The organism is Embleya sp. NPDC055664 (assembly GCF_053618075.1).
On sequence record NZ_JBSHGZ010000044.1, the window covers coordinates 1 to 57,671 of the forward strand.

Annotated in this window: 41 protein-coding genes and 1 pseudogene (1 of these 42 running past the window's edge); 32 read left to right on the forward strand and 10 right to left on the reverse strand. The window is 72.7% G+C overall.

Annotated elements, in window-relative coordinates; all coding sequences use genetic code 11:
- Positions 1 to 46 precede the first annotated feature (46 nt).
- The 4 genes from dapF (at position 47) to hflX (ending at position 4,339) form a co-directional block, all read left to right on the forward strand.
- On the forward strand, positions 47 to 901 hold the full coding sequence (dapF, locus tag ACWGR4_RS41890; protein ID WP_379995949.1) for a diaminopimelate epimerase: 855 nt from the start codon (positions 47 to 49) through the stop codon (positions 899 to 901).
- 112 nt (positions 902 to 1,013) lie between these two features.
- Positions 1,014 to 1,757 (forward strand): SCO6745 family protein, encoded by a 744-nt coding sequence (locus tag ACWGR4_RS41895; RefSeq protein ID WP_452132796.1) that lies wholly within the window; start codon positions 1,014 to 1,016, stop codon positions 1,755 to 1,757.
- 225 nt (positions 1,758 to 1,982) lie between these two features.
- Positions 1,983 to 2,693: a DUF4097 family beta strand repeat-containing protein gene (locus ACWGR4_RS41900; protein ID WP_379995954.1), complete on the forward strand. Its 711-nt coding sequence runs from the start codon at positions 1,983 to 1,985 to the stop codon at positions 2,691 to 2,693.
- A gap of 140 nt (positions 2,694 to 2,833) precedes the next feature.
- Complete coding sequence (hflX, locus tag ACWGR4_RS41905) at positions 2,834 to 4,339, forward strand: GTPase HflX (RefSeq protein ID WP_379995956.1); 1,506 nt, start codon at positions 2,834 to 2,836, stop codon at positions 4,337 to 4,339.
- 62 nt (positions 4,340 to 4,401) lie between these two features.
- Here the strand turns inward: hflX and ACWGR4_RS41910 are convergent, their stop codons facing one another.
- Complete coding sequence (locus tag ACWGR4_RS41910; RefSeq protein ID WP_452132795.1) at positions 4,402 to 5,493, reverse strand: trypsin-like serine peptidase; 1,092 nt, start codon at positions 5,491 to 5,493, stop codon at positions 4,402 to 4,404.
- A gap of 214 nt (positions 5,494 to 5,707) precedes the next feature.
- On the opposite strand from ACWGR4_RS41910, the pseudogene ACWGR4_RS41915 reads away from it, so the two are divergent.
- The 9 genes and pseudogenes from ACWGR4_RS41915 to ACWGR4_RS41955 all read left to right on the forward strand — a co-directional run.
- A pseudogene (locus ACWGR4_RS41915) lies at positions 5,708 to 7,174 on the forward strand (diaminobutyrate--2-oxoglutarate transaminase); the annotation flags it as partial.
- Positions 7,175 to 7,728: 554 nt separating this feature from the next.
- Positions 7,729 to 9,249 carry a pyridoxal phosphate-dependent decarboxylase family protein gene (locus tag ACWGR4_RS41920; protein ID WP_452132794.1) on the forward strand — a complete coding sequence of 507 codons (1,521 nt, stop codon included), beginning with the start codon at positions 7,729 to 7,731 and terminating at the stop codon, positions 9,247 to 9,249.
- A 172-nt stretch (positions 9,250 to 9,421) separates the two neighbouring features.
- The gene (locus ACWGR4_RS41925; RefSeq protein ID WP_452132793.1) at positions 9,422 to 11,191 is read left to right on the forward strand and encodes an IucA/IucC family protein; all 1,770 of its coding nucleotides are present in this window, start codon (positions 9,422 to 9,424) and stop codon (positions 11,189 to 11,191) included.
- A 28-nt stretch (positions 11,192 to 11,219) separates the two neighbouring features.
- On the forward strand, positions 11,220 to 11,888 hold the full coding sequence (locus ACWGR4_RS41930) for a GNAT family N-acetyltransferase (RefSeq protein ID WP_379995966.1): 669 nt from the start codon (positions 11,220 to 11,222) through the stop codon (positions 11,886 to 11,888).
- On the forward strand, positions 11,885 to 13,357 hold the full coding sequence (locus tag ACWGR4_RS41935) for a lysine N(6)-hydroxylase/L-ornithine N(5)-oxygenase family protein (RefSeq protein ID WP_452132792.1): 1,473 nt from the start codon (positions 11,885 to 11,887) through the stop codon (positions 13,355 to 13,357). The genes ACWGR4_RS41930 and ACWGR4_RS41935 overlap by 4 nt, the downstream gene beginning before the upstream one ends.
- Positions 13,281 to 15,146, forward strand: a complete 1,866-nt coding sequence (locus ACWGR4_RS41940; RefSeq protein WP_452132791.1) for an IucA/IucC family protein — start codon at positions 13,281 to 13,283, stop codon at positions 15,144 to 15,146. Before ACWGR4_RS41935 ends, ACWGR4_RS41940 begins: the two co-directional genes overlap by 77 nt.
- An 87-nt stretch (positions 15,147 to 15,233) precedes the next feature.
- Positions 15,234 to 16,091 (forward strand): carbon-nitrogen hydrolase family protein, encoded by an 858-nt coding sequence (locus tag ACWGR4_RS41945; protein WP_379995972.1) that lies wholly within the window; start codon positions 15,234 to 15,236, stop codon positions 16,089 to 16,091.
- Between the two features lie 104 nt (positions 16,092 to 16,195).
- Positions 16,196 to 17,152, forward strand: coding sequence for an SGNH/GDSL hydrolase family protein (locus ACWGR4_RS41950; protein WP_379995974.1), 957 nt, complete (start codon positions 16,196 to 16,198; stop codon positions 17,150 to 17,152).
- Between the two features lie 83 nt (positions 17,153 to 17,235).
- Positions 17,236 to 19,263 (forward strand): ATP-dependent DNA helicase, encoded by a 2,028-nt coding sequence (locus ACWGR4_RS41955; RefSeq protein WP_379995976.1) that lies wholly within the window; start codon positions 17,236 to 17,238, stop codon positions 19,261 to 19,263.
- A 174-nt stretch (positions 19,264 to 19,437) separates the two neighbouring features.
- Here ACWGR4_RS41955 and lexA read toward each other — a convergent pair whose 3' ends face one another.
- Positions 19,438 to 20,229, reverse strand: coding sequence for a transcriptional repressor LexA (gene lexA / locus ACWGR4_RS41960; protein ID WP_379995978.1), 792 nt, complete (start codon positions 20,227 to 20,229; stop codon positions 19,438 to 19,440).
- Positions 20,230 to 20,800: 571 nt separating this feature from the next.
- Between lexA and nrdR the strand changes: the two genes are divergently transcribed.
- Positions 20,801 to 21,304: a transcriptional regulator NrdR gene (gene nrdR, locus ACWGR4_RS41965; protein WP_379995980.1), complete on the forward strand. Its 504-nt coding sequence runs from the start codon at positions 20,801 to 20,803 to the stop codon at positions 21,302 to 21,304.
- Positions 21,305 to 21,453: 149 nt separating this feature from the next.
- A complete protein-coding gene (locus ACWGR4_RS41970; RefSeq protein WP_379995982.1) occupies positions 21,454 to 24,306 on the forward strand; it encodes a vitamin B12-dependent ribonucleotide reductase in 2,853 nt (950 codons plus the stop codon).
- Positions 24,307 to 24,407: 101 nt separating this feature from the next.
- Here the strand turns inward: ACWGR4_RS41970 and def are convergent, their stop codons facing one another.
- The 3 genes from def to ACWGR4_RS41985 form a co-directional block, all read right to left on the reverse strand.
- Positions 24,408 to 25,085 (reverse strand): peptide deformylase, encoded by a 678-nt coding sequence (gene def / locus ACWGR4_RS41975; RefSeq protein ID WP_379995984.1) that lies wholly within the window; start codon positions 25,083 to 25,085, stop codon positions 24,408 to 24,410.
- Between the two features lie 56 nt (positions 25,086 to 25,141).
- The gene (locus tag ACWGR4_RS41980; protein ID WP_379995986.1) at positions 25,142 to 26,761 is read right to left on the reverse strand and encodes a hypothetical protein; all 1,620 of its coding nucleotides are present in this window, start codon (positions 26,759 to 26,761) and stop codon (positions 25,142 to 25,144) included.
- A 156-nt stretch (positions 26,762 to 26,917) separates the two neighbouring features.
- A complete protein-coding gene (locus ACWGR4_RS41985; protein WP_439676920.1) occupies positions 26,918 to 27,463 on the reverse strand; it encodes a hypothetical protein in 546 nt (181 codons plus the stop codon).
- A 289-nt stretch (positions 27,464 to 27,752) separates the two neighbouring features.
- Between ACWGR4_RS41985 and ACWGR4_RS41990 the strand changes: the two genes are divergently transcribed.
- The gene (locus ACWGR4_RS41990) at positions 27,753 to 28,346 is read left to right on the forward strand and encodes an LOG family protein (protein ID WP_379995990.1); all 594 of its coding nucleotides are present in this window, start codon (positions 27,753 to 27,755) and stop codon (positions 28,344 to 28,346) included.
- A gap of 48 nt (positions 28,347 to 28,394) precedes the next feature.
- Here ACWGR4_RS41990 and ACWGR4_RS41995 read toward each other — a convergent pair whose 3' ends face one another.
- Both ACWGR4_RS41995 and ACWGR4_RS42000 read right to left on the reverse strand, forming a co-directional pair.
- Positions 28,395 to 30,017: a hypothetical protein gene (locus tag ACWGR4_RS41995; protein ID WP_379995992.1), complete on the reverse strand. Its 1,623-nt coding sequence runs from the start codon at positions 30,015 to 30,017 to the stop codon at positions 28,395 to 28,397.
- Between the two features lie 165 nt (positions 30,018 to 30,182).
- Positions 30,183 to 31,580 (reverse strand): MFS transporter, encoded by a 1,398-nt coding sequence (locus tag ACWGR4_RS42000; protein ID WP_452131215.1) that lies wholly within the window; start codon positions 31,578 to 31,580, stop codon positions 30,183 to 30,185.
- A gap of 120 nt (positions 31,581 to 31,700) precedes the next feature.
- Between ACWGR4_RS42000 and ACWGR4_RS42005 the strand changes: the two genes are divergently transcribed.
- The 7 genes from ACWGR4_RS42005 to ACWGR4_RS42035 all read left to right on the forward strand — a co-directional run bounded on the left by ACWGR4_RS42005 (position 31,701) and on the right by ACWGR4_RS42035 (position 39,945).
- Positions 31,701 to 32,225, forward strand: coding sequence for a winged helix-turn-helix transcriptional regulator (locus ACWGR4_RS42005; protein ID WP_452131214.1), 525 nt, complete (start codon positions 31,701 to 31,703; stop codon positions 32,223 to 32,225).
- 162 nt (positions 32,226 to 32,387) lie between these two features.
- Positions 32,388 to 33,878: a hypothetical protein gene (locus tag ACWGR4_RS42010; RefSeq protein ID WP_452131213.1), complete on the forward strand. Its 1,491-nt coding sequence runs from the start codon at positions 32,388 to 32,390 to the stop codon at positions 33,876 to 33,878.
- A gap of 315 nt (positions 33,879 to 34,193) precedes the next feature.
- Positions 34,194 to 34,874: a ribonuclease HII gene (locus ACWGR4_RS42015; protein ID WP_379997286.1), complete on the forward strand. Its 681-nt coding sequence runs from the start codon at positions 34,194 to 34,196 to the stop codon at positions 34,872 to 34,874.
- Positions 34,875 to 34,966: 92 nt separating this feature from the next.
- Positions 34,967 to 35,872, forward strand: coding sequence for a DUF2510 domain-containing protein (locus ACWGR4_RS42020; RefSeq protein WP_452131212.1), 906 nt, complete (start codon positions 34,967 to 34,969; stop codon positions 35,870 to 35,872).
- 164 nt (positions 35,873 to 36,036) lie between these two features.
- Entirely contained in the window at positions 36,037 to 38,646 is a 2,610-nt protein-coding gene (locus ACWGR4_RS42025) for a TerD family protein (RefSeq protein ID WP_452131211.1), read from the forward strand.
- 231 nt (positions 38,647 to 38,877) lie between these two features.
- Positions 38,878 to 39,480, forward strand: a complete 603-nt coding sequence (locus ACWGR4_RS42030; RefSeq protein ID WP_379996004.1) for a hypothetical protein — start codon at positions 38,878 to 38,880, stop codon at positions 39,478 to 39,480.
- Between the two features lie 96 nt (positions 39,481 to 39,576).
- Positions 39,577 to 39,945 (forward strand): hypothetical protein, encoded by a 369-nt coding sequence (locus tag ACWGR4_RS42035; RefSeq protein ID WP_126641566.1) that lies wholly within the window; start codon positions 39,577 to 39,579, stop codon positions 39,943 to 39,945.
- A gap of 15 nt (positions 39,946 to 39,960) precedes the next feature.
- On the opposite strand, the gene ACWGR4_RS42040 is transcribed toward ACWGR4_RS42035, so the two are convergent.
- Positions 39,961 to 40,623, reverse strand: a complete 663-nt coding sequence (locus tag ACWGR4_RS42040) for a hypothetical protein (RefSeq protein WP_452134318.1) — start codon at positions 40,621 to 40,623, stop codon at positions 39,961 to 39,963.
- Between the two features lie 244 nt (positions 40,624 to 40,867).
- Positions 40,868 to 43,102, reverse strand: a complete 2,235-nt coding sequence (locus ACWGR4_RS42045) for a RecQ family ATP-dependent DNA helicase (RefSeq protein ID WP_452131209.1) — start codon at positions 43,100 to 43,102, stop codon at positions 40,868 to 40,870.
- A gap of 1,505 nt (positions 43,103 to 44,607) precedes the next feature.
- Here ACWGR4_RS42045 and ACWGR4_RS42050 point away from each other — a divergent pair.
- The 3 genes from ACWGR4_RS42050 to ACWGR4_RS42060 all read left to right on the forward strand — a co-directional run bounded on the left by ACWGR4_RS42050 (position 44,608) and on the right by ACWGR4_RS42060 (position 49,109).
- Positions 44,608 to 45,894, forward strand: a complete 1,287-nt coding sequence (locus ACWGR4_RS42050; RefSeq protein ID WP_452134320.1) for a DUF4192 domain-containing protein — start codon at positions 44,608 to 44,610, stop codon at positions 45,892 to 45,894.
- A 134-nt stretch (positions 45,895 to 46,028) separates the two neighbouring features.
- Positions 46,029 to 47,972, forward strand: coding sequence for an amylo-alpha-1,6-glucosidase (locus ACWGR4_RS42055; protein ID WP_452131207.1), 1,944 nt, complete (start codon positions 46,029 to 46,031; stop codon positions 47,970 to 47,972).
- Positions 47,973 to 48,401: 429 nt separating this feature from the next.
- A complete protein-coding gene (locus ACWGR4_RS42060; protein ID WP_379996014.1) occupies positions 48,402 to 49,109 on the forward strand; it encodes an NUDIX hydrolase in 708 nt (235 codons plus the stop codon).
- 87 nt (positions 49,110 to 49,196) lie between these two features.
- Here the strand turns inward: ACWGR4_RS42060 and ACWGR4_RS42065 are convergent, their stop codons facing one another.
- Positions 49,197 to 49,649, reverse strand: coding sequence for a hypothetical protein (locus ACWGR4_RS42065; RefSeq protein ID WP_452131206.1), 453 nt, complete (start codon positions 49,647 to 49,649; stop codon positions 49,197 to 49,199).
- A 188-nt stretch (positions 49,650 to 49,837) separates the two neighbouring features.
- Here ACWGR4_RS42065 and ACWGR4_RS42070 point away from each other — a divergent pair, with 188 nt between their 5' ends.
- The 6 genes from ACWGR4_RS42070 to ACWGR4_RS42095 all read left to right on the forward strand — a co-directional run.
- Entirely contained in the window at positions 49,838 to 51,310 is a 1,473-nt protein-coding gene (locus ACWGR4_RS42070; protein ID WP_452131205.1) for an ABC transporter ATP-binding protein, read from the forward strand.
- On the forward strand, positions 51,307 to 52,071 hold the full coding sequence (locus ACWGR4_RS42075; protein WP_379996020.1) for a hypothetical protein: 765 nt from the start codon (positions 51,307 to 51,309) through the stop codon (positions 52,069 to 52,071). The genes ACWGR4_RS42070 and ACWGR4_RS42075 overlap by 4 nt, the downstream gene beginning before the upstream one ends.
- A gap of 166 nt (positions 52,072 to 52,237) precedes the next feature.
- Positions 52,238 to 53,092: a FadR/GntR family transcriptional regulator gene (locus ACWGR4_RS42080; RefSeq protein WP_379996022.1), complete on the forward strand. Its 855-nt coding sequence runs from the start codon at positions 52,238 to 52,240 to the stop codon at positions 53,090 to 53,092.
- A 298-nt stretch (positions 53,093 to 53,390) separates the two neighbouring features.
- Positions 53,391 to 55,046 carry a SpoIIE family protein phosphatase gene (locus ACWGR4_RS42085; protein WP_452131204.1) on the forward strand — a complete coding sequence of 552 codons (1,656 nt, stop codon included), beginning with the start codon at positions 53,391 to 53,393 and terminating at the stop codon, positions 55,044 to 55,046.
- Positions 55,047 to 55,316: 270 nt separating this feature from the next.
- Complete coding sequence (locus tag ACWGR4_RS42090; RefSeq protein WP_452131203.1) at positions 55,317 to 56,912, forward strand: RNA polymerase sigma factor; 1,596 nt, start codon at positions 55,317 to 55,319, stop codon at positions 56,910 to 56,912.
- Between the two features lie 234 nt (positions 56,913 to 57,146).
- Positions 57,147 to 57,671, forward strand: the 5' portion of a protein-coding gene (locus ACWGR4_RS42095) for a S1 family peptidase (protein ID WP_452131202.1). 270 nt of this gene lie beyond the right edge of the window; only the first 525 of its 795 coding nucleotides appear in the window; it begins with the start codon at positions 57,147 to 57,149; the stop codon falls past the right edge of the window.

Genomic DNA, 57,671 nt, shown 5'->3' on the forward strand with positions numbered 1-57,671 from the left:
GAATCCGCCGAGGCCGCTCGCGCGTGGTCCGCCCTAGGATTGCGGAGTGAGCACTTTGCACTTCTTCAAGGGGCACGGCACCGAGAACGACTTCGTCATCGTGCCGGACGCCGACGGCGAACTGGACCTGTCCGCCGCGCAGGTCGCCGCGCTGTGCGACCGGCGGGCGGGCATCGGCGGCGACGGGGTGCTCCGGGTGGTGCGCGCGGCCAAGGATCCGGCCGCCGAGCACCTGGCCGGCGAGGCCGAGTGGTTCATGGACTACCGCAACGGCGACGGCTCGATCGCGGAGATGTGCGGCAACGGCGTGCGGGTGTTCGCACGGTTCCTGGTCGAGCGGGGCCTGGCCGAGGCGGGCGAGTTGCGGGTGGCCACGCGCGGTGGGGTCAAGGCGGTCACCGTGTCCGCCGAGGGCCCGGTCACCGTGGACATGGGCCCGGCCCGGCTGCCCGGTTCCGAGGGCATCGGGGTCGACGTCGAGGGACGGGTGCGCCCGGCCACCAACGTGGACATGGGCAACCCGCACGCGGTGGTCTTCGTCGAGGACCTGGCCCAGGCGGGCACCCTGTACACCGCGCCGACCGTGACGCCCGCGGGGGCCTATCCGCACGGGGTCAACGTCGAGTTCGTGGTGCGCCGGGCGCCGGGGCACGTGGCCATGCGGGTGCACGAGCGCGGCTCGGGGGAGACCCGGTCCTGCGGCACGGGCGCGTGTGCGGTGATGGTCGCCGCGGCGCGCGCCGACGGCGCGGAGCCCTCGGTCACCGGCGAGCCCGTCACCTACACGGTGGACGTGCCCGGCGGGCGCCTGGTGATCACCGAGCGGGTGGACGGGCACATCGAGATGACCGGCCCGGCCGTGATCGTCGCCGAGGGACGGGTCGACCTCGCCCGCCTGTGACCCCGGTGCGGGCGTCGCGGAGCCGGTGTCCGAACACCTGCGCTTATTCGATCCGCCGTGATAGGTCTTGCCTGACACGGTCAAGCAAGGTCGTCCCCGGGGAGACACGAGCATGAGCAGCATGGACACCGCCCGCGAGACCACCCGCGCGGTCAAGACGACGGTGCAGGCGGCCGCGGCGTTCTTCTTCGCGCCGCACACCGTCGCGCGCGGCGCCGAACTGGGGCTGGACGGCGTGACGCTCTACGTCGCCGGCCGCGGCGGGGTGCTCGGTGACGTCGACGACGCCGCGGTGGTCGCCGCGTTCCATCACTTCACCGCCGACGCGCTGCTTCCGCTGTGGCAGGGCGGCAGGAAGGTCGCGCCGCCCGAGCGGGTCGGCGCGCTGTACGCCGAATGTGCCCGCGACTGGGGGCGCGAGCACCTCGCCGACCTGCCGGAGACCGCCCGGCTGGCGGAGATCACCACCACGATCGTGCGGGCGAACGACCTGGGCGCGCTGGCCCCGCTGTACTCGGCCTGGCGCGGTGTACCTCTTCCGGATGATGCGCCCGCTCTGCTCGCGCAGAACCTCCAGACGCTGCGCGAGCACCGCGGCGGGCTGCACATCCTGGCCCTGGCTGCACATCGCCTGACCGCGGTGGAGGCACAGGTGGCCGAGGCGAGCCCCTACCTCGAGTTTTACGGCCACACCGAGCCGTTTCCGCAGGTCACGGACGAGCTGACGGCACGCCGACAGGCCGCGGAGGACACCACGGACGAGCTGGTGGCGGCCGCGTATGCCGTGCTCGACGATGCCGAGTCGGCCGAATTCGCGGCGCTGGCACCGGCCTTGGGCGCGCGGCTGGCGCACTGACCGGCGGTACCGGTACCGGTACCGGGGTCCGGGAGAACCCCGAGGCGGGCCCTGCCCGGAGGTGGAGTGCCTCGGGGTCGCCTCCTGCCAGGGAAGGAGCCGGCCAACCCGACGCCGGACCGACGCGGGGAACAGGGGTGCTTCCTAGCCTGGAGGGCAAGAGGACAGCGGGGGAGTGGTCGTGCGTTCGGGCGGCGTACCCCGCCCCGACCCAAGGAGACCCTTATGGCTGCCCGCAACCGTCGTCTGGCCCTGCTCGTCCCGCTCGTCGCGCTTCCGCTGGTGCTGACCGCGTGCGAGTTCAACGTGGACACCGATCACGACGCGGAGAAGAAGACCACGTCCTACGACGTCACACAGAGCGTGAAGTCGCTCAAGGTGGACAGCGCGGCGGGCAACGTCAAGGTGACCGAGGGCGACGTCAACGTGGTCAAGGTGACCGAGAAACAGCATTACGACAAGACCGCGCCGACGACCACGCACAACGTGGACGGCAGCGGCCAGTTGGTCCTGGACTACGACTGCGCGAGCAAGAAGGCCTGCTTCGTGGCGTACGAGGTGACCATCCCGCGCGGCGGCGCCGCGCTCGACATCCGCACCGACGCGGGCAACGTGACGCTGCGCGATGTGACCGGGACGCTCAACCTGCACACCAGCGCGGGCAAAATCGACGGCGAGGGGATCACCTCGGCGAAGGTGACCGCGCAGACGAGCGCGGGCTCGATCGACATGACCTTCACCAAGGCGCCCTCCGACGTCAGCGCCAAGACCGACGCGGGTCGCGCGACGGTGCGGGTGCCCGGCGGGCAGCAGTACGCGGCGGATGTGTCCACCACGATCGGCGACAGCGACGTCAAGGTCTCGCGCAACGACCAGTCGCCGCACAAGATCAAGGTGCGCACCGAAGTCGGGCAGGCCCGACTGCTGACCTCGTGAGAACGCGGCGGGCCGCGTCCCGGTTCGCTTCGGGCGAACCGGCCGAAAACCCGGATGCCCGAGCCCGGACCCTCGTGGGACCATCGTGACGGCCGCTTCGGGGAATGGAGCGGCCCGCCGACTACGTTGAACAGGACGATATGACTTCTCGCTCACACCGCGCCGGACACGACGACACGGACTCGACTCCCCATTTCGACGACGCCGACGGCTTCGACGACGGAGCGGCCTTCGACGGATTCGGACCGGGCGATGACGTCGGGGGTCGTCCGGTCGACTACGACGGCGACCAATTCGACCGTGACGAGCGCAGCGCGCTGCGCCGGGTGGTCGGTCTCTCCACCGAGCTGACCGACGTCACCGAGGTCGAATACCGACAGCTTCGCCTGGAACGGGTGGTCCTCGTCGGGGTCTGGACCGACGGAACCGCCGCCGACGCCGAATACTCGCTCAAGGAACTCGCCGCGCTCGCGGAGACCGCGGGCTCGGAGGTGCTGGACGGACTGATCCAGCGCCGCGACAAGCCCGACCCGGCGACCTACATCGGCTCCGGCAAGGCCCGCGAACTGCGCGACGTGGTGATCGCCACCGGCGCGGACACCGTGGTCTGCGACGGTGAACTGACGCCCGGTCAGCTCATCCAGCTGGAAGACGTCGTCAAGGTCAAGGTCGTGGACCGCACGGCGCTGATCCTGGACATCTTCGCCCAGCACGCCAAGTCCCGAGAGGGCAAGGCGCAGGTCTCGCTGGCGCAGATGCAATACATGTTGCCGCGCCTGCGCGGCTGGGGTGCCTCGCTGTCGCGCCAGATGGGTGGCGGCGGCGGTGGTGGCATGGCCACGCGTGGTCCCGGTGAGACGAAGATCGAGACCGATCGTCGGCGCATCCGGGAGAAGATGGCCAAGATGCGCCGCGAGATCGCGGACATGAAGAAGGCCCGCGACACCAAGCGCCAGGAGCGCCGCCGCAACGCGGTTCCCTCGGTGGCCATTGCGGGTTACACCAACGCCGGCAAGTCCTCGATCCTGAACCGGTTGACCGGCGCGGGCGTGCTGGTGGAGAACGCGCTGTTCGCCACGCTGGATCCGACGGTGCGTCGGGCGGAGACGCCCAGCGGACGCGGCTACACGCTGGCGGACACGGTCGGTTTCGTGCGCCACCTGCCGCACCAGCTGGTCGAGGCGTTTCGGTCCACCCTGGAGGAGGTCGCCGACGCCGACCTGATCCTGCACGTGGTGGACGGCTCCGACCCCACGCCGGAGGCCCAACTGGCGGCCGTGCGTGAGGTGTTCACCGAGGTCGACGCACACCGCGTGCGGGAGATCGTGGTGGTGAACAAGGCCGACGCGGCCGATCCGGAGGTGTTGGCGCGGCTGCTCCGTCGGGAGAAGCACGCGATCGTGGTGTCCGCCCGCACCGGACAGGGCATCGACGAGCTGCTCGCGCTGATCGACGAGGAACTGCCGCGTCCCGACGTCGAGGTCGAGGTGGTCGTGCCGTACGAGCGCGGCGACCTGGTGGCCAAGGTGCACGCGAGCGGTGAGCTGCTCGGCACCGAGCACCGCGAGTCGGGCACCTGGCTGCATGCCCGGGTGGGCCGGCAACTCGCGGCCGAGCTGGAGCGGTTCGTGGTGGTCACGCGCTGATCGTCGGATGGTGAGGGCCCGGGTCGCGTCCGCGACCCGGGCCTTCGTCGTGTCCGGCCGGGTCAGCGCTTGCGCTTGAGGTTGTCCAGCATGCGGCGGGCCTCCTGGTCCAGGTAGGGGCCGGCGATCCAGGTGTGGCCGGCGCCGCCGAGCGCACTGTTCCCGATCAGGCACAGCGTGCCGTCGGGGGCGGTGGCGTACCAGCCGCCGCCGCTGGCGCCGGCGGTCATGGTGCAGCCGATCCGCAGCAGGGGCGGGGTGTTCGGGTCGACGGTCATCCGGCGCGGGGCCTGGGCGCAGCCGAACATGGTCAGGCCGTCGAAGGGGGCGTCCTGCGGATAGCCGTAGGTGCCGGCCTCGGCCAGCTCGCGCGGGGCGTCGAACCACACGGGCAGGGCGCGGCCGACCGCCTCCTCCAGGCTGGGTCCGCTGCGGTCGGGGTTCTTCACCTCGACCACCGCGTAGTCGTACGACGTGGCGGCGGAGGTGGCGTTGGTGCCGCCGGCGCGCCACTGGTCGGAGGTGGCCACGGAGGTCGCCCACCACTGGCCGAAGGGGGCGACCGGGCCGGGGTTGCCGAGGTTGGCGAGGGTGGCCTGGCCGCTGCTGTTGAACGCGGGTACGAATTGCAGGCTGTTGAACCAGGTGCCGCCGCGTCCGGCGTGTACGCAGTGGCCGGCGGTCCACACCAGGTTGCTGCGGCCGGGCCGCTTGGGGTCGGCGATCACGGTGCCCGAGCAGACGGAGGGGCCGTCGGGGGCCTCGAAGAACAGTTTGCCGACGGCGACCGTGCCGGCCTCGCCGGTGTACGGGCGGGGGACCGCGCGGGCCTGTACCGGGGGCGGTTTGGCCTCGGCGAGCACGTCGGGCAGCGGTTCGGGGCCGATCGGTGCCCCGGTGCGTCCGGGGTCGGGCGAGGGCAGGGGTACGGCCGGGCCCTCCTCGTTGCCGCGCGGCTCGCGCGGTTTGGCCCGACTCATCCGCTCCGGGGTCCAGTGCGCGGGATCGCCCGGATCGGCGAGTGCCGCCGGCCCCCGGCCGTGGCCGTCGTCGGTGCCGACGCCGCCCAGTGTCAGTGCCATGACGGTGCCCGTCACCAGCAGCGACACCGCCACCGTCAGCGTGACGAACAGCGTGCGAACGCCGCGCGTCAAGCGCCTACCTCCCCGTGTGCGCCCCCCGGTGTGTGCCGGTCGACAGTATCGGAGGGACCGCCGCCCGTGATCGGGCGGCCGTTCGGTCGTTGTCAGCAAGGGAGTCGTCGATTCGACGAGCGTCACTCTTTGTGGTGATGGCGCTGCGATCCGCTGTCGTGCAAAGGTAAGCCTTACCTAAGTTTCCGATCGCCCTCGTGGAGGTGCCGCAGTCATGACCGCCGCCCTGACCAGGCCGGACGACCGCTCCGGTGCCCCAGACCCGACCCCGCTCGGACCGCCCGCCGACGCCGTGAGCCCCGATGGCGGGGGGCAGGTCGGCGCGGCGATCGGCCGGCAGCGCTCGGGGACCACGAGCGCCGACGCGCCGGGCATCCTGCGGCGGCAGGCCGCCCGCGAGTCCTCGGCCCGCACCTACGCGCGCTCGTTGCCGATCGTGCCGGTGCGGGCCCGCGGCATGACCGTGGAGGGCGCGGACGGGCGGCGCTACCTCGACTGCCTCTCCGGCGCCGGCACGCTGGCCCTGGGCCACAACCACCCCGTGGTGCTCGCCGCGATCCGGGGCGTGCTCGACACCGGTGCGCCGCTGCACGTGCTCGACCTGGCCACCCCCGTCAAGGACCGGTTCGTCGAGGAGTTGTTCGCCACGCTGCCGGCGGAGTTGGCGCGCGACGGGCGCATCCAGTTCTGCGGGCCGGCCGGCACCGACGCGGTGGAGGCGGCGCTCAAGCTGGTGCGGACCGCGACCGGGCGGCGCGGGGTGGTCGCGTTCACCGGGGCCTACCACGGGATGACCGCGGGGGCGCTGGCCGTGAGCGGCGACACCGCGATCCGGGACGCGACCGGGGCGGGCACGGGCGACACGGTGCGGCTGCCGTTCCCGCAGGACTACCGCTGCCCGTTCGGCGTCGGCGGGGCCGAGGGCGCGCGGATCGCCGCGCACTACGCGGGCACGCTGCTCGCCGACCCCGGCGGCGGCGTGCCGACGCCCGCCGGGATGATCGTGGAACCGGTCCAGGGCGAGGGCGGGGTGCTGCCGGCGCCCGACGAGTGGTTGCGCGAGCTGCGCCGGCTCACCGCCGAGCGGGGGATTCCGCTGATCGCCGACGAGGTACAGACCGGCCTGGGGCGCACCGGCGCGATGTGGGGGGTGGACCACGCCGGCGTGGTGCCCGACGTGATGGTGGTCTCCAAGGCGATCGGCGGCAGCCTGCCGCTGGCCGTGGTGGTCTACCGGGCCGAGCTCGACCGCTGGTGGCCCGGCGCGCACGCGGGCACCTTCCGCGGCAACCAGCTGGCGATGGCGGCCGGCACCGCGACCATCGCCTTCGTGCGCGAGCACCGCCTGCACGAGCACGCGGCCCGCGTCGGGGCCCGACTCGCGGGCGCGCTGCGCGGCCTGATGCCCGGGCGGCCCGCGATCGGCGAGGTGCGCGGGCGGGGCCTGATGCTCGGCGTGGAGATCGTCGAGCCCGACGCGGCGCCGGATGCGCTCGGGGCCCGGCCCGCGGCGCCCGGCCTGGCGCTCGCGGTGCGGCGCGAGGCGTTGGCCCGGGGGCTGATCGTGGAGCTGGGCGGGCGGCACGACAGCGTGGTGCGGTTGCTGCCGCCGCTGACGATGACCGAGGTCCAGGCCGACGCGGTCTTCGAGCGTTTGGCCGAGGCCATCGAGGCGGCCGGGGTGGGATACCGCGGCCCGGCCGCCGGTCCGGGTGGCGCCGGAACCGGGACGGCCCGGCGCGCCCGCGCCGCGTCCGCGAGTGCCGGAGCGGCGGGCTCCGGGCCGGGGGCGGCCGGGTTCGCGAGTGCCGGAGCCTCGATGCCCGCGTCCGCGAACGGGGCGACCGGGACCGGAAACGGCGGCCCGACCGCCGGGCCCCCGGGTGGCGGGTCCGAGGATTCCGGGGTTGGGGGCGCCGGATGCCCGGGCGTCGGGACCGAGGGCGCCAGGGCTCCGAGTGTCGGATCTTCGGGTGGCGGGTGTGTGGTCGTCGAGTCCGAGTCCGAGTCCGAGTCGGCCGGGTCCGGGAGCGGCGGGTTCGAGGGTGCCGGAAGTGGGAGCACCCGATTTTCGGGGGTCGGGTGGGGGGTTGCCGGGTCCGAAGTGAGCGGGTCCTCGGGTGGTGGGTTCGAGGGTGTCGGGGGTGGGAGCCTCGGGTCCTCGGGGGCCGGGTGTGTGGTTGTCGGATCGGAGTCGGTGTGAGTGCCGGGCGGGGGGTGGGGCACCCCGTCGGGGTGTCGCTCTCGGGGGGTGTGGCCGGGGCCGACGCGTTGCGGGCGCTGGTGGACGTCGCGCTCGGCGCGATGGGCGCCGGGGTCGATGCGCGGGGTGGGCCGTTGCCGTCGGGTGGGCCGGTCGGGGTCGCGGTCGAGGTGGCCCGGGTGCTCGGCTCCGGCGCGGCGGGGCCGGTGCCGGCCGCGCGTGGTGCGGCATCGGCGGGCCCGGGGCCCGGGACGCTGCCGGACATCGGGGTGGGCGACTTCGCCGCGTTGCGCGAGTTGTCCGCGCTGCTCGCGTGGGGGTCCGCCGACCCGGCCGACCCGCGCTGCGCCGGCCATCTGCACTGCCCGCCGCTGGCCGTCGCGGTGGCCGCCGACCTGATCGCCTCCGCGCTGAACCCCTCACTCGACTCGTGGGACCAGGCGCCGGCGGCGGTGGCCCTGGAAGCCGAGGTGGTGGCCGCGCTCGCCGGCCTGGTCGGCTTCCCGCCCGGCGGCGCCGGCGGCACGATCACCAGCGGCGGCACCGAGTCCAACCTGATGGGACTGCTCCTCGCCCGCGACGCGCTCGGCCCCGGCGTCGGCCGGCGACGGATCCTGTGCTCGCAGGCCGCGCACTTCTCCATCCGCCGCTGCGCCGGCCACCTGGGCCTGGGCGAGGACGCGGTGGTCACCGTGCCCACCGACGCCGACCACCGGATGGACCCGCACGCGCTGGCGGCCGCGGTCGGACGGGTGCGGGCGGGCAACGACCGGATCGCGGCGATCGTGGCCACGGCCGGCACCACCGACCTGGGCGCGATCGACCCGCTGCCGGCGATCGCCGCGGTGGCGCGCGCGGCGGGCGCGTGGTTGCACGTGGACGCGGCCTACGGCGGCGGCGCGTTGTTCTCGGACCGGCTCACGCCGCTGCTCACCGGTCTCGAAGGGGCCCACTCGGTGGGCCTGGACCTGCACAAACTCGGCTGGCAGCCGATCGCGGCCGGGGTGTTCCTGGTTCGCGATGCGGCCTTACTCGGGCCGCTCGCCCAGCGCGCCGCCTACCTCAACCCCGACGACGACCAACGGGCCGGCTACGTCAGCCTGTTGGGCAACTCGCCGCGCACCACGCGCCGCGCCGACGTGTTCAAGATCGCGGTCACCCTGCGTGCGCTCGGCCGGGCCGGGCTGGGCGAGTTGGTGGACCGCTGCCACGACCTGGCCCGACACGCGGCCGCGGCGATCCGGGCCGACCCGCACCTGGAATTGGCCGCCGAGCCCGTGCTCACCACCGTGGTCTTCCGCTACCTCCCCCGAGGGCACGACCCCCACGACCCGGCCGACCGGGTCGAGGCGGACCGGGTCAACGCGGCGCTGCGCCGCCGACTGCTGCACGAGGGGCGCGCGGTGGTCGGCCGTACCGAACTGGGCGACGGGCCCGGCGCGGTCCGCCTCAAACTCACCCTGCTCAACCCCGACACCACCGGCGCCGACCTCGGCGCGCTGCTCGCCGCCGTGGTCGAGGCGGGGCGCGCGGAAAGCGCGACCTCGGGCTGACGCTCCGTCAACAATCTTCGTTACCGCGCGCCTCGCATATTCGCGACCATCCTCGCCAAACAATCGACACGGGTCGAAATCTCCATATCCCGAGTGCCGCCTTTGGCACGATGCACGATTCACGATTCACGGGCATCGACCCCCGGGTCGACCGACACCACACGGAGCAGCGATGACCATCGCGGGTCCCGACCCGTCCGCCGTGCGGACGGATCCCGACACGGACCACCTCGACGCGCCGAACCCCCGGCACGCCGCCGACGCGGCGACGGTCGAATGCCTGCTCCGCTGCTGGGTGCGCGAACACGCGCTGCCGAGACCGGAGTCGGGCGTGCTCACCGTCGAACTGCCCGGGGTCGGCCGGACCCTGACGGTCGTGGTGCGCTACTGGTCGCCGGCGGGCTGGCACCGCTTCGGCACCGCGCACCTGGACGACGAGGGGCCGCTGAACGCGGTCACGCTGGCCCTGGTGCTCGGCGACGAGGCGAGCGCGAGCGGGGCCGGCGCGGCGGGCGAGGCCTGCGGTGACACCGCGATCCGGGTGGCCGACTCGGTCACCCACACCGAGCGCTACATCGCCCACCGGCGCGCGCATCCCGAAGACCCGCCCGGGACCGCCCCGTTCCTGGCCGCCGAGCAGTCCCTGGTGCTCGGCCACCCGATGCACCCCACACCCAAGAGCCGGGACCGGCTCGACCCCGACGAGGACGCCGCGTGGTCGCCGGAGTTGCGCGGATCCTTCCCGCTGCACTGGTTCGCCGCCGACGTCGACCTGGTCGGCCAGGACAGTGCGCTGGACCGGGAGGCCGCCGACGTGCTGGCCGACCTCGCCGGGGAGTTGCGCGCCCCCGAGGGCACCGTGCTCGTGCCCGCCCACCCGTGGCAGGCCCGCGACCTGCCGCGGCGCCCGCACCTGCGTGCCCTGCTCGACGCCGGCCGGTTGCGCGACCTGGGCCCCGCCGGCGCCCCCTGGCACCCCACCTCCTCGGTGCGCACGGTGTACCGGCCCGACGCCGAGGTGATGCTCAAGCTCTCCCTCGGCCTGCGGATCACCAACTCCCGCCGGGAGAACCTGCCCAAGGAACTGCTGCGCGGCATCGAGGTGCACCGCATCCTGCGCTCCGGCCTGGAACACGAACTGCGGGCCGTGCACCCCACGTTCGACATCGTCCGGGACCCGGCCTGGATCTCGGTGGCACCCCCGGAGCCGTTCCCGCGTCCGGACCGGCCCGCGGCCGGCCTGGAACTGGTGCTGCGGGCCAACCCGTTCGGCGCCGGCGACCGGGTCTCGTGCCTGGCCGCGCTGGTCGCCGAACGCCCCGGGATCGGCCCCTCGCGCCTGGCCGGACACGTACACACTCTCGCCGAGCGCACCGGGCGCGCGCCGGCGTCGGTGGCCGAGGAGTGGTTCGAGCGCTACCTGGCGGTGGTGGCCGAGCCGGTGTTGTGGCTGGACCGGCACGCCGGCATCGCGCTGGAGGCGCACCAGCAGAACACCCTGGTCCTGCTCGACGCCGACGGGCTGCCCTCGGGCGGGCGCTACCGGGACAACCAGGGCTACTACTTCCGCGCCTCGCGCGCGGGCGACCTGGCCCGCCGGCTGCCCGCGGCCGGGGTGGCCAGCGACACGATCGTGCCGGACGAGATCGCCGACGAACGCCTGACCTACTACCTGGGGGTCAACAACCTGCTCGGCCTGATCGGCGCGTTCGGCGCCCAGGGGCTGGCCGACGAGGGGGTCCTGCTGGCCCGCCTGCGCGCCCTGCTGGCCCGCCACGCCGAGGACAGCGGCGCCGCGCGCTCGCTGCTCACCGATCCGCGCCCGCGCTGCAAGGCCAACCTGCTGACCCGTCTGCACGGCCTCGACGAACTCGTCGGGCCGGTCGCCACCCAGTCGATCTACGTGCACATCCGCAATCCGCTCGCCGACGCCCCCGCGTGAGCCCGGCCCCAGGAGGTTCCGTCCCCGTATGAGCCCGTCATTCCTCTCGTCCCCCGAGATCCCGCTCGCCGAGGCCGAGACGCTGCGCCTGACCACCCGCCGGCCGCGCACGGGGCCGACCGGCCCGCTGACCGAGGCGGCCCGCTGGGGTGCGCTCACCCTGCCGGTCGGCCGGTTCTCGCTGCACGAGGTGAACCCCAAGCGCGATCTGCCGCTTCTGCACGCGTGGATGAACGACCCGGTGACCGCCCGCTGGTGGGAGTTGGCCGGGGACGAGGAGGTGGTGCGCCGACACCTGGCCGGCCAGGCCGTGCGCGGCCACAGCAGCGCCTACCTGGGCTGCCTCGACGACGAGCCGGTCAGCTACTGGGAGCTGTACCGGGCCGACCTGGACGACCTGGCCCGGCACTACCCCGCGCGCCCGCACGACGTGGGCATCCACCTGCTGATCGGGCCCGCCGGCGTGCGCGGGCGCGGGATCGGCTCGCTGCTGCTGCGCGCGGTCGCCGAACTGGTGCTGCGCGCCGCGCCCGACACGATGCGGGTGGTGGCCGAGCCGGACGTGCGCAACGAGGCATCGGTGCGCGCCTTCGAGCGGGCCGGCTTTCAGCGCCTGGACGATGTGCTCCTGCCGGACAAGACCGCCGCGCTGATGGTGCGCCCACGCACCGCGCGGGAATCGGGTGCCCGGCCGTGACCGATCTCCTGCCCGCGCCGCGTCGGGCGGCCGACCCCGGCGCGGTGGTGCACGACCTGGTGGGCATCGGCATCGGGCCGTTCAACCTGGCGCTGGCGGCGCTGGCCGACCGGGTCGAGCCGCTGCGCACGCTGTTCCTGGACCGCGCGCCCACGTTCAGTTGGCATCCGGGGCTGCTCCTGGACGGCACCACCCTCCAGGTGCCGTTCCTGGCCGACCTGGTCACCCTGGTCGACCCGACCAACCCGTGGTCGTTCCTGGCCTATCTGCGCGCGCACGACCGGCTGTTCCCGTTCTACTTCGCCGAACGCCTGCATGTGCCCCGGCGCGAATACGACCACTACTGCCGCTGGGTCGCCGAGGCGCTGCCCGCCTGCCGCTTCGGCAGCGAGGTGGTCTCCGTCGCCTGGGAGGGCGACCTGTACCGGATCGACTTTCGCGACGTGGCCGGCGGCGAGCACCACCGGGTGCACGCGCGGCACGTGGTGCTGGGCATCGGCACCGAACCGGTGGTGCCCGAGCCGTTCGCGCACCTGCTCGGGGACAGCGTGCTGCACGCGGCCGACTACCTCGACCACCGCGCCGATCTCACCGACGCCGAGGACGTCACGGTGCTCGGCTCGGGCCAGTCCGGCGCGGAGGTGTTCCTGGACCTGCTGCGCCGGCGCACCGGCCCCAGCCGGCGGCTGACCTGGCTGACCCGATCGCCCGCGTTCGCCCCGATGGAATACTCCAAACTCGGCCTGGAGCACTTCACGCCCGACTACACGCGCTACTTCCACGGCCTGCCCGAGCCGGTGCGCGACCGACTGCTGCCCGAGCAGTGGCAGTTGTACAAGGCGATCAGCGCGGACACCATCGCCGCGATCCACGACGAGTTGTACGAGCGCGGCATCGCCGGCGGCCGGGTGCGCGCCACGCTGATGCCCGACGTGACGGTCACCGCCGCGCGGATCACCGGCGACGGGGTGGAACTGGGCTGCCGACACGGCGAGCAGGACCGCGCGTTCACCGTCCGCACCGATCGGGTGGTGCTGGCCACCGGCTACGCGCAGCGGCACCCCGCGATGCTCGACCCGCTGTGGGACCTGATCATCCGCGACGCCGCCGGGCGCCCGCTGATCGGCCTGGACCACCGGGTCACCCTGCCGGCGCACGTCACCGGCGGCCTGTACACGCAAAACGCCGAGCTGCACACGCACGGCGTGGGCACACCCGATCTGGGCCTGGGCGCGCACCGGGCCGCGACCATCCTCAACTCCGTGTGCGGTGGTGCGGTCTACCGACTGCCGATCCGCACCGCGTTCACCACGTTCGGCCTGGCCGCGGGCGACACCGAGCCCGCCCGCCGACCGCACCGACGGAGCGCGACCGACCCCGCAGAGGTACGCAATGTCGCAGTCGAACCCGGAAGCGGAGCCCATCGAGGCCGAACTGCCGCACCAGGGCGCCCGACACGCAGCGCCTGAGCCCGCCTCCCGGGTGCCCGCCGCGCGCCACGGGGCGCCCTCCACGGATTCGGAGCTGTGGCGGCGGGTCAACCGGGACATGATCGCCAAGGCGATCGCCGAGTTCGCCTACGAGGAACTGCTCGCCCCCGTCGCCGACGGCGACACCTACACCGTCGGGGTGTCCGGCGACGTGCACTACCGTTTCCGGGCCCGGCGCGGCGCCTACGACGCGTGGCACGTGGACCCGGCGTCGGTGGTGCGCGAGTGGGAGGGCGGCGCCGATCCGGCCGAGGACATGCTCCAGTTCCTGCTCGACGCGCACACCGTGATCGGCCTCGCCGGCGACACCGCCGGGCACCTGGTGCGCGAGTTGACCGCGACGCTGGCCGCCGACGCGGCGATCGCGGCGAGCGCGCCGGCCGCGGCCGTGCTGGCCGACCTGGGCTACGCCGAACTGGAGGGCCACCAGACCGGTCACCCGTGGATCGTGCCGAACAAGGGCCGCGTCGGCTTCTCGGCGAGCGACGCGCGCGCCTACGCGCCCGAGGCGCGCCGCCCGATGCGGCTGCCGTGGATCGCGGTGCACCGGGACCTGGCACAGTGGCGGGCGGTGCCGGGCCTGGCCGAACAGCGGCTCTACGACGAGGAACTGGACCCGGCGACCAGTGAGCGCTTTTGCCGCGCACTGGCCGCGCGGGTGTCGGCGCCGGAGGAGTACCGGTGGCTTCCGGTGCACCCGTGGCAGTGGGACGAGGCGATCGCGACGCTGTTCGCGCCGGAGTTGGCCGCCGGGCGGATCGTGCCGCTGGGCGAGGCCGAGGACCGGCACCTGGCCCAGCAGTCGGTCCGTACGTTCCTCAACGTGGACCGCCCCACCCGCCGCACCGTCAAACTGCCGCTGTCGGTGCTCAACACGCTGGTGTGGCGCGGCCTGCCCAGCGAGCGCACGCTCGCCGCGCCCGCGGTCACCGCGTGGGTGCACGGCCTGCGCGACGCGGACCCGTTCCTGCGCGACGAATGCCGGGTGATCATGCTCGGCGAGACCGCGTCGATCACCGTGCGCCATCCGGTCCTCGAGGAACTGCCCGGCGTGCCCTACCAGTACCGCGAACTGCTCGGCGCGATCTGGCGCGAACCGCTGGCCCCGCACCTCGACCCCGGCGAGCGTGCCCGCACCCTCGCCTCGCTGCTGCACGTGGACCCGGCCGGGCGGCCGTTCGTCGTCGAACTGATCGAACGCTCCGGCCTGGCCCCCCGGGTGTGGCTGCGCCGGCTCTTCCACACGCTGCTGCCGCCGCTGCTGCACTGCCTGTACCGCTACGGCCTGGTGTTCTCGCCGCACGGGGAGAACACGATCGTGGTCTTCGACGAGCACGACGTCCCGGTCCGGCTGGCGATCAAGGACTTCGTCGACGACGTCAACATCAGCGACCGGCCGCTGCCGGAGTTGGCCGCGCTGCCCGCCGACGTGGACGCGGTCCTGCTCCGGGAGAAGCCCGACTACCTGTGCCAGTTCATCCACGCCGCGCTCCTGGTCGGCCACCACCGCTACCTCGCCGATCTCGCGGTCGCCCACCTGGGCATCCCCCAGGAGGGGTTCTGGGCGCTGGTCCGCGAGGAGGTGCTGGAACATCAGGCGGCGTTTCCCGAACTGGCGGACCGCTTCGAGCTGTTCGACCTGCTCACGCCCCGGATCGACCGGCTGTGCCTGAACCGCAATCGGCTGCTCCTGGACGGCTACCGGGACCGCCCCACGCGCCCGCACGTGGGCGCGCACGGGACCGTGCCCAACCCGCTGTGCAGGTGAGACGCGCCCCGATCCGACCCGGTCTCGCGAACAACCTGTCCGGTTTGCCGATGGTGTGATCCCCATCACGATGCCAGAATGCGGCGGGTGACCGACGTCGCCGAAAACGCGAGGCAACCCCTGAGGGTCGCCGCCGCACAGGCCCAGGCGCGGCCGGGCGACATCCCCGCGAATGTCGCCACGGCCGCGCAACTCGTGCGCTTCGGTTCCTCGGCCGGCGCCGATGTCGTGGTGTTGCCGGAGCTGTTCCTGTCGGGCTACGACCTCGACCTGTTCCGACCCGACGTGAAACCGTGCGACATCGTGCCCGGCGACACCCGGCTCGGCGAGTTGCAGGCCGCCTGCTACGCCACCCGCACGGTCGCCGTGGTCGGCGCCGCGGTGCGCCGCGCGGGCGGGCGGACCATCTCGCTGCTGGTGATCGGCCGCGACGGCGACGCGCACGTGGCCTACGACCGCCAACACCTGTGGCGCGAGGAACGCGAACTGTTCCGCCCCGGCGACCACGGCTGCACGATCGAGATCGCCGGCTGGCGGCTGGGCCTGGGCAGCGCCTACGACGTGAGCTTTCCCGAACACGCGCGCGCGGCCGTGCACGACGGTTGCGACGCGTACCTGTGCCCGGGGGTGTACACCCGCGGCGACAGTGAACACCGGCGCGACCTCTACTTCGCCGCCCGCGCCCTGGAGAACACCTGCTACACGGTGGTGGCCAACCACATCGGCGACACCGGCCTGGGCCCCGCCTGCGGACGCAGCGGGGTGTACGGACCGGATGGGCGCGTGGTGATCGAGGCCGACGGGGAGCGGGTGGACGTGGTCGCGGCCACCTTCCAGGACATCGAGATCGACGCCGCCCGCGAGTGCCTGACCATGCTGGAGGACCTGCCCTCGCGAGCGCGTGCGGCGGCGGGCGCGCGCCGCGAGACGATCAAGCTCGACTGAGCCGGCGCCGAGGCCGGCATTCGGGCGCGGAAGACCGTAGTCTCGCCGGAACGCCGATACCTACCGACGGGTAATGGTCGGGCAACGACGAGAGGGGAGCGCTCGTGCGCACAACTCGCAGGGCGATCGCGGGCCTGGCCGCACTGACGGCGCTCGGCGCGCTGTCCGCCTGCTCGGACGACTCCGGCGATGCCAAGGCATCCGCCGCCGCGAAGAGCGGCGCCCCCGCGGGTACGCAGGCCGCCCCCGCACCGGCCGGCGCACTGCCCGCCGCCGCCAGTGGCGCCACCTACGTCGCGCTCGGCGACTCGTACGCGGCCGGCGTGAAGATACCGGTGATCGTGCCCACCGCGCCGCCCGGCTGCAGCCGCTCGGAGAGCAACTACGCGCACCTGGTGGCCAAGCAGAAGAACATCGCCGGCTTCGTCGACGTCACCTGCGGGGGAGCCAGGACCCCGGACCTGACGGTCGGCCAGCAGACCCAGGGCACCCCGCCGCCGCAGTTCGACGCGCTGCGCCCGGACACCGCGCTGGTCACCCTGGGCGTGGGCGGCAACGACATCGGCTTCTCCGAGATCGTCACGATGTGCGTGCTGCAAAGCCGCAGCACCACCTCGACCCAGCCGTGCACCGACAAGTACGCCCCGGGCGGCAACGACGAGTTGACCAAGCGGATCGGGGACACCGGGCCCAAGTTGGCCGCCGCCATCACCGGCATCAAGGAGCGCTCGCCCAAGGCCCGGATCCTGGTCGTCGGCTACCCCACGATCCTGCCGGAGAGCGGCCCCGGCTGCCCCACCCAGGTGCCCGTCGCCGACGGCGACCTGCCGTACCTGCGCAAGGTGGTGCCCGCGCTCAACGACATGATCGCCAAGGAGGCGGCCAAGCAGGGCGCGGAATACGTCGACACCTACACCGGCTCGGCCGGCCACGACGTGTGCAAGCCGGTCGGCACCAAGTGGGTCGAGGGCGTCAAGCCGGAGTCGCCCGCCGGCCCCGTGCACCCCAACGCGCTCGGCCAGGAGGCCATGGCCAAGGCGGTGCTGGCCAAGCTCGGCTGAGCCGGAAAACCTTCGGGGAGGAGTCGGACGAAGCGGGCCGCGCGGTCGGGGATGTCGGTCGGAGCATCTAGGCTTGTCGCCCGATGAGCGACTCCGACCGTCCCGCGCTGACCGAACTCCTGCACGCCGCCGTCGCCGCCGTCGGCGGATCGGAGCGACCCGGACAAGTATCGATGGCCGAGGCCGTCGCCGGCGCGGTCGCCCGTGCCGAACACCTGCTGGTCCAGGCCGGCACCGGCACCGGCAAATCGTTGGCCTACCTGGTGCCCGCGCTGGCCGCGCACCGCAAGGTCGTGGTGGCCACCGCGACCCTCGCGCTCCAGCGCCAACTCGTCGAGCGCGACCTGCCGCGCACGGTCGAGGCGCTGCGCCCGCAACTGCGCCGTTCGCCGACCTTCGCCACGCTCAAGGGGCGCGGCAACTACCTGTGCCTGCACCGGCTGCACGACGGGCCGCCCGACGAGGGCGAGGTGCTGTTCGACCCGGCGCCCACGAGCAAACTCGGGCAGGACGTGGTCCGGGTGCGCGACTGGGCCGACGAGACCGACACCGGCGACCGCGACGACCTGAGCCCTGGGGTCAACGACCGGGCCTGGGCCCAGGTGTCGGTGTCCTCGCGCGAGTGCCTGGGCGCCTCGCGCTGCCCGTACGGCGACGACTGCTTCGCCGAGGCCGCGCGCGAGCGGGCCAAGCAGGCCGACATCGTGGTGACCAACCACGCGCTGCTCGCCATCGACGCGTTGGAGGACGCGCCGGTGCTGCCCGAGCACGAGCTGCTGATCGTCGACGAGGCGCACGAGTTCGCGAGCCGGGCCACGGGCGTGGCCACCGCCGAGCTGAGCCTGAGCGCGGTCGACCGGGCCGCGCGGCGCGCCGGCAAGCTGGCCAACGAGGGCGCGGTGGACAACCTGAACGCCGCCTCGGAGGCGTTCCGCAAGACGCTGGACGGGCGCGAGCCGGGCCGGTTGCGCGAGGTGGATCCGGACCTGGGCTGGACGGTGACCGCGCTGCGCGACGCGAGCCGGGGCGTGATCACCTCGCTCGGCGAGGTCCGGGACAAGTCGCTGAGCAACGAGGACGCGGCCCGCCGCCAGGCGCTGGCCGGTGTCGAGCACATCCACGACACCTGCGAGCGCATCCTGCGCGAGTCGCCGCACGACGTGATCTGGATGGAGCGCAACGAGCGCACCGGCGCGTCGCTGCGGGTGGCCCCGATCGCGGTGGCCGGGCTGCTGCGCGAGGCCCTGTTCGGCGACCGCACCGTGGTGCTCACGTCGGCCACGCTCATGCTCGGCGGCAACTTCCGCGGTGTGGCGAGCAGCCTGGGGCTGAGCCCCGAGGGCATGTTGACCGACGCGCCCGAGCCGGTGCCCACGGAGGTCGCGGTGCGCCCGGGCGACGACGAGGAGGCGGCGGGGGAGGACGATGCCGACGACGACCTGGCGCAGTGGCGCTGTCTCGATGTGGGTTCGCCGTTCGACTACCCCAGGCAGGGCATCCTCTACGTGGCGCGACACCTGCCGCGCCCCGGGCAGGGCGGGATCGGCGCGGACGCGCTGGACGAGCTGGCCGAGCTGATCGAGGCCGCGGGCGGCCGGGCGCTGGGCCTGTTCTCCTCGCGGCGCGGCGCGGAGGCGGCCACCGAGGCGCTGCGCGAGCGACTCGACGTGCCGATCCTGTGCCAGGGCGACGACTCGCTGGCCGAGCTGTTGCGGCGGTTCGCGGCCGAGCCGCGCACGTGCCTGTTCGGCACGTTGTCGCTGTGGCAGGGCGTGGACGTACCCGGGCCGTCCTGCCAGTTGGTGATCATGGACAGGATCCCGTTCCCGCGTCCCGACGACCCGCTGATGAGCGCACGAACCCAGACGGTCCAGGAAAGCGGCGGCAACGGCTTCATGGCGGTCTCGGCCACCCACGCCGCGCTGTTGATGGCCCAGGGGGCCGGCCGGCTGATCCGGTCGATGAACGACCGGGGAGTGGTGGCGGTGCTCGACTCGCGCCTGGCCACCGCCCAGTACGGCGGCTTCTTCAGGGCTTCGATGCCCCCGCTGTGGTACACGGAGGACCGCAACCAGGTCCGCCGATCATTGGCCGCGATCGACAAGGACTGATTGTCGGGGGGCTTGGCGCCGGCCCGCGAGGCGTTGGGCCGGGAGGGGTTGTGTCGTGTGGGTGGCCGGGGTTGTCGCGGCGGCGGGGGTGCCTCGGACGCGGAACGGGCGGTCGTTCGGCGTGGGTTTGCCGGACGACCGCCCGTGGGCGGTATGTGGGGGTCCCCGGTCATCTCAGACTCGGCGCATGACGGCGACCACACGGCCCAGGATGGTGGCCTCGTCGCCCGGGATGGGCTCGTAGGCCGGGTTGTGCGGCATCAGCCAGCGGTGGCCGTCCCGGTGCCGCAGGCGCTTGACGGTGGCCTCGCCGTCGAGCATCGCCGCGACGATGTCGCCGTTCTCGGCGACCGGCTGGCGGCGGACCGCGACGTAGTCGCCGTCCATGATCGCGGCCTCGATCATCGAGTCGCCGCTGACCTTGAGCAGGAACACGTCACCGTCGCCGACCAACTGGCGCGGCAGCGGGAAGACGTCCTCGACGGACTGCTCGGCCAGGATCGGACCGCCGGCCGCGATCCGGCCGACCACCGGGACGTAGGACGCGGCCTGCGAGCCGCGCTCGGCGTGCGGCCCGGCCGGCGCGAGCGGACGCCCGCCGTCGGGCGAACGCACCTCGTAGGCGCGCGGACGATGCGGATCACGGCGCAAATAGCCCTTGCGTTCGAGCGCCATCAACTGGTGCGCGACGGAGGACGTGCTGGACAGTCCGACCGCCTCGCCGATCTCGCGCATGCTCGGCGGATATCCGCGCGACTCGACGGAGGTGCGGATCACTTCGAGGACGCGCGTCTGGCGCGGCGTCAGCCCCCCCGCCGGACGCCGCGTCGCACCGCCCTGGACCTGCGCGTTCTCGGTGCCCGGGGCGGGCGCCGGCGGCGGCACGGTGGCGCTGTGCGGGTGTTTCGCGGGGAGGGTTTCGGTGCGGATTCCGGGGTGGATGGCTCCGGTGGCTTCTCCGGTCACGGCTGGCCCTTTCGACGGATTGCTCGCACGTGGAGAACGGTAGTCGGGTTCGAAAGGTTGCGCCAAACACACGTTCGAGTGAATTTAGGCCAATCCGGTGGCGATCATTCGGTTCCCGCTGTAGTAATCGTACATACATTCGAATTCCGTTCGGGAATTGCCCACGGAACCGATGCCCGAAATGTCGCGAGCGCCGCTCGTGTGCCGCGACACGCGGCCGGTCGGGTTAATTTCGCCGACTCCTCGGGCGGTGACCTGCGGGGATGACGAGAGGTCACCACGGGCTCTCCGAGTGTCTGCGAGTCGGCTTGCAGCGCCTCGGGTCGCGGTCTACCGTAGCCACTACATCTTGTGGTCGAGGGCGTTGCAGAAGCCCACAAGTTGTGGTTGCCGTATATACTATGTTCCCGGAGCATTTCCCGGACCGCACCGGACGGGCCCCCAGGCGTGGGCCCTCGGGGCGAGGGCGCGGCAACCCGCGGCACCACCAGGGCACGTTTCGCCGCTCCGCGCGCGACGCGCACGAGCACCACGCAGGACCTGCGTCTGAACGAGGGGGAGAGGGAACGGCATGCACTGCCCCTTCTGTCGGCGAGCGGACAGCCGCGTCGTGGACAGCCGGACCACCGACGACGGGGCCGCCATCCGGCGCCGCCGCTCGTGCCCCGACTGCGGACGACGCTTCACCACGATCGAGACCGCCTCGCTCACGGTGATCAAGCGCAGCGGCGTCACCGAGCCGTTCAGCCGGGACAAGGTCATCGCCGGTGTGCGCAAGGCGTGCCAGGGCCGCCCGGTCACCGGTGACGCGCTGGCCCTGCTCGGCCAGCGGGTCGAGGAGGCGGTGCGGGCCACCGGGTGCGCCGAGTTGACCACCCACGACGTGGGCCTGACCATATTGGGCCCGCTCCGTGAGCTCGACGAGGTCGCCTACCTGCGGTTCGCGTCCGTGTACCGGGCCTTCGAGTCCCTGGAGGACTTCGAGGCCGAGGTCGCGCTGCTGCGCGCGGGTCGCGCGGAGTCGATCGGGCCCGAGGTGCCCGCGAACGCGGCGGACGCTCCCGCCGCGGACTAGCGCGGGTCACCCACGCGCGGGTCATTCACATTTTCATTCGGTAGTACACGTCGGTAGCACAGGAACGACGGACCACCCGACCGGTCATCCGGGTCCTCCCATCGGGATGCCCCGGCCTGCCCACGGCGTTGTTCAAAAGAGGAGACGGCATGACAGAGACGACGAGCGGCTCAGCACGCGGTGCCGGTCGGTCACGACCCGGCAAGGGCCTGCGGATCGAGCGCGTCTACACGACCCCCGGCGTCCACCCGTACGACGAGGTGGTCTGGGAGCGTCGTGACGTCGTCATGACCAACTGGCGCGACGGTTCGATCAACTTCGAACAGCGCGGCGTCGAGTTCCCCGACTCCTGGTCGGTGAACGCGGTCAACATCGTCACGAGCAAGTACTTCCGCGGTGCGGTGGGCACGCCGCAGCGCGAGTGGAGCCTGAAGCAGCTGATCGACCGGGTCGTGAAGACCTACCGCAAGTCGGGCGAGGAGAACGGCTACTTCGCCGGCCCCGCCGACGCGGAGATCTTCGAGCACGAGTTGGCGTACGCCCTCCTGCACCAGATCTTCAGCTTCAACTCGCCGGTCTGGTTCAACGTCGGCACCGCGCAGAAGCAGCAGGTCAGCGCGTGCTTCATCCTGTCGGTCGACGACTCGATGGACTCGATCCTGGACTGGTACAAGGAAGAGGGCCTGATCTTCAAGGGCGGCTCGGGGGCCGGCCTGAACCTGTCCCGGATCCGCTCCAGCAAGGAACTGCTCACCTCGGGCGGCAACGCCTCGGGTCCGGTCTCCTTCATGCGCGGCGCCGACGCCTCCGCCGGAACGATCAAGTCGGGCGGCGCCACCCGCCGCGCGGCCAAGATGGTCGTGCTCGACGTCGACCACCCCGACATCGAGGACTTCATCGACACCAAGGTCAAGGAGGAGGAGAAGATCCGCGCGCTGCGCGACGCGGGCTTCGACATGGACCTCGGTGGCGCCGACATCGCGTCGGTGCAGTACCAGAACGCGAACAACTCGGTCCGGGTCTCGGACGAGTTCATGAACGCCGTCGAGCAGGGCAAGGAGTTCGGGCTGCGCGCCCGGCTCACCGGCGACGTGCTGGAGACGGTCGACGCCAAGTCGCTGTTCCGGCGCATGGCCGAGGCCGCGTGGGCCTGCGCCGACCCCGGCATCCAGTACGACGACGAGATCAACAAGTGGCACACGTGCCCCGAGTCGGGTCGGATCACCGCGTCCAACCCGTGCTCGGAGTACATGCACCTGGACAACTCGTCCTGCAACCTCGCCTCGCTGAACCTGATGAAGTTCCTGCGCGAGGACGACACCTTCGACGCGGTCAACTTCGCCAAGGTCGTCGAGCTGGTCATCACCGCGATGGACATCTCGATCTGCTTCGCCGACTTCCCGACCGAGAAGATCGGCGAGACCACCCGCGCGTTCCGCCAGCTGGGCATCGGCTACGCCAACCTCGGCGCGCTGCTGATGGCCACCGGCCACGCGTACGACAGCGACGGCGGCCGGGCGCTGGCCGGTGCGATCACCTCGCTGATGACCGGCACCGCGTACAAGCGCTCCGCCGAGCTGGCCGCGATCGTCGGCGCGTACGACGGCTACGCCCGCAATGCCGAGCCGCACAAGCGGGTGATGCGCCAGCACGCCGACGCCAACGACGCCGGCAAGCGTATGGACGACCTGGACACCCCCGTGTGGGACCTGGCCACCAAGGCGTGGAAGGACGTCGCCAAGCTCGGCGACAAGCACGGCTTCCGCAACGCGCAGGCCTCGGTGCTGGCCCCCACCGGCACGATCGGCCTGATGATGGACTGCGACACCACCGGTGTCGAGCCCGACCTCGCGCTGGTGAAGTTCAAGAAGCTGGTCGGCGGCGGCTCGATGCAGATCGTCAACGGCACGGTCGCCCGGGCGCTGACCCGGCTCGGCTACCAGCCGGAGCAGGTCGAGGCGATCGTCGAGCACATCGCCGAGCACGGCCACGTGGTGGACGCGCCCGGTCTGAAGACGGAGCACTACGAGGTGTTCGACTGCGCGATGGGCGAGCGCACCATCTCGCCGATGGGCCACGTGCGGATGATGGCGGCGATCCAGCCGTGGATCTCCGGCGCGATCTCCAAGACGGTCAACATGTCCGAGGACGCCACCGTGGAGGAGATCGAGGAGATCTACTTCCAGGGCTGGAAGCTGGGCATCAAGGCGCTCGCGATCTACCGCGACAACTGCAAGGTCGGCCAGCCGCTCTCGGCCGGCAAGGGCGAGAACAAGGGCAAGGCCGACGACGGCAAGTCGACCGCGGCCACCGTGGTGGAGAAGGTCGTCGAGTACCGCCCGGTCCGCAAGCGCCTGCCCAAGGGCCGGCCCGGCATCACCACCTCCTTCTCGGTGGGCGGTGCCGAGGGCTACATGACCGCCAACTCCTACCCGGACGACGGCCTCGGCGAGGTCTTCCTGAAGATGTCCAAGCAGGGCTCGACCCTGGCGGGCATGATGGACGCCTTCTCGATCGCGGTCTCGGTGGGCCTGCAGTACGGCGTGCCGCTGGAGACCTACGTCTCCAAGTTCACCAACATGCGGTTCGAGCCGGCCGGTCTGACCGACGACCCGGACGTGCGGATGGCCCAGTCGATCGTCGACTACATCTTCCGCCGCCTGGCGCTCGACCACCTGCCGTTCGAGACCCGCTCGGCGCTCGGCATCCACTCGGCCGCGGAGCGCACCCGGCACCTGGAGACCGGTTCCTACGAGCCGGACGAGCCGGCCGCCGCGGAGGACATGCGCACCCTCGCGCAGTCCGCGCCGACCGATGCCGCGCCCAAGGCCCCGGACCTGAAGCCGGTGCCGGCCGCGGTGCACTCCTCCACCGAGCTGCTGGAGGCCCGCCAGGGCCGCAGCGCGGACGCCCCGCTGTGCTTCTCCTGCGGGATCAAGATGCGCCCGGCGGGCAGCTGCTACGTCTGCGAGGGCTGCGGCTCGACCAGCGGGTGCAGCTGATCGCGAGAGCGGTACGGCCTCAGGGATGAGGTGAACGCCTGAAAGGGGCGGGGAACCGGTACCGGTTCCCCGCCCCTTTCGGTGTTTCCCGCTTTCGGGCCTCAGCCCGCGAGCTGCTTGGCCTTCGCCTCGCGCTTGGCGAACACCTCGTCGCGCATCGACTCCATCTCCTTGAGCACGTTCTTGCGCTCGCGCTTGGAGAGCCGGTCGATGTACAGGTAGCCGTTGAGGTGGTCGGTCTCGTGCTGGAGGCAGCGGGCGAAGTAGCCCTCGCCCTCGATCACCAGCGGGTTGCCGTCCTTGTCCACCCCCCGCGCGATGGCGCGGTCGGGGCGGGCCAGGTCCTCGTGCGGGCCCGGGACGGACAGGCAGCCCTCGCCCGCCTCCTCCAGGTGCCGCTCGGTCGCGGGCAGTTCGTCCAGGACCGGGTTGAGGATGTGGCCGACGTGCCGGTGGCCGTCCTCGTCCACGCAGTCGTAGACGAACAGCCTGATGCCGACGTCGACCTGGTTCGCGGCCAGGCCCACGCCGTCGGCGACGTACATGGTCAGGAACATGTCGTCGATCAGCGTGTTCAGCTCGTCGGTGCCGAACTCGGTGATCTCGGCGCAGGGCCGGTGCAGGACTTCCTCGCCGACCACGGTGACGCGCAGGACCTTGCCGCGCGCGGCCTCGGGCGCCATGGCGGGGTACGAGTCCACCGGGCGGCCCATCACAAAGATCCGGCCCTTTTCGTGATCGTGGTGATCGTGGCTGGAGTGGTCGTGGTGCTCGGCCATCGGTCTGCTTTACCTTTCCACCAGGGCATGAACCCGAATCACCCTACCCGCCCCGGTCAGGGCAGGACGGCCGACGCCTTCGCCGTGATGGTGACCTCGCCGGGTTCGGTGACGGTCACCTCGGTCCAGCCGTCCTCGGTCTCGCCGATGCTCGTATTGGGCTTGTTCGCGACGAACCAGCTGGTCCGGTGGATCCGTACGGTGAACGTGCCGGCCTGCTGGGCGAGCAGGGTGAAGCCGCTCGGGGTGATGTCGACCAGCTGCCCGGGGCCGTCCAGGAGCGGAACCGGGTCGGCCACCTCCCAGATCACCCAGTGCGGGTCGGACCACACCGGCACCAGCCAGTCGGCGCCCGCGCGCAGGATCTCCGCCTCGCGCTTGGCCGACGGGTCCAGCGGGACGTCGGGCAGCGCGATGAAGCGCACCCCGGTCTCGCGCACCCACGCGTGGTACTGCGCCTCGTCCAGGCCGGGGCCGTACAGCACCGAGTTGTGCGCGCGGTCGAGTTGGCGCTCCCAGCCGCGGGCGAGCGGCATGTGCTCGGCGACGTAGACCGTCTCCCAATGGCCGCGGGTGAACGGGATCTCGATCCGGCCCACCGGCAGATTGGCCCGCTCCAGGAAGTCGAGCATCCCGGTGTAGTAGGCGGAGTTCTTGCCGGTGCTGTCCTGGTTGTTGAAGGCGACCGCCTTGCCGGCCGAGGAGAACTGCCAGGCGAGCAGCGGTACGGCGAGCAGGATCACCAGGCGACGGCGACCCAGCGAGAGCAGCACCACGGCCATCAGCGGGCCGGCGCACAACTCGCCGAGCCGGGCCACGTTGCCGCCCACGGCGCTGGGGATCAGGTACAGCACGGTGGAGGAGAGCGCGTACAACCACAGGAAGCGGCGCGCGCTGACCTCGGTGCGCGGGACCAGGGCCAGGCCCACGCCCGCGAAGCCCAGGATCGCGGCGAACCGCCACAGCGGGAAGGCGAAGTCGCCGCCGCCGGGGAAGACCAGCGACATCACGAGGCCGAGCACGGCCGGGGACAGGCTGAACCGGGTTGCCCACACCCGCTCGGAGGGCACCCACGCCAGCGCGATCATCAACAGGAACGCCGCGGCCAGCGGGCTGGCCAGGCCGCAGAAGCCGGCCGCCACCGCCGCCCACGCCCGATGCCCGGATCGGGCCGCCAGGATCGCCATCAGGCCGGCGGCCACGCCGAGCACGAACGGGGTGCGGCCGATCAGGTATTCGATGCTGACGATGACCGCGAACCAACAACTGCCGACCCGGCGGGCCAGGTCACCGCGTCCCAGGCGCAACCGGGAGAACGCCCACGCGGCGGCGACGCAGGAGATCGCGGTGAGCAGGCGCGTGCCGATGCCGCCGGCCAGAACCGGGGTGATCACGCTGTAGCCGGGCAGCAGGTGCCCGCCGTACCACTGGTTGTTCCACAACACCGCGCCGTGGTCGCGCACCAGCCAGGCGCGGAAGATCTGGGCCGGCCAGTCGGCGCCGTTGATGCCGAGCACGGTCAGCAGGCCGACCAGGGCCAGAGTGATCACGTACGGGTGCTCGGTGATCCCGATCAGCACCGTGCGCGCGTGTCGGCGCCACGTACGGCGGGCGGTGCCGCCCGCGCCCGATGTGGGCTCCCCCAGGGGTATGCGGCCGTCCAGAGCATGTGTCATGACAGCCCCAGTTTTTCACGCCGGGGCCGGTGGGGTGCAGGTGGGCATTGAGGTAGGACGCCGGATTGTCCGATGTATGACGGGCCATGACGCAATGTCCATCGAGAAATCACCGGTGTGCCGCGAAAAAATCCTTCGTTCGGATGAATCGGTGGTTCAGACCACGGGGCCGTTCGGGGGGACGGCGGGGTCATCCTCAGGGGGTGGTTCGGGCGGGTTGGGCAGCCCCGCGCGGGCGCGCAGGTCGCGTGGGTCGCGCGGGCCCTCGATACGGCGGATCACGGACAGCGCGGCGGTGTGGAACGCCTCCAGGAACGCCTGCGCGGTGGACGCCGGCCATTCGGCGCGTTGGACCGCGTGCATGTTGTGGTCGGTGTCGCACCAGCACGCCACCTCGACGGTGGCGGTGACGCTGACGAAGGGCCCGTCCAGCTGCCAGACGTCCAGACCCAGTTCGAGCCAGTCCCCGTCGGCCTCGTACAGGAGCAGCGCGGTGCCCAGGATGTGCGGCGACGGCTCGGGCTCGGGTTCCGGGCTCAGCGGATCGGGCTCGTTCCAGAACCAGCGCGCGGGGTCGTCGAGGGAGCGGCGCAGATCGAGCGCTCTCGCGGCGGCGACCAGGCGTTCACGGCCATGGTCGTCCAGATCGGGAAACAGCCGCTCGAACGGGATGTCCGAGGCAGGGCGCTCGGTGGCGGGCACGCGGGCATTCTGCCGTGGCGAGGGGTCTTCCCGTCAACGTCGGGTTCGGTGACAGCCACCGACGATGGCCGAATTTGCCCTTCTATGCCGGGACTGTGCCGCTGTCATGGCGGGTGAGAGGCGATTCATCGACTCGATTCGCCATCGATTCGGCACCGACCCGATGACGCTCGACCACGCCGCTCCGGACGGGACCGTCGTCCGCGGGCGTGACCGGATTCGGCAGAATTCGATCGGCGTATTTTTCTGCGCACACCACCACGGTGGTCTTCGACGAGGGGAGCCCGTCATGCGGGTAGCGGTGTTCGCGGGGTCGGCGTCGGGCGTCTCGCCCCGGTTCCGGGAGGCGGCGACCGAACTCGGCCGCGGGCTCGCGGAGGCGGGTGTCGGGATCGTCTACGGCGGTGGACACGTGGGTCTGATGGGCGCGGTCGCCGACGCCTGTCTGGCGGCGGGCGGCGAGGTGATCGGCGTGATGCCGCGCTCGCTGGTGGATCGCGAGATCGCCCACCGCGGTCTGACCGATCTTCAGGTCACCGAGACGATGCACGAGCGCAAGGCGGCGATGGCGGCCCAGGCGGACGCCTTCGTCGCGCTGCCCGGCGGTGCGGGCACGCTGGAGGAGTTGTTCGAGGTCTGGACCTGGCAGCACCTGGCCATCCACACCAAGCCGGTCGCGGTCCTGGAGGTGGACGGCTTCTGGCGTCCGCTGCTCGACGCGCTGGACACGATGACCGCCAACGGCTTCCTCAAGCCGGACCTGCGCTCGACGCTGCTGGTGGCGCGGGGCGCCGCGAGCCTGTTGGCCGAGGTCAAGGCGTGGCAGCCCCGGGCACCCAAGTGGGCCGGCGGTCTGGACCCGGACGCGCCGCCGGCGCCGTGAGCGGGGCGGGGGTGGGTCGCGGACCCGCCCCCGCCCACTCGGCGCGGGTCAGGGTTTGTTGCCCTTGCCCTTGAAGAGTTTGGCGTCGCGCGCGGACACCGTGACCGGTCCGGGGCGGTCGACGGTGATCTCGCTCCACTCGTCCTTGGTCGCCTTGATCACGATCTCGGGCCGGTCGGCGGTCACCCAGAAGGTCGGGTGGATCTTCACCACGAACGTGCCCGCGGAGTGCGCGTTGAAGGAGAACCGGCTGGGCGTCAGCTCGGTCAGCTCGCCCGGCCCCTCGACGATCGGGCTCGGGTTCTCCACCTCCCAGATCTGCCAGCGCCCGTCCTTTTCCGTGTAGACCGGCTTGAGCCACGGGATGCCCTTGCGGATCAGGTCGGCCTCGGGGATCGCCGACGGATCGATCGGGATGTCGGGCAGGGCCACGAAGCGCACGCCCGTGTCGTCGATCCAGTCGCGATACTCCTCGACGGTCAGGTCCTTCTGATAGAGCACCGCGTTGTAGTTGCGGTCCAACTGGCGCTCCCAGCCGCGCGCCAGCGGCATCTTCTCGGCGACGAAGACCGACTCCCAGTGCCCGCGCGTGAACGGGATCTCCACCCGGCCCAGCGGGTGGGTGTTGTTCTTCTGGAGGTAGTCGAGCATGCCCGCGTAGTACTGCGGCTTCTCGCCCGGCGAGTCCTTGATGTCGTGCGTGATGGCCAGCGCGGCGGACTGGAACTGCCAGACCAGCAGCGGCAGGGTCAGCAGCACCACCAGCCGGCGCCGGCCGGCCGAGAGCAGGACCACCGCCATCAGCGGCCCGGACGTCAGCTCGCCCAGCCGGGCCAGGTTGCCGCCGAGCGAGGTCGGCACGAAGAAGAAGATCACCGCGGTGGCGGCGTACAACCACAGGAAGCGCCGGGCGCTCTTCAGCTCCTTGGGCAGTATCGCCAGGCCGACCGCGGCGAAGGCCAGGATCGGCAGGAACCGCCACCACGGGAACGGGAACATGCCCTCGTTCGGGAACGCGAGCGCGGCGACCAGGCCGAGTGCGGCCGGGGCGAAGCACAGCCGGGTCGGCCAGACCCGCTCCCGGGGCACCCACGCGAGCGCGACCAGCATCAGGAACGCGCCGGACAGCGGGCTGGACAGGCCGCACAGCAGCGCGGCGAAGCCGGCCCACAGGGGGTGCCTGCGGCGGGCGGCCAGTATCGCGAGCATGCCCGCCGCGACGCCGAGCGCGAACGGGGTGCGGCCGATCAGGTAGTCGACGCTGCACATCACCGCGAACCAGCAGCTGCCCACCTGGCGGGCGAAGTCGTTGGCGCCGACCCGGAGCTTGTCCCAGGCCCACGCCGAGGTGACGCAGGACAGCGCGGTGAGGGTGGCGGTGCCGATCTTGGAGGCGATCACCGGCGCGAGGATGCTGTAGCCCGGGAGCAGGTGGCCGCCGTACCACTGGTTGTTCCACAGGTAGGTACCGTGGTCGCGGATCAGCCAGGTGCGGAAGTATTGCGCCGGCCAGTCGGGGCCGTTCACCCCGGTGACGATGATCAGGCCGATCAGACCCGCGGTTATCAGGTAGGGACGCTCGATGATCGCGTTGGCGAGTGCCCGGAAACGACGGCGATCCGCCGGCGCTGCGGGTCGATCCGTCGTCGGTGTCTGCACATCGCTCGTCACATGACCCGAGTTTTCCAGACGCGGGGCTCGGCGTCGCCGGCGGGTGTCCGACATGGGCAGTTTTGTGGGTTTATTCGCTTTGATGCCGAGGGTATTCCCGCAGGTTGTGCCGTTGTGCCGCTGCGGCGCTGCCTGCTGCTGCCCGGCCGGTTCGGGCTGCTTGGTCTATCCCCGCTGCTCGGCGCGCCGGAGGCCGAGTACGACGAGGGCGCCGAGCAGGGACGCGCCGGCCGCCATCAGGATGGCCAGGTCCATGCCGCCCGCGTCGACGAGGGCGACCACGAGCGCGGCGCCGATCGAGGCGCCGGTGTAGCGGGCGGTGCTGTTGGCGCCGGAGCCCATGCTCGCGCGGTCGGCGGGCACGCTCTCCACCCCGAGGCGGGCCAGCGCGGTGTTGACGAGGCCGACCCCGAAGCCGCCGACCAGCAGGCCCGGTACGGCCCGGAGCCAGGAGTCGGCGGGGCCGATCCCGTACAGGCCCAGGAAGCCGACGGCGGAGACGAGCAGGCCCGCGGCGAAGCGGTGGGCGGGGTCGGGCAGCACATGCACCCGGCCGACGACGAACGAGGTGATCGCGGCCATGGCCGACCACAGGCCGAGCAGGAGCGCGGAGTCCAGGGCGCTCAGGCCGAGGGTGCCCTGGAACACGGTCGCCAGGTAGGCGGCGATGGCGATCACCGCGATGCCGGCGATCAGCGCACCGAACGTGGCGGCCAGGAACGCGGGCCGGGCGAACATGCGCAGGTCCAGCATCGGCGCCCGGCCGCGCAGCGCGGTCGCGGCGTAGCCGGCCAGCAGGAGTACGGCGGCCACCAGCAGTGCGTCGACCACCGGGCGCGACCACCCCTGGCGGCCCTCGATCAGCGCGGCGGTGAGCGCGATCAGGCCCGGGCCCAGGGTGAGCGTGCCCCACGCGTCCGGCCGGCGCGGGTGCTCGGCGCGCGACTCGGGCATGCTGCGGGCGACGACGGCCAGGCCCAGCGCGGCCAGTGCGGTGAACCAGTAGGGCGCGGACCGGTGCAGTTGCACCAGGGCGGCGCCGGTCGGCGGCCCGAGCACCATGCCCACGCCGATCGAGGAGCCGTAGGCGGCCATCGCCCGCCCGCGTGCGGCGCCCCGGTGGTTGTGCGCGAGCAGGCCGAGCCCGGCGGACATGATCGCCGCGCCGGCGACGCCCTGGAGGGCGCGGCCGATCACGTACAGCGGCAACGACGGGGCCAGTGCGGTGAGTGCGGAGGACAGCGCCAGGCCGAGCGCGCCCGCCGTGAACACCCGGCGGCGGCCGAGGTCGTCGGCGAGGCTGCCGGTGATCAGCAGGGCGGCGGACAGGCCCAGGCCGATGGCGCTGAGGATCCAGGCCGGACCGCTCGAACCGGCGTGCAGGTCGCGGACGGTGTCCGGAACGATCGCCATCGGCATCGTGTAGGTCGCCAGGAGCAGCAGCGTGCCCAGCGCCACCACCGGCAGGGTGCGGTCGGCGCCGCCGGTTCTGTTGAGGGCGGACTCGGACGTGGCGGGCGTTGCGGATGTCGTGCGCGTGGCGGCGGATGTGGCGATGGACATGGTTGTGCTCCCCGGATTGCGACTCCTGGCGCGTAGGTTCGGTGAATGAACCGACGGCGCCCGAGCAACGTAGCATCCATTGGTTCGATGAATGAACCGACCCGGGGTTAAAGTGCTTGCATGGCTTTGGGCAAGGACTACGGACAGCAGGACTGCGCGCTCGCCCGCACGCTGGAACTCGTCGGCGAGCGATGGACGCTGTTGATCGTCCGGGACGCCTTCTACGGCGTGCGGCGCTACAGCGACTTCCTCGGACACCTCGACATCCCGCGCGCGGTGCTCTCCGGTCGGTTGCAGACGCTGGTCGACGCGGGTGTGCTGGATCGGCGCCGCTATCAGGAATCCCCGCCGCGCGACGAGTACGTGCTCACCGAGCGTGGCATCGACCTGTGGCCGATCATCCGGGCGATGGCCCGCTGGGGCGAGCAGCATGTGCAGAACGGGGTGCCCTGCCGGATCTTCCGGCACGAGGGTTGTGGCGGGGCGGTCGACCCACACGGGGTCTGCGCGGCGTGCGGGGCGACGGTCACGCCGGCGGAGACCGAGGTGGCGCCGGGGCCGGGGGCGAACCTGCTGCGCCGGGACGATCCCGTGACCCGGGCGATGCGGCAGCCGCATCGGTTGCTGGAGCCGCTGCTGCCCTGAGGGAGTTGCCGGTGGGCAACGGGCGCTCGACGGGCCCTCGGCGGGCGCCCGGCCGCCGGTCGACGCGCACGGATGACCGCGGATGCCCGCGGATCCCGCGCGGGTCGTGGGCCAGGCTCTAGGGTCGTCCTCGAACGGGTGAATATTCCTCGAGGGGGACCGATGGGCGCACGGACGGGCCTACGCGCACTCGCCGGGGTGCTGCTCTTGGGCGTGCTCTACGTCGTGCTCGCGCTGCCGCTCCTGGTCGTGGCCTTCGCCACGGGCGCGATCGTCGACCACGGGCGGTTCTTCACCTCGGGCGCGGCGGTGTTGTGGGGCCTGGGTGTGGTCGCGGTGGTCGCATTGCTGCTCGAACTCGCCGGCCCGCGCCGGTTGCCGGTCGGACTCGCCGTCGACGCGGTGGCGCAGCCGGTGTTGTGGGAGCTGGTCGAGGACGTGGCCGCCGACCTGCGAGTGCCGGTCCCGGACGGGATCGTGCTGACCGGCGGCGCGGGGTGCGAACTGCGGGTGGTGCGCCGGCCCGGGACCCTGCTGCACCGACACCTGGTCCTCGGCGGCACGCTGCCCTACGTGATGACCGGCCGCCGGCTGCGGGTGGTGATCGCGCACGCGCTGGGCCACTCTCGCCGCCGCCGACCCCCGCTGGCGGACCGCATCGCCTGCCACGGCGTGGACGCGGTGGTCGGGCTGGCCGACGCGTTCGCCGGACGGGGTGCGTCGGCCCGGATCGCGGCCGGCTACGCGGCGCTGTACCGGCGGGTGTGCGCGCCGGTGGTGGACTTCGAGGAGCGGGCCGCAGATCGGGCCGCCGCGCGCGCGTACGGCACCGAGGCGGTCGTGGACGCGCTGACCGAACTGGCTCTGGTGCGGGCGGACTGGCGGCGGTTCCGGGACGAACTCCTGGTGCCGGGGATGGCGGCCGGGTGCGTACCGCGCGATCCGATCGCCGGCTTCCGGGCGTTTCGGGCGGAGCGGGACGAGGCCGGGAGCGAGCCGGAGCCGGCCCTGGTGACCCGGATCGAACGGCTGCGGGCGCGGCCGACGGACGGGCGGGGCACACCCGCCGGTACGGACCTGGTGGGTGGTGCGTCGGCCGAACCGAGGTTGTTGGCGCATGTGCACCCGTATCTGCTGGCCACCGACGACGACGGGCACCTCGGGCGGCGCGGGTTCGCGCCGCTGGACGGCCTGGTGAAGTTGTCCGACGAGGCGTTCCTGGGGCACCTGCTCGGATTCGGGTCGGCCCGTCGGGCGGCGGCGCTCGGGATGTCCGCGCGGCGGGCGGGCGTGGAGTATCCGGTCACCCTCGGCGGGGTGCTCGGCCTGCTCGTGGAGGGGCGGGGCGACGAACTGATCGCTCGGCACGGCGAGGACACCGCCGAGGCGCTGGCGGCCCTGCTGGAGTGCGCGTGGGTCGAGTCGGGGCGGGGCCGGATGCGGCCGAGTTGGGCCGGTACGGGCACCGTCACCGACCACGACGGCGTCGAACTGGACCTGGCCGCGGCGGCCGAGGCCGCGTTGGCGGGCGCGGCCGGGGCGCGGGCGCTGCGCGACCGGTTGCGGGCGACGGGGGTGTCGACCTACTTCGAGCCGAAGCCGCCGCTTTCGATCGCCGATGGCGAGCGCGAGACGGTGGTCGGCCACCGCTGACGGGTGACCTACGGTGGAGGCGTGAAGCAGCCCAGCGCCGAACCGACGAACACCCCGGCGGACACCGCGGCAACGGCCCCGGAGCCGAGCACCGACAGCACGCCGCACACCCGGGCGCGCAGCGCTCCGAGGGCAACGGCGGGCACGAAGGCCGCTGCCGAGGCGGTCGCCGCCGGGCAGGTCGCCGGCAAGAAGGTTGCTGCCAAGAAGGTCGTAGCCAAGAAGGTCGCGGGCAAGACGATCGCGGCCAAGAAGGTGGCCGGCAAGAAGGCCGCCGGCACGAAGGTCGTCGGGCCGCGTAAGGGCGGTGGGCGGATCGCGCCGCCGACCTACGACGTCGAGCGGGAGCTGATCGCTCGGGGCGCACGTGTGGTCGCGGGCGTGGATGAGGTCGGGCGTGGTGCGTGGGCCGGGCCGGTGTTGGTCGCCGCGGCGATCACCGACCTGTCCGTACCGCCCGCCGGCCTCACCGACTCGAAGTTGCTCACCGCGCGGCGTCGCGAGGAGGTGGCCGCCGCGGTCGATCCGTGGGTGCGGGCGTACGCGTTCGGTGCGGCCGAGCCGGAGGAGATCGACACGCTCGGCATGACCGCCGCGCTGCGGCTGGCCGCGGTGCGCGCGTTGGCCGCGCTGCCGATCCGCCCCGACACGATCGTGCTGGACGGCAAGCACGACTTCCTCGGCGCGCCGTGGGCCGTGCGCTGCGTGATCAAGGGCGACCAGTCGTGCGTCAGCGTCGCGGCGGCCTCGGTGCTCGCGAAGGTGCATCGCGACGCGATGATGGCCGGGCTCGGCGAGAAGTATCCCGAGTACGGCTTCGCGGGCAACGCCGGCTATCCGGCCCCGGTGCACCGCGCCGCGTTGGCCGAATTCGGCCCCACGCCCCACCACCGGATGTCGTGGGCGTACTGGGACGACCTGCCCGCGTGGCGGCATCTGAAGCGACCCCGCGTGGAGCCGACCGTCGACGGTCAACTCGGCCTCGACCTGGGCTGATCGGCGCCCGCCGGTGGGGTTCGCGTCTCCGAACGGTCACGTTTGCCGGGTGACGCTCGTGTCGCGCCGGGGCCGGTTGTACCGTCACGCGGGTGACTGCCTCGATTCCTCCCGGCTGGTACGAAGACCCGTCGGCTCCCGGCTCCGAGCGATGGTGGGACGGAGCGCAGTGGACCGCCTCGACCCGGGCCCGCGCGCAGGGCGAGATTCCGCCGCCGCCGAGCAGCGCCCCGCCCGGTCCGCCGCACGCCGGCTACCCCCAGGGGGGATACCCCGGCGGCTATCAGCCGATCGGGCCGCCCCCCGGCGCCGCCCGACCCGGTCGGGGCAAGGCGATCGGGCTGAGCGCGCTGGCGCTGGTCGTGGTGGGCGGACTGATCGCCGCGCTGATCGTGCTCCTGGGCGGGGACGACGACGGCGGCACGACCGTGGCCACGGACGGCACGCTCACCGACCCCACCACCGGGCTGACCGTACCCAGGTTCAAGGACTGGATCGTCCCCGACCCCGACTCCCCGGCGGACCAGGCGGTGGAGGGTCCCTGCCCGAGCAGGTCGGCGTCGCGCAGCGGCGGATCCGACGTCGAGACCCGGTTCCAGGCGGAGCGCAAGTGCTACGTGGCGGGGGTGACGCTGACCGCCCGCAAGGCCGACTCCATGGCCGCGCTGGTCGCCGATCTGAAGAAGGACGTGAGCGGCGGCGACAAGGGCAAGGTCAAGTTGGAGAGCCTGGAGCTGGACAAGGCGATCACGGTGGACGGCCACCCGGGCTACGTCCTGCGCGGCCGGGTCTCGGGCAAGCCCGAGGACCTGGGTACGAACGCGGACTCCGCCTGGGCGCAGGCGGTGGTGATCGACGAGAAGAACGAGCGCGGCAGATACCCGTGTGTGCTGCTCAAGTTGGCGATCACCGCCGGGGCTCCGGACAAGGCGACGCTCGACACCGTCCTGAAGGGCATCCGGGTCGGCGAGCCGCAGCCCTCGGCGAGCACGTCCTGATCGTGTGTCATATCTGATGACTCGTCACCAGCGGTACGGTTACGACCGATCGGTCGCGCCGTACCCCGCACCGGTCGCGAGCGCGTACGGTGGACGCGCGCCGCAGGTCGGGCTTGCCGGGGTGCGACCGAAGGAGGCCGCACCGGGCACATCATCATTGGGGGGTGACTGTGCGCATCGGTGATCGCCTCGCATGCCCCGGCTACTCGGTGGTGGCCGTGGAGACGACGGGTTTGTCCCCACATCGACATCGCATCATCGAGATCGCGGTCGCGCAATGCGATCTCGACGGACGCGTGACCGAGTTCTTCACGACCCTGCTCGATCCACAGGGTCCCGCCGGCGACTTCCAGGCCCACGGGCTGTTCGACGACGACGTGGTCAACGCCCCGACCTTCGCCGAGGTCGCGCCGTGGCTGGCCAACCTGTTCCGGCAGCGGGTCGTGGTCGCGCACAACGCGCGCTTCGACATCGGCTTCGTCGAGCGCGAGTTCCAGCGCCGGGGCCGGCCGACCGTGCCGCCGCTGACCACCGTATGCACCATGCGCGAGGCGCCGCAGCACCTGCCGGAGGCGCCCAGGTTCACCCTGCTCGCCTGCTGCGAGGCGGCCGGGGTGCCGGTGGACGGCGGACACGGCGCGGCGGCCAAGGCGATGGGTACGGCGCGCCTGTTGGAGCACTACCTGAGTCGCGGCGCGGGCGAGGCCCGGCACTGGCAGCAGGCCCGGACCGTGGCCGCCTCGCTCAACTGGCCGCGGCGCAGCGCCGATCCGCCGCGCGTGTTCACCCGCGACGACGCGCACACGGCCCGGCGCGCCCGCGAGGAGGCCGAGCAGGTGCGCCGCCGGGACGCGGTGTCGTACCTGGAGAAGGCCCGCGCGTACGGGCCGCCGACCGGCGTGGGGGAGGGGCCCGACAGCTACCTGGCGGTGCTCGACGCGGCCCTGGAGGACCGGGTGATCACCCCGCAGGAGGCGATCGACCTCGCCGAACTCGCGGTCTCCCTGGGCATCTCCGAGGAGCAGCGCAAGGACCTGGACCGGTTGTACGTGACCGCGCTGGCCGCCTCGATGGTCGCCGCCGGGCCGATCGACCGGGAGGAACGGGCCGATCTGACCCGGGTGGCGGCGCAGTTGGGCATTCCGCGCATCGCGCTCGACGAGATCGTCGGGATGGCCCGCTCCACCGTCGAGGAGGGTCGCGGCGGGCCGCGCATCCTGGCCCGGGGGCGACCGCTCGAATCGGGTCTGCACGTGCTGTTCCACGGCTATCTCGCGGTCACCCGGGGCGAGTTGGAGCGTCGCATGGCCCGGGCGGACCTGTCCGTGGCGTCCGGCATCCACGACCGGGTGGACGTGCTCGTGGTCGCCGATCCGGACGAGTCCGCGGACCGCACCTACTGGGCCCGGCAGCGCGGCATCCGGGTGCTGATCGAGCCGGTGTTCCTGGCCCTGCTCGCGGACCTGGAGCGCGGGCGCAGCAGCGCGGCCGACGCGGCCTCCCAGGTGGCCGCCGCCTCGTTGGCGCTGGCCGTGCCGGGGATGCCGCGCACCACCAGCGGCTTCCTGCTGCCCCGGCCCAGCGCGTCGGTGGCGGCCGGCGCCGGGTCGTTCACGCCGGGGCCGTACCGACCCTACGACACCCCGGTGGACGGTTCGGACGTGCTGCCCGCGGTGGCGGAGCCGACCGAGGCATTCGAGGCGACGGAGGCGTTCGGGCCGGACGCGTCGGCGGCGCCGACGGAGGCGTTCGACGTCACCGAGGCGCAGTCCGCGTCGGGCGCGCCGATGTCCGGGGCCGGGTCCGCCACCACGCCGGCGCCGGTGCCGGGGGCCGGGGCGACGCTGCCGAGCATTCCGCCGCCGCCGACCGCGGCCGATCTGCCGGTCGCGGCCGGGTCGTCGGCCGCCGAGGTGTTGGAGGCGACCGTCCCGGACGTGTTGCCGCCGCCGCCCGAGGTGCCGCCGGTGCCGGACGCGGGGCCGCGTACGCCGCCGCCCGTGCCGGGGCCGCAGACGCCGTCCGTGCCGGGTCCGCAGACGCCGCCGCACGCGGGTGCGCGTACGCCGCCGCGGCCGACGGTGCCGGTGCCGCCCGGGCCGGTCCCGTCGGTGCCGCCGAAGCCCGAACACCCGGCGTCGGGCGAGGTGTCGGCGGAGTCGGCGGTCGCGGGTCCGGCGCCGACCGTGCCGCCGCGGCCGGCGATCGCGCCGCCGCGCGGGCTTACGCGGGGGCAGGCGGTCACGATCGAGGATCTGGGCCCGTTCGCGGGCACGGTGCGGATCGAGGCCGCGTGGTGGGCGCCGGCGCAGGTGGACGGCGACACGGTGGCCCTCGTCCTCGACGACGATCGGCGGGTGGCCGACGACGGCGACCTGGTGTTCTTCAACCAGCCGGTACACGCCAGCGGGGCGGTGCGGTTGGCCGGCAAACTCCAGACCGGGACCACCAACGACGTGGAACCGGGCTCGGATTCGGTCGAGATCGACGTCACCACGCTGCCCGCCGGCCGCAGTCGGGTCGTCGTCGCGCTCGCGCTGGACGCGACGAGTGGCACCACCTTCGCCCAGGTGCCGGTGACCGTCGGTATCGTCGACCCCGTGACCTGCCGTCGACTCGCCGAATTCCGGTTGAGCGGAGGCGACGAGACCGTCATGATCCTGGCCGAGGTCTATCGGCGCGGCGACTCCTGGCGCCTGCGGGCGGTCGGTCAGGGCTATGCGGAGGGGTTGGCAGCTTTGGTGATCGAGCACGGGGTGGTGGTGGACGATTGATCCGGCCGAGCTGACGGGGCATCGTAGTATGCGCCGTCGTACGCCCGGGCCACACCCCAGGAGCACCCTGGGTGGGCACGCCCCGCGCGGCTTTGATAGGACTGCCACCATGCCGCGCGTGTTCTCCGGGGAACGGGACTCCACCGATCCCTCCCCGCGTCTCCTCACCGCCGGGCATCCCGGTACCGCCACGAACGAACCGAGCCTTCCCCAGACATGACTGTGAATCCGGTGACTGCCGAAAACACCGCGGACACGACGTCCGCAGCAGAGACCCCGTCCGTGCCGCGTCCCTCCGGCGCGGTGCCCAAGCCCGGACCGCGCCCGAAGCCGAGCCCGCCCAAGCCCGCCGTGCCGCGGCAGGCGAGCGCGGGCAAGCCCGGTCCGGCCAAGCCCGGTCCCCCGAAGCCGGGTGCGGCCAAGCCCGGCCCCGACCTGTCCGCCTCGCCGACGCCGCGCGTGACGCTGATCCCCGCCGGTGCCGACGACGTCTTCGACGTCGCCGACGACGCGGTCGACGCGCTCCTGGAGGCCGGTACCGAGCCCGGCGCGATCCTGGTGCTGACCACGGGTGGGCCGCACCCGTGGCAGCAGCACGAGGAGACGTTCGGCGCCGCGCAGTACTGGCGCCAGTACGACGAGGGCAAGGACGTGTTCTACGCGTCGCTGCCGGCCTCGCGTCCGCTGCGGCGGGCCGCGGTCGTCGTCGTGGTCAACGGTTTTGCCGAGGGCGCCGACGCGGGTCGGATCCTGACCTCGGCGCTCACGGCCGGGGCGTCGGTCACGGTCTGCGGCGACGTGGAGCGGGTGCGCGCGCTCACCGGCGCCGCGTAACACGTCGTAGCACGTAGGGGGCCCGGCCGTATCCGGTCCGACCGAACTCGGGCCCCCTGCCCCGCGGATCGCCAAGGTCGGCTACGGTTCGTTGCCATGTCGGAATCGCCGTCGATCGCGCAGCTCCTTGACCGGTTCCTCAGCGACCAGGAGGACCGGCTGAAAATCCAGCAGTACCGGGCCTGTAGCACCGTCATCGACATGTTGTCGGGCTATCTCAACCGGTACGCCTACACGACCCTGATCGGGGAAGAACGCCAGGAATGGGACCGCGCCTTCTCGGCCGGTGACGACCGGGCGTTCTGCAACGTGTTCGGGGTACGCAAGTTGATCTCCGGGATCAAGCCGTTCCACGCGCAACATCTGCGCATGCGGCTGCAGAGTCCGGAGCTAGTTCAGGACCACGCGTTGACGGTCACGACCGATCTGGTCGACTGGCTCGCCGAACGTGGTCTCACCGCCTGATCACACACGTGTCCATCAGGACGCGGAGGGTCGTACCAGGGGAGTGGGCCCCGTCTCCGGCAGGTAGCGCACCTGCGGCAGTTCCGTCGCGGGGCGGGCCGGGGCGATGCCCGCTGCCCTGATCGGCGTTTTGGCGCCGGGGCCGCCGTTGCGGCCCGGGGGCAGCGCGGGGGTACGTCCGTGACGCCCGTCGGCGACCAGTTGCCAGCCGTCCTCCGCGACGATCGCGAAGGCGCCGCAGCGCAGACCGTGCAGGACGCACGCGTCGTGCAGCCCCCACATCCAGCGGCCGTCGTCCGCCGCCCAGCCGCGCCCGCCCTCGCGATGCACCGCCAACACCGTGGTGTGCGTGGGGGTGCCCCGGCGCAGGTCGTCGGGGACGATCAGGCGCAGGTTGGCCAGGATCAGATTGCGGCAGCGCCAGCCGTCGGTGCGGCCCTCGCCGAAGCCGAAGGACGCGCTGGCGACCGGCCGTTCGGAGCGATCCAAAACCGCGACCACCGCCGTGCGGGCCACCGGCCGATGCAGATCGTGGAGCCGTTTGAGCAGTGCTCGCGGATCGCGCAGCAGGGGAATCCGGCGCGCGCGCCAGGACTCCGGGTCCAACCAGCGGGAGGGACTGGCCGGGGGCGTGCCGGTGTGGGCCGGCGCCGGGGACGCGGTTGCGGCGATGTGCACGGTCCTCCTTCCGTCCATGGCGGACAGCGGCGCACGCTCCGACTACGGGCGGCTCGCGGCGGAGCGGCGCCGACGGGGCCCGCACGGGAAAGTGAAGAGAACGCCTTGTCGATTCTTGCGTGACGCCGACGAACTCGGCAACACGTACCGGTGATCATTCGCTACGTCCGTGTGACGGTACGGCGACCGGCCGGGGCTGGGCGGGCAATCGGCCGGCGTGGGGCGGACGACCGAACGGGGCGGGTCACCCCTCCATCATGAGCACCAGGGGCAACACCTGAACGGCGCCGGCGCGACGCAGCAGGCGGGCCGCCACGGCGAGCGTCCACCCCGTGTCGGTGCGGTCGTCGACCAGCAGGACCGGGGCGCCGAGGGCGGCCACCCGCTCGGCGACATCGGGCGGCAGCACGAACGCGTCGGCGACCGTACGCAGCCGCTGGGCGCTGTTGCTGCGCGGGGCGGGGCCGCCGGCGCCCGGCGCGTATTCCACCCGGCCCAGCCAGGGCAGCCGGCCGACCTCGGCCAACCGCTCGCCCAGGCTGTCGATCAGCGTGGCGCGCGTGTGCGAGGCGATGGTGACCACGCCGCCGGGTCGCCGCTGCCAGCCCCATCCGGCCAGGACCTCGACGACGGCGGCGAACACGGCGTCGGGGACGGGTCCGTCGGGCGCGCCCGGGGCCAGGATCGGACGCAGCCGGTTGCCCCAGCCGATGTCGGAGGAGCGGCCAAGGGCCCGACCCGCGGCGGCCTGCTCGCCGTCGGGGATGCGGCCCTTGAACGCGACCCCGGTGACCGCCATGCCGGTGGGCCACATCCGGCGCGCCTCCACCTCCACACCCGGCCGGCCCAGCGCGGCGCGGGCCGCGTCGCGCGAGGCGGGATCCACCCGCGTGTCGTGGCGCGGCCCGGCGCACGTGTCGCAGCGACCGCAGGGGGCGGCGCCCGGGTCGTCCAGGCAGCGGCGCAGGAACTCCATCCGGCAGGTGCCGTCGGCCTGGTAGTCGCGCATGGACTGCTGCTCGTGCTCGCGCGCGGCGGCCACGCGCGCGTAGCGCTCGGCGTCGTAGGCCCAGGGCTGACCGGTGGTGATCCAGCCCCCGCGCACCCGCTTGACCGCGCCGTCGACGTCGAGCACCTTGAGCATCAGCTCCAGGCGGTTGCGGCGCAGTTCCACGAGGGGTTCGAGGGCCTGGGTGGACAGCGGGCGCCCGGCTCCCTCCAGCGCGGCCAGGGTGCGCTCGACCTGCTCGCGGGCGGGGAAGCCGAGCGAGCCGAAGTAGCGCCAGATCGCCTCGTCCTCCCGGCCGGGCAGCAGCAGCACGTCGGCCCGCTCCACCGCGCGCCCGGCCCGGCCGATCTGCTGGTAGTAGGCGATCGGCGACTGCGGGGCGCCCAGGTGCACGACGAAGCCCAGGTCGCCCTTGTCGAAGCCCATGCCCAGGGCCGAGGTGGCCACCAGCGCCTTGACCCGGTTGGCCAGCAGGTCGGCCTCGGCGACCCGCCGCTCGGCGTCCTCGGTGCGGCCCGAGTAGGAGGCGACCGCGTGGCCGCGCGAGCGCAGGAACGCGGTGACCTCCTCGGCGGCGGCGACGGTCAGCGTGTAGACGATCCCCGACCCCGGCAGCTCGGGCAGGTGCGTGTCGAGCCAGGCCAGCCGCTCGACCGGATCGGGCAGCCGCAACACGCCCAACGACAGGCTCTCCCGATCGAGCGCGCCGCGCAGGACCAACGCGTCGCCGGTCGGGTCCAGTTGCTCGGCCACGTCGGTGCTCACCCGGGCATTGGCGGTGGCGGTGGTGGCCAGGACCGGAACGCCCGCCGGCAACTCCTCCAGGAGGGTGCGCAGGCGACGGTAGTCGGGCCGGAAGTCGTGCCCCCAGTCGGAGACGCAGTGCGCCTCGTCCACCACGAGCAGCCCCGTCGTGGCGGCCAACTTGGGCAACACGGTGTCCCGAAAGTCGGGATTGTTGAGCCGCTCCGGGCTGACCAGAAGCACATCCACCGTGCCGTCGGCAACCTCCGCCTGTACCGCGTCCCAATCGTCGACGTTGGCCGAGTTGATGGTGCGGGCCCGGATCCCGGCACGAGCGGCGGCATCGACCTGATTGCGCATCAACGCCAACAACGGCGAAACGATCACGGTGGGCCCCGCCCCACGAGCACGCAGCAGCGCAGTGGCCACGAAGTACACCGCCGACTTGCCCCACCCGGTGCGCTGCACCACCAGAACCCGCCGATGCCGCGCGACCAGGGCCTCCACGGCCCGCCACTGATCCTCCCGCAGCCGAGCCGCACCCCCCACGAGCTCCCGCAACACGGCGTCGGCACGATCCCGCAACCCGACCCCCGGGGCGGACCCTGAGTCGGGCCGGGCGGGGTCGGTGGCGCTTGATGCGGTGGCGCCTGGTTCGGTGGCGCCCGGCTCGGTATCGCTGGAGCCGGTATCGCTCGGGCCGGTGCCGGCGTCGTCCTGTTTCATGCCCCCTTTGTAACCCCCCACCCCGACGGAGAGGAGAGCCGGTGCACGCTTTTGTGCAGAAACGTGTCGCCTGCCCACCCGCGACCCCCGCCCACCACTACCGGCCCGACCCCCTTCGGTACCCGACTCGGCCGCACGTCCGCCTCACCGTGCGACGCCGGCGACCCGGCCGGGTTCGCTGCGCGACGTTGGCGCGCCGGTTTGCTCGGAGGTGGGGGACGGGCGCGCGTTGCGCTTTGGGTTGCGGGCGGCTGGTGCGGGGCCGGTCTGAGTCGGTGGTGGGTCGCCGTCGGCGTGCGGGGCTTCGAGACTTGGGGCTTCCGGCGGGGCGGGTGTGTCGGTCGGCTTAAAAGCGGCCGGCAGCGGCGGGCGGGGTGGGTGCTCGGGTCGGGTTCGCCGGGGGTGCGTTCTTGAGTGGGCCGGGTGGTTTCGGCGCGCGGTGCGCTTTGGGTTACGGGCGGCCGGTGCGAGGCGGGTCTGAGTCGGTGGTGGGTCGTCGCCGGCGTGCGGGGCTCCGAGACTCCGGGCGTCCGGCGAGGCGGACGTGTTGCCGGGCGGAAAACCGGCCGGCAGCGAGGGAACGGGTGGGTGCTCGGGTCGAGTTTGCCGAGAGGCCTTCCGGGGTGGGTGGTGCGTTTTGGTGGTGTTGGGGGGTGGGGTTCGGAACCGGATCTCGGTGGGTGGTTGTGGGCTTCGGGTTTCTGTGACCTGCGGTTTTGCGGTGTCGGGGTGGAGAGTCGGGCGTCGAGTGCCGGTTTCGTGTTCTCCGACCCCTCAATGCGAGCGTGGAGACCGAATGTGCCTGGTTGGGGTTGGCTTCGGGCGCTGCGGCCTCGCGGAGGCCGTCGAGTGGGACCGAAAGTGCCCAGTGGGGGCCGAAACCGGATCCCGAGGCGCCTCAAGCGCTCCCCTCTCTACGCTGACCTGCGGTTTTCTTTCACGCCGAGGTCACGGCACCCCACGCCGTCCGGTTTTGGAACCCTCGCCACCCACACGCCGACCGCACGCCGAAAACACCCGGCCCACTCGGGAAGGCTCCTCGGCGGACTCGACCCGAGCACCCACCCTGCCCGCCGCTGCCGGCCGCTTTTAAGCCGACCAACACACCCGCCTCGTCGGAAGCCCCAAGTCTCGGAGCACCGCACGCCGGCGGCGACCCACCACCGACTCTGGCCGGCCCCGCACCGGCCACCCGCAACCACAAGCGCAACGGTCGCTGAGGCACGCGCCCCGCTCGGGAAGGCTCCCCGGCGGACTCGACCCGAGTCCGCCCGTTCGCCTCATGGCTGCGGTCGGTCGGTGACTTCGGTTGGGTCCGCTACGGCTACCCGAAGGCTTGCGTGGCCTCGGCCGTGGGGGCGCTGTGGTTCGGTGGTGTCGAGTCGTCGGTCCACAAGGGGCGAGTTGTGCACAGCCCGGTTGGACAAGTCCGGTCGGGAGTGGGGCGAGCGCACGCTCGATGCATGAACGACACCGATGGGTTCGACCGTACGCCCTACGTGGCCATGTCTCCGCAGTCCGTCCTGCGGGTTCGCTCGCCGGCCGACCTCGTGGAGGCCGTGCCGTATTTGATCGGCGTGCGGCCTACCGACAGCGTGGTGCTGCTCGGGATCCTGCCGGGGGATCGGAGCCGGGTCGGGCCGGTTCTGCGGCACGATCTTCCGGCGCCCGCCGACTTCGCGAACGCTGCCCGGCACTTTGCGCGCCTGCTGGTACGGACCGGCGCGCGCGGGGTGGCGGTGGCGATATACGCGGACGGGGAGCACAGCCGCGTGAGCGGGGCGGAGGCTGCCGGGACGTGGAGTGCGGCCGACACCGCCGGTGGATCCGATGGGTCGGGTGCGTCGCGAGTGGCCGGCTTGTCCGGTGCTTCCGGTGCTTCCGGTGCTTCGGGTGCGTTGGGTGCTTCGGATCCGTCGGGAGGATGTGCGGCGTCAGGCGGTTCGGGTGCCCCGGTTACCCCGGAGCCCCCGGTTGCCCCCGAGGCCCCCGAGGCGTTGCCCGGCTCCCCCTCCACCCCCCTCGACGGCCTGCCCGTAGCCGTTGGTCGGTTGCGGCCCCTGTATGTGGCGATTGCTCGGGAGTGTGCGGCTCTGGGGATCGAGGTTCGGGAAGCGGTGTGTGTTGCCGCCGGGCGGTGGTGGTCCTACGGGTGCGCCGATGCGCGGTGTTGTCCGATGGAAGGCACGCCCCTGCGTACCGAACGTAATTCGACCGTGGCCGCGACCGCGGTTTGGGCCGGGTTGCCGGAGCCGGCCTCGTTGGCTGAGTTGGTGCGGCTGTTTCGGCCGCCGGAGTATGCGATGCGTGAGCGGATACTGCGTGCGTATACCGACGTGCGGGGTGATCCCGCGGGCTTCGAGCCGGGGCGCACGTTGATGGCGTTGGCGGGCCACCGTCTTCGGTTTCGGGGCGGTGATACCGAGATCGAGCCGGAGGAGGCGGCGCGGCTGGTGCTGGGGCTCGGCGATGCGCGGGTGCGCGACGAGGTGATGGCCTGGCACGGGGAGACGCCGGGGGAGGCCGACGACCGCACGTTGCTCGCTCTGTGGACCGTGCTTGCCCGTCGGGCGTTCGCGCCCGCGTCCGCGCCGCCGCTCACCCTCGCCGCGTGGGCGGCCTGGACGGCGCACGACGGGGTGCTGGCCCGGGTCGCGGTGACCGGGGCGTTGCGCGCGGATCCCGGATACACCATGGCGCGGCTGCTGCACTCGGCGATCAACAGTCCGCTGAGCGCCGCCGAGGTGCGGCGGCGGATCTTCCGTGATGCCGTGACCAACCGGGCGCCGTGAGCGTTGGGGGGCCTGGGGCCGGTTGTCGAACGCGGGGTGCGGTGCGGCTCGGCGCGTCGCCGCCGTCCGGGTGGACCGGCGCGATCACGGCCCCGCGTGGGACCTGGGAGAAGCGGGAGGCGAGAGCGGTGACGGTGAGCACGATTCCACATCCGGTCGCGCACGACGCACTCGTCTGCGTGGACGCGCCGGGCATGGTGATCAGCGGTCGCGACGGGCAACTGCGCGGTCAGGGCGTGGAGGGCATGTACCACGACGGGCGGCGCACGCTCTCGCGCAACGTGCTGACGCTCGGCGGCATCGAGCCGGAGCCGCTGTCCGGGCACGTGGTCGCCGCGGGGACCGTGCGATACCTGGCGATGCGCCGATTCGCCGCGGACACCACGCCCGACCCCGCCCTGGTGGTCGAGCGCACCCGGTTCGCCGACGGCCGGGAGCGGATCGTGGTGCGCAACACCGGTCGCCGGCCGCTGAGCTTCCCGGTCGAGATGGTGCTGGGCGCCGACCTGATCCCGCTCGACGCGCTGCGCGCCGGATACCGGCCGGCCGAACTGCGCGCCCGGGTCGCGGCGGCGGGCCTGGGCTGGAGCGCGCCGGACGGGATGTCCGTGCGCGCGGTGACCGAGCCCGCGCCGGACACCGCGCTGGCCGCCACCGCGACGCTGCGCTGGGACGTGGCGCTGGAGCCTGCCCGCTCGTGGGCGGTCGAACTGCGCGTGCTCGCCGAGCCGGTCCCCGGCCGGTCCGGCCCGCGCGCGGTCTCGGGCCGACCGCCGTGGACCGAGCCGCGGGTGCGCTGCGACGACGTACGGGTGGCGGCCTGGGTCGACCAGGGACTGCGCGATCTGCGGGCGTTGCTCGTGGTTCCCGATCCGGACCTGCCGACCGCGGTGCTGCCCGCCGTCGGCGCGCCCTGGCAACTCGCCCCCACCGGGCGCGACGCGCTGTGGACGGCCCGGATGTTGCTGCCGCTGGGCACCCGCTTCGCGAGCGGCGTGCTGCGGTTGCTCGCGTCGCGCCAGGGGGTGAGGTCGCGACCGGGGGTCGGCGAGGAGGTCGGGCGCATCCCGCACACCCTGGGGCGGGGCGGCGGGCCGGTGCGCTACGACTGCGCGGGCTCGACCGCGCTGTTCGTCACGCTGCTCGGCGAGGCGTGGCGGTGGGGGCTGCCCGCCACCGAGACCGCCGCGCTGCTGCCCGCGCTCGGCCGCGCGCTCGGACATCTGACCCGGACGCTGGGCGAGCGGCCCGGCGACTTCGTCCGACTGGGGCCCGAGGGGCCGGCGCCGTGCGAACTCCAGGCCCAGACGTACGAGGCCGCGCGGCACGGTGCCGCGCTCCTCGACGCGCACGACCTGCCGGGCGGGCCGGCGTTGCGCGAGCGCGCCGAGCAGCTGGCCGTGGCGTTTCGCCGCGCGTTTCGGGCCGAGGACGCGGCGGGGGAGTACTACGCGGCGGCGCTCGATCCCGGCGGTCGGCCGATCCCGGTGGCCTCGTCGGCGATGGCGCACCTGCCCGGCAGCGGCATCCTGGACGACACCGGCAGCGAGGCGGTGGCCCGTCGGCTGACCGCGCCCGACCTGGACTGCGGCTGGGGCCTACGCGGCACCTCGGCCCGTACGCCCGGCTATCACCCGCTCGCCGCGCGCGGCGGAGTGGTGCGCACCCACGACACGTGCGTGGCGGTGGCCGGGCTGGCCGAGGCCGGTCATCCCGACGCCGCACAGCGGTTGTTCGCCGGACTGCTCGACGCCGCGCCGTGGTTCCAGTACCGGCTGCCGGAGATGCACGTGGGCGAACAACGCGTCGAGGGCCACGTACCCGTGGCCCACCCGCTGGCCTGCCGCCCCCTCGCCCGTGCCGCCGGCGCGATCCTGCCGGTCCTGGTCGCCTTCGCCGGCATCCGCCCCGACGCCCCCACCGGCCGCGTCATCGTGCGCCCGGGCGGCCCCTTGGACATCGGCGAACTCGAACTGCGCGACCTGCGCATCGCCGGCGACCCCTTCACGGTCCGGGTCAACCGAGCCGGCCAACCCATCATCGAAGAGGCCCCCGAATCCCTCCAACTCTCCACGTAGCCAACCCCCGCCCGCCGGCAGCAGGAGCGACCCGGGCGGCGGCGGGATGTGGCGGTGGCGGGCCCGGGCAGAGGGCGGCGCGATGTCGGGTGTGGTGTGGCGTGGCGGGTCTCCTGGCGCGGGGCGGGGTATCCGCTGCCGTGCCGGCATCCCCGGGCCGGCCGCTGCCGCGACCCTCCGCCCGCCGCACGCGGCGTCACGCCACGATCTCGCCTTGCCCGCCGGGCCGCGGCCGCACGTGCCGCGATCGTGTTCACCACCCCGGGCCCTCATCAGGCCGCCCGTCGGCGGGGCAACTCGGCGGCGGAACGTTGCTCCGCTTCGGTGGGAGTTCGGATGTTGTTCGAGGGGCCGGCGGGAAGGGTGAGGTTGGGGGTGGTTTTATCGTCAGCCAGACAGCTAGTGGCTTTCGGGCACTAGGATCGCTCCATGCCGCGCTCCGATACCTCGCTCTTCCCGCCCTTCGGAGTCACCGTGGATCTTGTCGTCCTCACGGTGCGCGAGCACGCTCTGAGTGCCCTGACCATTCGTCGGGGCGAGCCGCCGTTCCAGGGGGCCTGGGCGTTGCCCGGGGGATTCGTGCGCGAGGGGGAGGGGCTGGAGGCCGCCGCGGCGCGGGAGTTGGCCGAGGAGACCGGGCTGGATCGGCTGCCCGTGCACCTCGAACAACTCGCCACCTTCGGCGACCCCGGCCGGGATCCCCGGATGCGCGTGGTCAGCGTCGCCTATCTGGTCCTGGCCCCCGACCTGCCCGCGCCGCGCCCCGGCGGAGACGCGGCGGGTGCGCGCTGGTCCCCGGTCGGCGAACTGCTGGGCGACGGCGGTCGGCTCGCGTTCGACCACGCGCGGATCCTGGAGGACGGTGTCGAGCGGGCCCGGTCCAAGATCGAATACTCCTCGCTGGCCGCCGCGTTCTGCCCCGAGGAGTTCACCGTGGGCGAGCTGCGCCGGGTATACGAGTCGGTGTGGGGCGTGGCGCTGGACCCACGCAACTTCCACCGCAAGGTCACCGGCACCCCCGACTTCCTCGTGCCCACCGGCGGCACCACCACGCGCCAGGGCGGCCGCCCCGCCCAACTGTTCCGCCGCGGGTCCGCGGAGAAGCTCAACCCGCCGATGTTGCGCCCCGAAGCCTGACCGCCAAGCCCCGCCCGATCGCCAAGCCCTGATTGCGTGGCGCGGCGGACCCCCGATACACCGACCCGGCCGCACTCCTCGTCGGCGTCAGCCCTGTCCGCCCAGGTCCACTGCCATCGCGTCATACGCGAGCTGGGCGTCACGGCTGCGGTGGCGGACCAGTTGGGCGAGCAGGTCCAGCACCCTCGGCCGCAGCGCCGGCCGGCCGGCCGCGTCCTGCGGGCCGTACGCCAGGTCCGAGAGCAGGTCGTCGAGGAGCAGGCCGAGGTGGGTGTGCTCACCCCGCAGCCGCCACACCGTCGGTTCGAATCTGGGATCCGTGCGGCGCACCTCCTCGTAGAGCCCGTCGGGCCCCTCGGTGGCCGCGACGTGTTCGTACAGATCGGCCCGCAACTCGCGCAGCCCCGCACACAGCACGGCCATCCGGCGCGGACCCGCGCGTTCGGCGACCAGACCGTCACGAACGATCAACAACGCGTCGTCGAGGTCGCTCCGCCTGCGGCGGACGGCGTCCAGGACGCCCGGATCGGGAAGAGACATGCCGACCTCCAGAGACGTGCTCGGCGGTAGTTCGATGGTCCTCCCACACCCCGTGACCTGTCCAGGTTCGGGGGACTTTTCCCCAGCTCGCCGATACGGGAGCAAATGCCGGGAAAATTGTGGTTTTGCCGGTATGTTGCCAAAGATCCAAAGATCTCCCACACATGGGATGACCAGGAGCGATGGCGATGGCGATGATCCAGACACGTGCGCTGACCAAGAGATACGGCGGCATCGTGGCCGTCGACGACCTTTCCTTCGACGTGCTGCCGGGCAAGGTGACCGCCCTCCTCGGGCCCAACGGCGCGGGCAAGACCACCACGCTGCGGCTGATGCTCGACCTCGAACGCGGTGGCGGCGAGACGCGGTACGACGGCCGTCGCTATCGCCGACTGCGCCGCCCCGCCACCGTGGTCGGCGCCTGCGTCGGCCCGGGTGCGGCCCACCCGGGCCGGCGTGTGCGGGCGCACCTGCGGATGCTCGCCGCGGCCGGGCGCATCCCGGCACGTCGGGTCGACGAGGTGCTGGACCTGGTCGGCCTGACCCCCGTGGCCGGCGCCCGGGCCCGGGTGCTCTCGGCCGGCGCGCTCGGCCGACTCGCGCTCGCCTCGGCGCTGCTCGGCGACCCGGACACGCTGATCCTGGACGAACCGGCCGCCGGCCTGGACCCGCAGGGGGTGCGGTGGCTGCGCGACTTCCTGCGTGCCTATGCCGCCCAGGGCCGTACCGTCCTGGTCGCGGGGCACATCCTGGCCGAGACCGCGCGCTGCGCCGACCGGGTGCTGGTGATCAGCCGCGGGCGGCTGGTCGCGGACGAGTCGGCCGCCGACTTCCTGCGCCGAGGGGTGCGCACGGGAGTGGCGGTACGGACCCCGCAGGTGGCCCGGCTGTCCGCGCTGTTGCGGGCCGAGGGGGTACATACCACACGCCCCGGGGGCACCACGTTCACCGCGATCGGTGCGGATCGGGCCCGGGTCGGCGAGATCGCCTTCCGCGGCGGTGTGCTGCTGCACGAGTTGACCGAACGCGAGCCGGGCGTGGGCGATGCGTTCGCCGACGCGATCACCCGCCGCCGCGAGCGCGCGGCCGTCACGGCCGAACTCGCCCGCACCGAGCACCGCACCGAGCACCGAGCCGAGCTCCCCGCCACCCACCCGCCCGAGCACCCCGCCGACGCGGTGTCCACCGAAACGGGACACCGTGCCGACCCGACACGCGCCGATCGAGTGACACAACACCTCGCCGACCCGGTACAGACGGACGATTCGGCTTGGACCGACGACCTGGCCTGGACGGACGACCCGCTCCGCGCCGACCACCACCCGGCCGCACCCGGACCCGGATCGCTCACCGGCCACCGCGTCGATCCCGCCCCGACGACCACGGATCACCTCACCGAAGCCCTCGCCGAGTCCACGCTCGCCCGATCCGCCCCCCGCTTCGACACCCCCACCCGCGTCGACCTCCCGCGAACCGCCCTCGCCCCCGACCCCCGACGCGCCGAACCGGCCCCGGAGGCCGCACCCGAGGTACACCCGCTCGACGCGTCCGGGCCGCCCCCCGAGGACCCACCCGCCGCGCGTCCGCCGCGGCGTCGATTCGCCCGCGCCTGGCGCTCCGCCGACCGCGCCCGACAGACCGACGAGGTGAGGAGCGCATGAGCGCGATCCGGTACGAACTCGCGCGAGCCCGGAGCCTGCGCGCCACGTGGTGGGGCGCGTTGGCGCTGATCGCGCTCGCCGCCGGGAGCACATGGGTGGCGGTCCGCCAGGCCGGGGCCGCGCCGATCGGCTCCGGCGAGGTGGCCAACCTGCTCACCGCGGGCCCCGGCCACACCCCCGTCCTGGTCCCGGCGATCATGCTCTCGATCGCGCTGGCGTGTGCGCGCGAGCAGCGTCGCGACGCGCTGCCCACGCTCTTCCTCGCCCTGCCGCGACGCAACCGGGTGTTCCTGGCCAAGGTCGTCGGCACCGCGCTCGCCGCCGCGCTGGTCGCGGTCCTGGCGGTGGGCGCCGATCTGGCCACGGCCCGCGCGGTGTTCGGCCCGACCTTCCCGGACCTCGCGGCGATCGACCCCCCGGCGCCGCGGATCCTGGTCGGCTTCGTCGGCTACGTGGTGCTCGCCGCCGTACTCGGCCTGGGCGTCGGGGTGTTGTCCCGCGGCGCGCCGCTGGTCGCGGTCGCCGTCGCGGCGCTGCCCGCGGGCGCCGAACGGTTGATCGCGGCGGCCATTCGGGCCGGCGTTCCGCCGGCGCAGCGGGACCTGGTGCGTTACCTTCCGTTCCGCGCCGCCGACCGGATGCTCGTGGTCGGCGAGGGTGGCGGCACGTGGTCGCCGCTGGTCGACGGCGCGGTTCTGGCCGGACTCACGGGTGTGGTCGCCGTACTGGCGATGGTGACGTTCCGTCGTCGGCGGGCCTGAGGAGGGGGCCGCTTCGTGGGGTTGTGCGGGCTTCACACTTTCGGACGATCGACCCGCAAGGTAGATCACCCTTTCGTGTGTTTTTCAGTCGGGAGCGGGTTTGCAGCTCAAGCCCGACCCGTTCGAAGCCGAGATGGAGAGCGTGAGTATCGCTGCCCATCAGACAATGACCCACGCCCCGGCGAGCGGCTCGGCCGACGCGTTCCGCGCCGGCGAGCCGGGCGCCGCCGGCACCGACCCGATGTCCCGCCGGCCGTACGTGTGGGACGGACCCGACCTCGAACCGGCCCGCGCCGTCCGCAAACCCGGCGTCGGCCGGGGGCGGGGCCTGCACGGCCAACTCGTCCAGCAGCTCGGCCAGATGATCGTCGCGGGCGAGGTGGGCGCCGAACGCCCGCTGGTGCCCGAGGAGATCGGCCAGCGTTTCGAGGTCTCCCGGACCGTCGTGCGCGAATCGCTCCGGGTCCTGGAGGCCAAGGGCCTGGTCAGCGCCCGGCCCAACGTCGGCACCCGGGTGCGTCCGGTGAGCGACTGGAACCTGCTCGACCCCGACGTGATCGAGTGGCGCGCATGCGGCCCGCAGCGTGATTCGCAGCGTCGCGAATTGTTCGAACTGCGCTGGGGGATCGAGCCGCTGGCCGCGCACATGGCCGCGTGTCGCAACCACCCGGAGATCGTCCGTCGGCTCGCCGACGTCGTGGAGATCATGCAGCGGGCGGTGGCCCAGCCCGATCCGCTGACCTTCAGCCGTGCCGACGCCGAGTTCCACGGCCTGCTGCTCCAGGTCGCCGGCAACCGGATGCTCGACCACCTCGCGAGCATCCTGGCCGCCGCCCTCCAGGTGTCCGGCGGGCATGTCGCCGGGTGCGAACACCTGTCGGAGGCTTCGGTCGCGCTGCACGCGCGCCTGGTCGACGCGGTCGCCGCCGGCGACGGGGAAAGCGCCGAGACCGCCATGCGGTCGCTGCTCGCGGTACACCCCGAGGTGGACCGCCAGTTCCCCGCCCCCCGCGAGGGATGACCCGCGCCGCCGCGTCCCGGATACCGCGCATCGCCCCTTCGCCGACCCACCGCCCGGGTCGCCGGAGGGGCGCGCGTATGCCTCGGGCCCCGCTCCGATGCTTGGCCCGGTCGGCCGCCGACGGAGCGACGACCGACCCCGATCCGTGCACATGCGCACGGCAGTTCGCGACGCGGCGCGCGAGACGGGGAGAGTTCGGGGCAATCCTCCCGGTGAGGCGGTTCGCGTGCGTACTCTCGATATCTGACTCGATCCGACTCGCCGGCCCGTAATTGCCAACAGGTGGGGTTGTGAGGCAATGAACGACGACAAGGGCGGAAGCGAGCGGCCCGCGGCCGTCGACGCGGCGTTGCTCGACACCTTGAGCGCCCATGGATCCACCGCATTCGCCTTTTATGACCGGCAGTTGCGCTGTCGCCGGGTCAGCGGCGCGCTCGCCCGGATGCATCGGCGCGCCGCCGCCGATCTGCTCGGCAAGCGTCCCGGCGAGGTCTCCCCGGACGCGCGGGGTCGGCGGATCGAGGCGGTGTTGTCCCGCGTGCTGGCCGACGGTGAACCCCACATCGAGCCGCACGCGACCGGCCCCGACGGCGCCGCGGACGCCCAAGATCCCGCGGACTCCGGCGACCCGGCCCGGCCGGAGCCCGTGGACGGGCACGAACGGGCTTACAAGGCACAGTGGTTGCCCGTTCCCGACCCCGCCGACCGGGACGGCCCGGCGATCGGCGTGCTGCTGGTGGTGCGCGATGTCACCGAGCAGCGTCGCTGCGAGGATTTGCTGCGCGCCGGGCAGTGGCGCACCGCCGGCCTCCAGGCGATGACCGCGCGGATCGCCGGCACCCTGAGCGTGCCCGAGGTCGAGGACGCGATCGGCGAACTCGGCGTCGGCATCGCCGCCGTGTGCTCGGAGGCGTACCTCCTCGACGAGACCACACCGGTGTACCCCTGGCCGAACGTGCCCGCGCAGCGCACCGTCGGCCGCCGCCGCGGCATGCCCGCACACTGGCCGGCGGACCTGGTGGCGGCGGTCACCGACGGCGTGGCGCGGTACACCTGCGCCGACGGCCCCGGCGCATCCCGGGCGATCCTGCCGCTGGTCGGCTCCGGCGCGCCGCTGGGCGTGCTGCGCTACACCTTCGACGACGGACGGGCGTTCGGGGCGGACGACCGCGTCTTCCTGGAGGCGTTCGCCGGGCAGTGCGCGCTCGCGGTCGAGCGGTCGCGGCTGTACGAGCGCGAACACCGCACCGCGGTCGCCCTGCAGCGCAGCCTGCTGCCGGATCGGTTACCCGCGGTGCCCGGGGTCGAGTTCGGCTTCCGCTACCTGCCGGGCGCGCCGGACTTCGAGGTCGGCGGCGACTGGTACGACGTGTTCCAACTGCCCGACGGGCGGGTGGCGATCGTGGTCGGCGACGTGATCGGCAAGGGGTTGACCGCGGCGGCCGGCATGGGCCGGGTGCGTTCGGCGCTGCGGGCGCTCGCCTTCACCGATCCCGAACCCGCCGCCGTACTCACCGGCCTGGACCGGCTGTTCACCGCCACCGAGGACGACGAGTCGCTGACCACGCTCGTCTATGCGGTGATCGACCCCAACACCGGCCTGCTCGATCTCGCCGACGCCGGGCATCTGCCGGTGGTGGTCGTCTCGGCCGACGGCAAGTCCCGACTGGTCGAGATCGGTGAGGAGTCCACACCCCTGGGGGTGGCGGAACACCGCACCCAGCACACCGTGCGCCTCGACCCCGGCGACATCCTCATCGGCTTCTCCGACGGACTCGTGGAAACGCGCGGACGCGGCATCGACGAGGGGCTGGACGACCTCGTCGACATGGCCCGAGGGGCCAACGAGGGCCTGGAGCCGCTGTTGACCGCCATCCTCGACGGACTCATCGGCGACCGGGGCCGCGACGACGACGTGACCATCCTGGGGGTGCGGATCACCGGCGGCGATTGAGGCGGATCCCGCATACATCCCTCACACAGGGTGTGGCGCGCGCCGCAAGGGGGAATCGTGTGAGCTGCGCCACTGAAGGGGCGCGTAACACTTCTTCGCCTGGCCCGATGAGTACGAAGGTGGCAGCCGTTCGGGAATAGCAAAACAAGCCGAAGCGCTGACTCGAGTGCAACCGGTTTGCCGGAACCACGCGCTGTCCGCCCGAGTGTCGTTCGCTTGGCGGCGCCTGCCTGTTCACCAGGCCGTGACGCCGTCCAGATCGTCGAGAGGTTGTTTGTGTCGGCCAGCACATCCCGTTCGCTCCCGCCCGAGATCGCCGAATTCGTCAATGTGAAGTCGTTGATCGAGCGGGGTGAGGCCCAGGGGTACATCGCCAGCGACGAGGTGCGCCAGGCGTTCGAGGCCGACCAGATTCCGGCCACCCAGTGGAAGAACGTCCTGCGCAGCCTCAACCAGGTCCTCGACCAGGAGGGGGTGACCATCATGGTCAGTGCCGCGGACTCGGCGGCGCCCAAGCGCAGTCGCAAGAGCGTGGCGGCGAAGAGCGCGGCCAAGCGCACCGCGACCAAGACCGTCGTCACCAACCGCGCCGCGACCGCCCCCGTGCCGGCAACCCCCGCGCCCGGGATCTCGGCGGCGCCGACCACGAGCACCACGACACCCCACGAGAACGCCACCCCGGCCCCGATCGCCGAGGCCGCCCCGGCACCCGCCGCCGCGCCGCGCAAGGCCGCCGCGAAGAAGACCGCCGCCGGCGCCAAGAAGGCCGCGCCGAAGAAGGTCGCCGCCAAGAAGACGGCCGGCAAGGCCGGCGAAGCCGAGCCGGACGCCGAGGAGTTGCCCGACGAGCCCGACGTCGTCGTCGAGGACGCGGTCCCCGACGAGCCGGAGAGCAAGGGCTTCATCCTTTCCGACGACGAGGACGACGCGCCGGCCCAGCAGGTCGCGGCCGCGGGCGCCACCGCCGACCCGGTCAAGGACTACCTCAAGCAGATCGGCAAGGTCCCGCTGCTCAACGCCGAGCAGGAGGTCAACCTCGCCAAGCGCATCGAGGCCGGCCTGTTCGCCGAGGACAAGCTGGGCTCCGGCGAGAAGTTGCAACCCAAGCTCCGGATGGAACTGGAGATCATCGCCGAGGACGGCCGCCGGGCGAAGAACCACCTGCTCGAGGCCAACCTCCGCCTGGTGGTCTCGCTGGCCAAGCGCTACACCGGCCGCGGCATGCTCTTCCTGGACCTGATCCAGGAGGGCAACCTGGGTCTGATCCGCGCGGTGGAGAAGTTCGACTACACCAAGGGCTACAAGTTCTCCACCTACGCCACGTGGTGGATCCGGCAGGCGATCACCCGGGCCATGGCCGACCAGGCGCGGACGATCCGCATCCCGGTCCACATGGTCGAGGTGATCAACAAGCTCGCCCGCGTGCAGCGCCAGATGCTCCAGGACCTGGGCCGCGAGCCCACGCCGGAGGAGCTGGCCAAGGAACTCGACATGACCCCCGAGAAGGTCATCGAGGTGCAGAAGTACGGGCGCGAGCCGATCTCGCTGCACACCCCCCTCGGCGAGGACGGGGACAGCGAGTTCGGCGACCTGATCGAGGACTCCGAGGCGGTCGTGCCCGCCGACGCGGTCAGCTTCACCCTGCTCCAGGAGCAGCTGCACTCGGTGCTCGACACGCTCTCCGAGCGCGAGGCGGGTGTGGTTTCGATGCGCTTCGGGCTCACCGACGGACAGCCCAAGACGCTGGACGAGATCGGCAAGGTCTACGGCGTCACCCGCGAGCGCATCCGGCAGATCGAGTCGAAGACGATGTCCAAGCTGCGCCACCCGTCCCGCTCCCAGGTACTGCGCGACTACCTCGACTGACGCGTCCGACACGATCGACCGTCCGCACGGCCCCGGATACACCATCCGGGGCCTTCGTGTGTGCGGATGCGGGTCAATCACCCGTTCGCAGGGGCGAAGGATTCCGGATCGTCACGCCTGGGCACCGGACACTACCTGACGGTAGCCGGCGAGAGGTTCCCCATGATGGTGCGAGCGCCCGAGCGGAACGAACGCAGCAGTTTCCGGCGGTACACACGAGGATCGACGGCCGCATTGGCCGCGATCGTGGTCGCGGCGGTCCTGACGGGGGCCGCGCCCTCCGCGCCCGCCGGGCCCCCGCGCGGTGTGGTCGGCGGGTCGCCCGCCGACACCGCGACCTATCCGTGGGCGGTGGCCCTCTCCAGTCGTGCCGAGTACGGCTCCGCGCGATCGGGGCAGTTCTGCGGTGGCACGCTGATCGCACCCACGAAGGTGCTGACCGCCGCGCACTGCATGTTCGACCAGAACGGAAAACGCGACGATCGCCCGGATCTCAAGGTGATCCAGGGCCGAACGGATCTGCGCACCACCGCGGGCCGCGAGGTCGCGGTCGGCTCGGTGTACGTGAACCCGGATTTCGACGCCGCCTGGATCTCGGGCGACTGGGCGGTGCTGACTCTGGAGGAGCCGCTGAGCACGGGCAGTGCGTCGCTGGTCGGTGCGGACGAGGACGTGTACGCCGTCGACACCCCGTCGACGGTGGTCGGCTGGGGTGACACCACGGGACATGGCGACTACTCCCCGACGCTGCGGCAGGTC

Excerpts from the sequence above, each read along its gene's own strand:
- ACWGR4_RS41895 (WP_452132796.1), top strand. The coding sequence starts at position 1,014 with ATGAGCAGCATGGACACCGCCCGCGAGACCACCCGCGCGGTCAAGACG.
- ACWGR4_RS41900 (WP_379995954.1), top strand. The coding sequence starts at position 1,983 with ATGGCTGCCCGCAACCGTCGTCTGGCCCTGCTCGTCCCGCTCGTCGCG.
- hflX (WP_379995956.1), top strand. The coding sequence starts at position 2,834 with ATGACTTCTCGCTCACACCGCGCCGGACACGACGACACGGACTCGACT.
- ACWGR4_RS41925 (WP_452132793.1), top strand. The coding sequence starts at position 9,422 with ATGACCATCGCGGGTCCCGACCCGTCCGCCGTGCGGACGGATCCCGAC.
- ACWGR4_RS41930 (WP_379995966.1), top strand. The coding sequence starts at position 11,220 with ATGAGCCCGTCATTCCTCTCGTCCCCCGAGATCCCGCTCGCCGAGGCC.
- ACWGR4_RS41940 (WP_452132791.1), top strand. The coding sequence starts at position 13,281 with ATGTCGCAGTCGAACCCGGAAGCGGAGCCCATCGAGGCCGAACTGCCG.
- ACWGR4_RS41955 (WP_379995976.1), top strand. The coding sequence starts at position 17,236 with ATGAGCGACTCCGACCGTCCCGCGCTGACCGAACTCCTGCACGCCGCC.
- nrdR (WP_379995980.1), top strand. The coding sequence starts at position 20,801 with ATGCACTGCCCCTTCTGTCGGCGAGCGGACAGCCGCGTCGTGGACAGC.
- ACWGR4_RS41970 (WP_379995982.1), top strand. The coding sequence starts at position 21,454 with ATGACAGAGACGACGAGCGGCTCAGCACGCGGTGCCGGTCGGTCACGA.
- def (WP_379995984.1), bottom strand. The coding sequence starts at position 25,085 with ATGGCCGAGCACCACGACCACTCCAGCCACGATCACCACGATCACGAA.
- ACWGR4_RS41980 (WP_379995986.1), bottom strand. The coding sequence starts at position 26,761 with ATGACACATGCTCTGGACGGCCGCATACCCCTGGGGGAGCCCACATCG.
- ACWGR4_RS41990 (WP_379995990.1), top strand. The coding sequence starts at position 27,753 with ATGCGGGTAGCGGTGTTCGCGGGGTCGGCGTCGGGCGTCTCGCCCCGG.
- ACWGR4_RS42000 (WP_452131215.1), bottom strand. The coding sequence starts at position 31,580 with ATGTCCATCGCCACATCCGCCGCCACGCGCACGACATCCGCAACGCCC.
- ACWGR4_RS42005 (WP_452131214.1), top strand. The coding sequence starts at position 31,701 with ATGGCTTTGGGCAAGGACTACGGACAGCAGGACTGCGCGCTCGCCCGC.
- ACWGR4_RS42010 (WP_452131213.1), top strand. The coding sequence starts at position 32,388 with ATGGGCGCACGGACGGGCCTACGCGCACTCGCCGGGGTGCTGCTCTTG.
- ACWGR4_RS42035 (WP_126641566.1), top strand. The coding sequence starts at position 39,577 with ATGTCGGAATCGCCGTCGATCGCGCAGCTCCTTGACCGGTTCCTCAGC.
- ACWGR4_RS42045 (WP_452131209.1), bottom strand. The coding sequence starts at position 43,102 with ATGAAACAGGACGACGCCGGCACCGGCCCGAGCGATACCGGCTCCAGC.
- ACWGR4_RS42050 (WP_452134320.1), top strand. The coding sequence starts at position 44,608 with ATGTCTCCGCAGTCCGTCCTGCGGGTTCGCTCGCCGGCCGACCTCGTG.
- ACWGR4_RS42060 (WP_379996014.1), top strand. The coding sequence starts at position 48,402 with ATGCCGCGCTCCGATACCTCGCTCTTCCCGCCCTTCGGAGTCACCGTG.
- ACWGR4_RS42065 (WP_452131206.1), bottom strand. The coding sequence starts at position 49,649 with ATGTCTCTTCCCGATCCGGGCGTCCTGGACGCCGTCCGCCGCAGGCGG.
- ACWGR4_RS42070 (WP_452131205.1), top strand. The coding sequence starts at position 49,838 with ATGGCGATGATCCAGACACGTGCGCTGACCAAGAGATACGGCGGCATC.
- ACWGR4_RS42075 (WP_379996020.1), top strand. The coding sequence starts at position 51,307 with ATGAGCGCGATCCGGTACGAACTCGCGCGAGCCCGGAGCCTGCGCGCC.
- ACWGR4_RS42080 (WP_379996022.1), top strand. The coding sequence starts at position 52,238 with ATGACCCACGCCCCGGCGAGCGGCTCGGCCGACGCGTTCCGCGCCGGC.
- ACWGR4_RS42085 (WP_452131204.1), top strand. The coding sequence starts at position 53,391 with ATGAACGACGACAAGGGCGGAAGCGAGCGGCCCGCGGCCGTCGACGCG.